The sequence below is a fragment of the Methylocystis rosea genome (genome assembly GCF_003855495.1).
GTDB classification, from domain to species: Bacteria; Pseudomonadota; Alphaproteobacteria; order Rhizobiales; family Beijerinckiaceae; genus Methylocystis; species Methylocystis rosea_A.
Genome location: NZ_CP034087.1, coordinates 57,672 through 115,342 on the forward strand (window position 1 = coordinate 57,672; position 57,671 = coordinate 115,342).

The 57,671-nt window shown below is 61.3% G+C and carries 49 protein-coding genes, 4 pseudogenes and 1 riboswitch (1 of these 54 only partly in view); of the genes and pseudogenes, 31 read left to right on the top strand and 22 right to left on the bottom strand.

What is annotated here, in order from left to right:
* Nucleotides 1-340: 340 nt before the first annotated feature.
* The 6 genes from EHO51_RS18130 to EHO51_RS20605 all read right to left on the bottom strand — a co-directional run bounded on the left by EHO51_RS18130 (nt 341) and on the right by EHO51_RS20605 (nt 4,263).
* A complete protein-coding gene (locus EHO51_RS18130) occupies nt 341-775 on the bottom strand; it encodes a hypothetical protein (RefSeq protein WP_124740272.1) in 435 nt (144 codons plus the stop codon).
* Between the two features lie 565 nt (nt 776-1,340).
* Complete coding sequence (locus tag EHO51_RS18135) at nt 1,341-1,673, bottom strand: cupin domain-containing protein (RefSeq protein WP_124740273.1); 333 nt, start codon at nt 1,671-1,673, stop codon at nt 1,341-1,343.
* A 145-nt stretch (nt 1,674-1,818) separates the two neighbouring features.
* The gene (locus EHO51_RS18140) at nt 1,819-2,076 is read right to left on the bottom strand and encodes a hypothetical protein (protein WP_124740274.1); all 258 of its coding nucleotides are present in this window, start codon (nt 2,074-2,076) and stop codon (nt 1,819-1,821) included.
* 161 nt (nt 2,077-2,237) lie between these two features.
* On the bottom strand, nt 2,238-2,882 hold the full coding sequence (locus tag EHO51_RS18145) for a S24 family peptidase (RefSeq protein ID WP_124740275.1): 645 nt from the start codon (nt 2,880-2,882) through the stop codon (nt 2,238-2,240).
* A gap of 141 nt (nt 2,883-3,023) precedes the next feature.
* On the bottom strand, nt 3,024-3,860 hold the full coding sequence (locus tag EHO51_RS18150; protein ID WP_245435025.1) for a phospholipase D-like domain-containing protein: 837 nt from the start codon (nt 3,858-3,860) through the stop codon (nt 3,024-3,026).
* A gap of 259 nt (nt 3,861-4,119) precedes the next feature.
* Complete coding sequence (locus EHO51_RS20605; protein ID WP_164479469.1) at nt 4,120-4,263, bottom strand: hypothetical protein; 144 nt, start codon at nt 4,261-4,263, stop codon at nt 4,120-4,122.
* 238 nt (nt 4,264-4,501) lie between these two features.
* Here EHO51_RS20605 and EHO51_RS18155 point away from each other — a divergent pair, with 238 nt between their 5' ends.
* Both EHO51_RS18155 and recD2 read left to right on the top strand, forming a co-directional pair.
* On the top strand, nt 4,502-5,086 hold the full coding sequence (locus EHO51_RS18155) for a DUF7713 domain-containing protein (RefSeq protein WP_124740276.1): 585 nt from the start codon (nt 4,502-4,504) through the stop codon (nt 5,084-5,086).
* Between the two features lie 137 nt (nt 5,087-5,223).
* A complete protein-coding gene (gene recD2 / locus EHO51_RS18160) occupies nt 5,224-7,407 on the top strand; it encodes an SF1B family DNA helicase RecD2 (RefSeq protein WP_124740277.1) in 2,184 nt (727 codons plus the stop codon).
* Between the two features lie 44 nt (nt 7,408-7,451).
* Here recD2 and EHO51_RS18165 read toward each other — a convergent pair whose 3' ends face one another.
* Nucleotides 7,452-7,718, bottom strand: coding sequence for a hypothetical protein (locus EHO51_RS18165; protein WP_124740278.1), 267 nt, complete (start codon nt 7,716-7,718; stop codon nt 7,452-7,454).
* A gap of 193 nt (nt 7,719-7,911) precedes the next feature.
* On the opposite strand from EHO51_RS18165, the gene EHO51_RS18170 reads away from it, so the two are divergent.
* The 7 genes and pseudogenes from EHO51_RS18170 to EHO51_RS18205 all read left to right on the top strand — a co-directional run.
* Nucleotides 7,912-8,151, top strand: coding sequence for a hypothetical protein (locus EHO51_RS18170; RefSeq protein ID WP_124740279.1), 240 nt, complete (start codon nt 7,912-7,914; stop codon nt 8,149-8,151).
* A gap of 83 nt (nt 8,152-8,234) precedes the next feature.
* Entirely contained in the window at nt 8,235-10,358 is a 2,124-nt protein-coding gene (locus EHO51_RS18175; RefSeq protein ID WP_124740280.1) for a ParB/RepB/Spo0J family partition protein, read from the top strand.
* A 98-nt stretch (nt 10,359-10,456) separates the two neighbouring features.
* Nucleotides 10,457-11,296, top strand: coding sequence for a DUF7007 domain-containing protein (locus tag EHO51_RS18180; protein WP_124740281.1), 840 nt, complete (start codon nt 10,457-10,459; stop codon nt 11,294-11,296).
* Nucleotides 11,297-11,411: 115 nt separating this feature from the next.
* Nucleotides 11,412-15,875: pseudogene (locus EHO51_RS18185) on the top strand (strawberry notch-like NTP hydrolase domain-containing protein).
* Between the two features lie 12 nt (nt 15,876-15,887).
* On the top strand, nt 15,888-16,922 hold the full coding sequence (locus EHO51_RS18190) for a DUF7146 domain-containing protein (protein WP_245435027.1): 1,035 nt from the start codon (nt 15,888-15,890) through the stop codon (nt 16,920-16,922).
* A 320-nt stretch (nt 16,923-17,242) separates the two neighbouring features.
* On the top strand, nt 17,243-18,193 hold the full coding sequence (locus EHO51_RS18200; protein ID WP_124740283.1) for a DUF2493 domain-containing protein: 951 nt from the start codon (nt 17,243-17,245) through the stop codon (nt 18,191-18,193).
* Between the two features lie 401 nt (nt 18,194-18,594).
* A pseudogene (locus tag EHO51_RS18205) lies at nt 18,595-19,096 on the top strand (plasmid partitioning protein RepA); the annotation flags it as partial.
* A gap of 21 nt (nt 19,097-19,117) precedes the next feature.
* Here EHO51_RS18205 and EHO51_RS18210 read toward each other — a convergent pair.
* A pseudogene (locus tag EHO51_RS18210) lies at nt 19,118-20,740 on the bottom strand (ISL3 family transposase).
* Between the two features lie 430 nt (nt 20,741-21,170).
* Nucleotides 21,171-21,491 carry a hypothetical protein gene (locus EHO51_RS18215; RefSeq protein WP_124740285.1) on the bottom strand — a complete coding sequence of 107 codons (321 nt, stop codon included), beginning with the start codon at nt 21,489-21,491 and terminating at the stop codon, nt 21,171-21,173.
* Between the two features lie 654 nt (nt 21,492-22,145).
* On the opposite strand from EHO51_RS18215, the gene EHO51_RS18220 reads away from it, so the two are divergent.
* From EHO51_RS18220 to EHO51_RS18250, 7 genes are all read left to right on the top strand, one after another.
* Complete coding sequence (locus EHO51_RS18220) at nt 22,146-23,075, top strand: Vgb family protein (protein ID WP_124740286.1); 930 nt, start codon at nt 22,146-22,148, stop codon at nt 23,073-23,075.
* Between the two features lie 63 nt (nt 23,076-23,138).
* Nucleotides 23,139-24,482, top strand: a complete 1,344-nt coding sequence (locus EHO51_RS18225; protein ID WP_124740287.1) for an IS1380 family transposase — start codon at nt 23,139-23,141, stop codon at nt 24,480-24,482.
* A 238-nt stretch (nt 24,483-24,720) separates the two neighbouring features.
* Entirely contained in the window at nt 24,721-25,839 is a 1,119-nt protein-coding gene (locus EHO51_RS18230) for a hypothetical protein (protein ID WP_124740288.1), read from the top strand.
* Nucleotides 25,840-26,079: 240 nt separating this feature from the next.
* Complete coding sequence (groES, locus tag EHO51_RS18235; protein WP_124740289.1) at nt 26,080-26,367, top strand: co-chaperone GroES; 288 nt, start codon at nt 26,080-26,082, stop codon at nt 26,365-26,367.
* Nucleotides 26,368-26,414: 47 nt separating this feature from the next.
* Entirely contained in the window at nt 26,415-28,049 is a 1,635-nt protein-coding gene (groL, locus tag EHO51_RS18240; RefSeq protein WP_124740290.1) for a chaperonin GroEL, read from the top strand.
* Nucleotides 28,050-28,311: 262 nt separating this feature from the next.
* Nucleotides 28,312-28,542 (top strand): WGR domain-containing protein, encoded by a 231-nt coding sequence (locus EHO51_RS18245; protein WP_124740291.1) that lies wholly within the window; start codon nt 28,312-28,314, stop codon nt 28,540-28,542.
* Between the two features lie 264 nt (nt 28,543-28,806).
* Nucleotides 28,807-29,154, top strand: coding sequence for a VOC family protein (locus EHO51_RS18250; protein ID WP_348629952.1), 348 nt, complete (start codon nt 28,807-28,809; stop codon nt 29,152-29,154).
* 316 nt (nt 29,155-29,470) lie between these two features.
* On the opposite strand, the gene EHO51_RS18255 is transcribed toward EHO51_RS18250, so the two are convergent.
* On the bottom strand, nt 29,471-29,662 hold the full coding sequence (locus EHO51_RS18255; RefSeq protein ID WP_124740293.1) for a hypothetical protein: 192 nt from the start codon (nt 29,660-29,662) through the stop codon (nt 29,471-29,473).
* A gap of 378 nt (nt 29,663-30,040) precedes the next feature.
* On the opposite strand from EHO51_RS18255, the gene EHO51_RS18260 reads away from it, so the two are divergent.
* The 4 genes from EHO51_RS18260 (at nt 30,041) to repC (ending at nt 34,240) form a co-directional block, all read left to right on the top strand.
* Complete coding sequence (locus EHO51_RS18260) at nt 30,041-30,220, top strand: hypothetical protein (RefSeq protein WP_124740294.1); 180 nt, start codon at nt 30,041-30,043, stop codon at nt 30,218-30,220.
* A gap of 287 nt (nt 30,221-30,507) precedes the next feature.
* Nucleotides 30,508-31,692, top strand: a complete 1,185-nt coding sequence (gene repA / locus EHO51_RS18265; protein WP_036279687.1) for a plasmid partitioning protein RepA — start codon at nt 30,508-30,510, stop codon at nt 31,690-31,692.
* Between the two features lie 72 nt (nt 31,693-31,764).
* Complete coding sequence (gene repB / locus EHO51_RS18270; protein WP_124740295.1) at nt 31,765-32,757, top strand: plasmid partitioning protein RepB; 993 nt, start codon at nt 31,765-31,767, stop codon at nt 32,755-32,757.
* A gap of 151 nt (nt 32,758-32,908) precedes the next feature.
* Nucleotides 32,909-34,240: a plasmid replication protein RepC gene (gene repC, locus EHO51_RS18275; RefSeq protein WP_124740296.1), complete on the top strand. Its 1,332-nt coding sequence runs from the start codon at nt 32,909-32,911 to the stop codon at nt 34,238-34,240.
* Between the two features lie 40 nt (nt 34,241-34,280).
* Here repC and EHO51_RS18280 read toward each other — a convergent pair whose 3' ends face one another.
* From EHO51_RS18280 to EHO51_RS18290, 3 genes are read right to left on the bottom strand one after another with little or no spacing between them, the layout of a single operon-like run.
* The gene (locus EHO51_RS18280) at nt 34,281-35,192 is read right to left on the bottom strand and encodes a recombinase family protein (protein WP_124740297.1); all 912 of its coding nucleotides are present in this window, start codon (nt 35,190-35,192) and stop codon (nt 34,281-34,283) included.
* 43 nt (nt 35,193-35,235) lie between these two features.
* Nucleotides 35,236-35,502 (bottom strand): toxin-antitoxin system HicB family antitoxin, encoded by a 267-nt coding sequence (locus EHO51_RS18285; protein WP_124740298.1) that lies wholly within the window; start codon nt 35,500-35,502, stop codon nt 35,236-35,238.
* Nucleotides 35,499-35,924 (bottom strand): putative toxin-antitoxin system toxin component, PIN family, encoded by a 426-nt coding sequence (locus EHO51_RS18290; protein WP_124740299.1) that lies wholly within the window; start codon nt 35,922-35,924, stop codon nt 35,499-35,501. Before EHO51_RS18290 ends, EHO51_RS18285 begins: the two co-directional genes overlap by 4 nt.
* A gap of 153 nt (nt 35,925-36,077) precedes the next feature.
* Between EHO51_RS18290 and EHO51_RS18295 the strand changes: the two genes are divergently transcribed.
* Nucleotides 36,078-36,353, top strand: coding sequence for a type II toxin-antitoxin system Phd/YefM family antitoxin (locus EHO51_RS18295; protein WP_124740300.1), 276 nt, complete (start codon nt 36,078-36,080; stop codon nt 36,351-36,353).
* A complete protein-coding gene (locus tag EHO51_RS18300; protein WP_124740301.1) occupies nt 36,350-36,787 on the top strand; it encodes a plasmid maintenance toxin (PemK-like) in 438 nt (145 codons plus the stop codon). Before EHO51_RS18295 ends, EHO51_RS18300 begins: the two co-directional genes overlap by 4 nt.
* Before the next feature lie 62 nt (nt 36,788-36,849).
* Here EHO51_RS18300 and EHO51_RS18305 read toward each other — a convergent pair whose 3' ends face one another.
* Together EHO51_RS18305 and EHO51_RS18310 are read right to left on the bottom strand one after the other, a co-directional pair.
* Nucleotides 36,850-38,457: a DUF2786 domain-containing protein gene (locus EHO51_RS18305; RefSeq protein WP_164479470.1), complete on the bottom strand. Its 1,608-nt coding sequence runs from the start codon at nt 38,455-38,457 to the stop codon at nt 36,850-36,852.
* A gap of 339 nt (nt 38,458-38,796) precedes the next feature.
* Nucleotides 38,797-39,885: a tyrosine-type recombinase/integrase gene (locus EHO51_RS18310; RefSeq protein ID WP_124740303.1), complete on the bottom strand. Its 1,089-nt coding sequence runs from the start codon at nt 39,883-39,885 to the stop codon at nt 38,797-38,799.
* Between the two features lie 416 nt (nt 39,886-40,301).
* Between EHO51_RS18310 and EHO51_RS18315 the strand changes: the two genes are divergently transcribed.
* The 8 genes from EHO51_RS18315 to EHO51_RS18350 all read left to right on the top strand — a co-directional run bounded on the left by EHO51_RS18315 (nt 40,302) and on the right by EHO51_RS18350 (nt 47,310).
* A complete protein-coding gene (locus EHO51_RS18315) occupies nt 40,302-41,918 on the top strand; it encodes a Mu transposase C-terminal domain-containing protein (RefSeq protein ID WP_124740304.1) in 1,617 nt (538 codons plus the stop codon).
* Nucleotides 41,911-42,789 (top strand): TniB family NTP-binding protein, encoded by an 879-nt coding sequence (locus tag EHO51_RS18320; protein WP_124740305.1) that lies wholly within the window; start codon nt 41,911-41,913, stop codon nt 42,787-42,789. Before EHO51_RS18315 ends, EHO51_RS18320 begins: the two co-directional genes overlap by 8 nt.
* Nucleotides 42,786-43,826 (top strand): TniQ family protein, encoded by a 1,041-nt coding sequence (locus EHO51_RS18325; protein WP_164479471.1) that lies wholly within the window; start codon nt 42,786-42,788, stop codon nt 43,824-43,826. Before EHO51_RS18320 ends, EHO51_RS18325 begins: the two co-directional genes overlap by 4 nt.
* 301 nt (nt 43,827-44,127) lie before the next feature.
* Nucleotides 44,128-45,303 (top strand): DUF1403 family protein, encoded by a 1,176-nt coding sequence (locus EHO51_RS18330; RefSeq protein WP_124740307.1) that lies wholly within the window; start codon nt 44,128-44,130, stop codon nt 45,301-45,303.
* Nucleotides 45,303-46,082 carry an SMC-Scp complex subunit ScpB gene (scpB, locus tag EHO51_RS18335; protein WP_124740308.1) on the top strand — a complete coding sequence of 260 codons (780 nt, stop codon included), beginning with the start codon at nt 45,303-45,305 and terminating at the stop codon, nt 46,080-46,082. Before EHO51_RS18330 ends, scpB begins: the two co-directional genes overlap by 1 nt.
* Before the next feature lie 228 nt (nt 46,083-46,310).
* On the top strand, nt 46,311-46,598 hold the full coding sequence (locus EHO51_RS18340) for an invasion associated locus B family protein (RefSeq protein ID WP_245435044.1): 288 nt from the start codon (nt 46,311-46,313) through the stop codon (nt 46,596-46,598).
* A 35-nt stretch (nt 46,599-46,633) separates the two neighbouring features.
* Nucleotides 46,634-47,017, top strand: a complete 384-nt coding sequence (locus tag EHO51_RS18345; protein ID WP_124740310.1) for an IS630 transposase-related protein — start codon at nt 46,634-46,636, stop codon at nt 47,015-47,017.
* Nucleotides 47,014-47,310 (top strand): hypothetical protein, encoded by a 297-nt coding sequence (locus EHO51_RS18350; RefSeq protein WP_124740311.1) that lies wholly within the window; start codon nt 47,014-47,016, stop codon nt 47,308-47,310. Before EHO51_RS18345 ends, EHO51_RS18350 begins: the two co-directional genes overlap by 4 nt.
* On the opposite strand, the gene EHO51_RS18355 is transcribed toward EHO51_RS18350, so the two are convergent.
* From EHO51_RS18355 to EHO51_RS18385, 7 genes are all read right to left on the bottom strand, one after another.
* Nucleotides 47,273-50,248 carry a Tn3 family transposase gene (locus EHO51_RS18355; RefSeq protein WP_124740312.1) on the bottom strand — a complete coding sequence of 992 codons (2,976 nt, stop codon included), beginning with the start codon at nt 50,246-50,248 and terminating at the stop codon, nt 47,273-47,275. The genes EHO51_RS18350 and EHO51_RS18355 overlap by 38 nt on opposite strands.
* 325 nt (nt 50,249-50,573) lie before the next feature.
* Complete coding sequence (eno, locus tag EHO51_RS18360) at nt 50,574-51,866, bottom strand: phosphopyruvate hydratase (protein WP_124740313.1); 1,293 nt, start codon at nt 51,864-51,866, stop codon at nt 50,574-50,576.
* Nucleotides 51,867-52,168: 302 nt separating this feature from the next.
* On the bottom strand, nt 52,169-53,395 hold the full coding sequence (locus EHO51_RS18365) for a cation:proton antiporter (protein WP_124740314.1): 1,227 nt from the start codon (nt 53,393-53,395) through the stop codon (nt 52,169-52,171).
* Nucleotides 53,396-53,539: 144 nt separating this feature from the next.
* The gene (locus tag EHO51_RS18370) at nt 53,540-54,313 is read right to left on the bottom strand and encodes a sulfite exporter TauE/SafE family protein (protein WP_124740315.1); all 774 of its coding nucleotides are present in this window, start codon (nt 54,311-54,313) and stop codon (nt 53,540-53,542) included.
* Nucleotides 54,314-54,320: 7 nt separating this feature from the next.
* Nucleotides 54,321-54,758, bottom strand: a complete 438-nt coding sequence (locus EHO51_RS18375) for an EamA family transporter (protein ID WP_124740316.1) — start codon at nt 54,756-54,758, stop codon at nt 54,321-54,323.
* Nucleotides 54,759-54,813: 55 nt separating this feature from the next.
* Complete coding sequence (locus EHO51_RS18380; RefSeq protein ID WP_124740317.1) at nt 54,814-55,932, bottom strand: bile acid:sodium symporter; 1,119 nt, start codon at nt 55,930-55,932, stop codon at nt 54,814-54,816.
* 65 nt (nt 55,933-55,997) lie between these two features.
* On the bottom strand, nt 55,998-56,411 hold the full coding sequence (locus EHO51_RS18385) for a hypothetical protein (protein ID WP_124740318.1): 414 nt from the start codon (nt 56,409-56,411) through the stop codon (nt 55,998-56,000).
* Between the two features lie 374 nt (nt 56,412-56,785).
* Nucleotides 56,786-56,848, bottom strand: a riboswitch (Fluoride riboswitch).
* 160 nt (nt 56,849-57,008) lie between these two features.
* Here EHO51_RS18385 and EHO51_RS21000 point away from each other — a divergent pair.
* Nucleotides 57,009-57,671 (top strand): annotated as a pseudogene (locus tag EHO51_RS21000) (ISAs1 family transposase); it runs 407 nt beyond the window's last position.

Genomic DNA, 57,671 nt, shown 5'->3' on the forward strand with positions numbered 1-57,671 from the left:
GGAAGGTTCGCTATGGGTCTTGGTTGTGTAAAAACTCAGCGGAGATTGCTTCACTGAAAAAGATCAATGAATTTTCGAGGCATCACACCAATCGGAACGAGGAAAATCGCAAAAGATTCCGCTGAGAGCGGCCATTTTCGACTGAGTTTAAATTGGGCATGTAGTTTTCACGCAGCCAGGGTCATTTTGTCACCTTCATCAGATAACAAAAAACTGCGAAAGCCCCCTTCTCCTCCTCTGCTTGCGCTCTTATCCCCGGCCTCTCCAACTGCGGCGCCCGTTCGACTCCCGCTCGTGTCTGAGAAGCCGCGCAAGGGGCGCTGCCCTTAAGACCACGGCGTTAGCGCGGCGCAACTCGTTTGGCGACAGTTGCGGGTTTGCGCGGCGGCTCGACGCCAAGCAATTCCCACAAGCTGATTTCCAATCGTTCCGCGAGTTCGACGAGCACCAGTAGCGACGGGTTCGATACGCAATCGGTGATGAGATAGAGCTGCGGCAGAGAAACGTTCAGAAACTTTGCGAAGTCTTGTTTCGTCAAACCGCTCTTGCGGAAACGCTGATTCACGACAGCGCCGATCGTCTCGATCATTTTCGGACCGGAGGGGTTCTTACGCTTGCCAACCGGCTTGCCTTCGAGCAACTCGTATAAGGGCACGCGAAGCCTTTTCGAGATTTCCGCCAACATCGTGAGGGACGGATTGCCGAGCCGGCGACGCACATAGCGAAATTGCGACCCTGACATGCCGACGAATTCGGCGAATTCCGGCTTCGACAAGCCGCTTGCCGCTTGTTCCGCAATCAGGCGATTTGAAAGGTTTGCGAGGTGGGGCGATTCAAGCCGATCAGCGATCGTAACGACCATTAGTCGGCGTCGTCGATCTCCCCGGTTCTTAGCCCCCGCTTTACCCGCCTTACGCGACCGCTTTGGCCCGCCGACGATCATTTTGCCCCGGAAATGTCACGACACCGCCCGCGCACTGTCTTAGATTGATGCGCGGCTGCCAAGGCCAATTCGGAAATTGGCGCCAATTTATTAGATTTGCCTTGCTCGCGCCTGGCGTTGCGTCCGAAGCGAGGCCGCTGATTTGGAAGCGCGTTTCTGTCGGCTTGGAACGTGCTACATGGCTTCGCTGTCCGCCAGCAGGCGCGAGACGGCTCTTTTCACCCCTGTTTCTGCGATGCGGAAAAGTCAGAGCGGTGAGCGAGCTTCACGACGGGATGGAAGGCGAGCCCCGCTGACCCCCACAACCGTGCACGGAGGGAAGCCTGGCGTCTACGCCAATGTTGACAAAGTCAGCCTCGGCGATCACCCGTGGCGTTTGGAATTCCCAGGTCGGCTTTTATCGCGGCAGATGCACGGCAAGCCAAACTGTCGGCTGGCCTACGTCCGTCCATTCGACTCGGTGTCGCACATGCGGGGGAATTTCGACGTAGCTGCCGGGGCGAAGGTTTCTTGGCGGGCCCTCGCCTTCGATCCGGAGACCGGCCGACCCCGAAATCAGAAAAACCCACTCTGTCCAATCCTGGTCATACCAAAATCCGGGCGGGCTCGCCTGACCGGTCGAGACGATCCTTTCGATTTTCGCACCCGGCGAGTCGGCAAGTATCGAGATCTCCTCTTCGCTCGAACTCGTCGCCAAGCCCGCAAACAGATCGCCGCTTCGAATCACCATGGGCTCCAACAGTAGGCGAGTTTTTCAAGGCTTGGCAGTCGTTCGACGGCGTGAGGGAATTTTGGCGCGGCCTGACATCGTCAGCTTCGGGACGTTAGCTATTCGCGTGAATGGATCCATGTTTTATCACGCGCCTGCAGGCACATCATTCGGGGATGACGAGCCGCAATCCAGCTTTGCCGTCGGGGGCCTTTTGGACGCTTGCGGCGGCCATGGCGGCCAGGAGCGCGTCGCGAGGCAGCGCAATGGTGCAATAACGAGCTTTGGCTGGATCGGCGGGGTCGGCGGCTGTCACGGTGATTTGCACCGTGATCGCGCTCATCGAAACATCGACGGAGACGGGATCGTCTTGGAAATCGACTCCGTGACGGCGGCCGTTTGCGCCGCGGAGGATCGCGAACATGCCTCATTCTCCGGAGAGGGTCCAGATGATAGCGGAAGCGCGTCCGCCCGACCAGCCGTGGCTGCCCCCTTCTTTTTCAGTTTGTCGTTCCGTGCGCTGAACGCGCCCTGACCCGAGGTTCGTTCGTTTGGGGCGAGTGGTCGGACGAACATGAACGGTTTTCATTGACTCGCCCATAAAATCCTCGCCATCCAGATCACGTCCTCAGCGCGCAGGATTTGATCGCCTCGCCGGCCCGCTCCGAAGGATTCGAGTTCGATGGTGTGCGCCGTTTGCCGATTCAGTCTTTTCACGAGGACTTCGCCCGCCGCCGTTTTGACCGCCACGCGGTCGCTGCGCCGCACCGGAGCCTTCGGCGAGACGAGGAGAGTGTCTCCGTCATGGTAGAACGGCGCCATGGCTTCGCCCGAGACCTCCAACGCATAGGAATGTTCGTCGATATCGGCGAAGAGATCGATCTCGTCCCAGTCCGAGCCTGCTGGAACGCCGGTATCGTCGAAACAATCGCTGCCGCTTGCGCGGGCGAGATCAATCAGCGGAAGCCTACGATGCGCGCCGCTGCCGCTTGGTGCGAGGAGCGCTATGAATTCGTCGAGGCTGGCGCCGGTCGCGTCCAGAACTTTGGCGATGGATTCGGTCGACGGCCAACGCAAATGTCCGTCCGCCGTCCGTCGCTTGGAGCGGTTGAAGGTCGTGGCGTCGAGACCGGCCTTGCGTGAGAGGCCCGATGTGGTGAGGGAGTAACGCTGCGCTAACACTAACGCGTCGAGCGCGGACCAGATTTGAGCGTGAGACAGCGCTGTCATCGGACGGGGCGGATGGCGGCGAAGTGCTCCCGCTTACGGAGGCGATCAAAACCGTGGCGCAAATGGGAACATGATCGACGCGGAGACGTGAGCCAAGCGGCGGGCGAATCAAAGAGAAGCCTCTCAGAGCCTGCCAGAATTCTAGCGCGTTTCCACCTTTCGCCATCCAGCGGCTACGGCTTCTTCTTGCGAACAGAACCAGCGTTCACCTTTCCCTTTGTCCATGCGCGTGCGAGCGTAATCCCGCTCGCCGGGCAGGTGATAGATGCGCTCGCCCTTGCGATTGATGTTGCCTTTGATTCTGCAATTGCCCCCTGCGGGGGCGTTTTGGAGCGCCGGCGGCGCCAAGGCATGGTCTTCTTGCGTGATCGGCCGCGCGGCTGACCAGATTTGCTCGAAGCGGGCCTCAAAGGCGCGCGCCGCCGCCGCTTCGCGGATCACCACGAGATCGTTATCCTGTTGCTTCAGGCCCGAGGCCGTCAGATTGGCCGATCCCGACCGAAGAACGAGGCCATCGATCGAGTAGCTCTTCAGATGCATGTAAGGACCCGGCGCCTTCATGCGCACACTGCCGGCGATTTCGCGCAGGCGCTCGATGGCATGTCGCTGCGTGGGATCGAGGAGTATCCGGACCCTGACGCCGCGCCAGTGCGCGTCGATCAGCGCGTCTATGATAGGCCAGTCAGTGAGCGAGAACGCCGTCAGGTCGATTTTCAAATGCGCCGATTTGATCAGGGCGGCGTCTACGCGTTCGAGATTTTCGCCGGGCGCATAATGCGTCTCGACTGGGTCGGCGTTCGTCGGCGGGATGCGGATAAGCGTCGCGATAGCGACCGCGGCGAGAATCGCTCGAAACCATGCCATCGACCCTTTGTAATTTCGTGCCATCAATATGACCTTTGGCGTTTGATATCGATCAGGCCGCTGAGCGCCGGTCGATTGCGCCGGCGCCGAGGGCGAAATGGCGGCGCTCGTCATGGCCTGTCTTTTCCGCGCACCGCACCGGCAATCTCCTGGCGCGCCATGCCGCAATTCGCGAAATGATGGAGGCGAAGGCCGAGGGTCCATTTTGCTCGGCGCGGCCACGCTCAGCCAGCGATCGACGTCGTGGCGTCCAGGCGCGCGCGCAAGCACCACTGTTCCCACGCAGAAGAACCCACAGGGGCTCTTCCGACAGACAAAAAACCGCTGCCGGTTGCGAGCGGGCGATCCAAAACCAAGAATTCGGTTCGAACGACTACTTCTTGCCCTTGCCCGGGCTCTTCGGCTTGTGCCTGGCCTGCGCCAAATCCGAGGCCGCGAGCTCCTTTTCCTTCTTCGTGGCTTTTGGATCGCGTAGCGTCTTCGCCGCGTCGGACGCGACTTTCTTTCCAGTGGTCATGGCAGTCCTCGGGATTGAGAGAACGCTCGAAGTTAACATGATTCTCTGTGGGCCGGAGCGGCTCGAAGATTGTTCTCCGGCGTCGTCCACATGGATCGAGAGGCGTCGGGGCGGCCGCGGCTTTCCTGCGCGAAACTCGCTCGGCCAGCCTCTCGCGCGAATTGGTTTGCTCGAGCCACCCTTTTAAGATCCGTCTTCGAGAGGGGCTGGAATTATCGGCGGTCGGTGGGGCGAAACCATGCGGAAAATCAAGTGCGAGGGCTGTGGCCGTCGGACGCCGAGCTTCGAGACCGTAAATTACGGCTCGATGGATATGGGATACAAACAGCTCTGCCGCCGCTGTTTCAATACCGAGGCCGCGACAGCCGCTGGTCTCGACGACTTCGAGCATGTCGACTTCGAACCCGTGCGGCTGACCGACGGCGTGGGCAAACCTCACGAATTTCATTTCCGTACTTTTATGTTTGGAGTAGGCGTCGCCTTGGACGCCTTCGAACTTCGCGACGGAAATCCGGCGGGCTATCAGTTCCAGGTTATCGCCGAACCTGAGGAAGACCTGCTCGCATTGCTCGGCCGATTGATCGAAAAGATGCGACGCGCTCTCGCGGTAAAGTACATCGACGACGGCGAGTATGGTTTGCAAATTGCAGAAGCTAAAGTCGTTCGAGGGCTGATCGATTGGGACGCGGCGCAAGACGGACGCGCGCCACTCCTCGTCATCGACGGGCGAGAGGTTTCCTGGGAGGAATTCGGCCGAATGATCGCGGGTTTCGAGGGCTTCCAATTCAAATTGGAAATCCACGACAAGAGCGAGGAAATCTGACCTCCCGCGCGGCTCCCATGGGATCCATCACCGGCAGCCACCAGCCGCTTTCCGGCTGACGCGCCCAATCGGCGCGGCGTCGTAGGCACGGCTTGCTATAATCCGCCCGGGCAAATCCATTGGAGGCAGGGAACGCCTTGCGGGCGGTAGCTGACACGACCACTTCGCGTGAAACGCTCGTCGGCGCCGTCGAACGGGTGACTTTTCACAACGAAGAAAATGGGTTCGCCGTCCTGAAGGTGAAGGTGCGCGGCAAGCGCGACCTCGTCGCTGTCGTCGGACATGCCGCCTCGATATCGGCGGGGGAGTTCATTCACGCCGTCGGCGTCTGGACCACCGACCGCACGCATGGGCTTCAATTCAAGGCCGATCTGCTCAAAACCACCCCGCCCACCACGGCCGAGGGCATCGAGAAATATCTCGGTTCGGGCATGGTTCGCGGCATCGGGCCCAAGCTCGCAAAGAGAATCGTCGACGCGTTCGGACAAGGCACATTCGAAATCATCGAGGCGAGCCCCGAGAAGCTGAGGGATGTGTCGGGGATCGGAGAGTTCCGTGCGGGGAAGATCGCCGCCGGCTGGGCCGAGCAGAAGGCCGTTCGCGACATTATGGTGTTTTTGCATTCCAATGGCGTCGGCACGTCGCGCGCCGTGCGCATCTTCAAAACTTATGGACACGACGCCATTCAGGTGATGACCGAGGACCCTTACCGTCTCGCCCGCGACATCCGAGGCGTCGGCTTTCGCACTGCCGACGCCATGGCCATGAAAATGGGCATGAGCCACGAGGCGCCGCAGCGGATGCGCGCCGGCGTGTCCTTCGCCCTCCAGGAGGCGACAAACGACGGTCATTGCGGACTTCCGGTCGATAACCTCGTCACCCTCGCAACCAAGCTTCTCGACGTCGACAAGGCAATCGTGAGGGCGGCGCTCGATCACGAACTCGCCGGCGCCGAAGTGGTCGGCGACACGATCGGCGCGGAGCCTTGCGTCTTCCTGCGCGGGCTTCACATCGCCGAGCGAGGCGTCGCCGAACAAATTCTGGCGCTGGTCAGGGGAACGCCGCCCTGGCCGTCCATCGACGTGGAGAAGGCTGTTCCCTGGGTCGAGAAGAAAACGGGCAAGACGCTCGCGGCGTCGCAACGCGCCGCGATCGAAACGGTGCTGCGCTCCAAGGCGGCGGTGATCACCGGCGGGCCAGGCGTCGGCAAGACGACGCTGCTCGACGCGATCCTGCGCATTCTCGCCGCCAAGGGAACGAAAATCCTGCTCGCCGCGCCGACCGGACGCGCGGCGAAACGTATGGCCGAACAGACCGGCCTCGAGGCGAAGACCATTCACCGCTTGCTGGAAATCAATCCCAAGACCGGCGGCTTTCGGCGCGGCGTCGAGAACCCTCTCGAATGCGACCTGCTCGTGATCGACGAGACCAGCATGGTCGATATCTCCCTCATGTTCGCGCTCGTCAAAGCGATCCCTATCCGCGCCGCACTCCTCTTGGTCGGCGATGTCGATCAGCTGCCCTCGGTCGGGCCGGGCCAGGCGCTCGACGACGTCATCAATTCCGGCGTGCTGCCGGTCGCGCGGCTGACCGAGGTGTTTCGTCAGGCGGCCGAGAGCCGGATTATTGTCAACGCGCACCGGATCAACCGCGGTGAGATGCCCGAATGGCCCAAGCGCGGCGAGGATTCGGATTTCTGGTTTGTCGATGCGGACGACCCCGAGAAGGGAGTGGCCAAGGTCGTGGAAATCGTGCGCGATCGAATTCCGCGGCGCTTTGGCCTCGACCCGATCCGGGACATTCAGGTGCTTTGCCCCATGCAGCGCGGCGCGCTCGGCGCGCGATCGCTCAACGCCGATTTACAGAAGGCCCTCAATCCCGCGCCGCCGGCGAAGATCGAGAAATTCGGTTCGATCTTCGCCCCCGGCGACAAGATCATGCAGACCGAGAATGATTACGATCGCGACGTCTTCAATGGCGACCTTGGAACCGTGTTGCGCATCGATGAAGTCGAGGGCCTGCTCGTCGCCGGCTTCGATGGCCGCGAGGTCGAATATCCCTTTGGCGAACTTGACGCCTTGGTTCCGGCCTATGCGACGACGATCCACAAGTCGCAGGGCTCGGAATATCCCGCTGTCGTCATCACGCTCGCGACCCAGCATTACGCCATGCTGGCGCGCAATCTCGTTTATACGGCCGTCACGCGCGGCAAACGTCTTGTCGTCATCGTCGGTCAGCGACGAGCGATGGCGATCGCGGTGCGAAGCGGCGGCCGACGCAAGAGGTGGACAAAACTGCGTGAGTGGCTGGCGGCACGTTGAGCTTTTGGCCGGTTGGCCGCTCGATCCGCGAAGCGGCAATTCACTCAATCTCTCGTCGTGTCCTGTCCGACTGCTCGTCCGATCTTCTCGGCTATTCGCCCTCGCACCCGCTGGTAAAACGCCTCGTCATGAGCGGAGTCGATATTCGTTCCCGACCCGATGGCGATACAGAGTTCGCGGACATGCTGATAGGCGCCGTCGCCGTGCGCCCCGATCAGCGCGTCCGCTTCCGCTTCGATAGCGGCGGAAAGCGCCGCGCGGCGACGAAGATGGCGGGAGAGAAAACCGACGAGCATTGGCCGGTGACCCACGCATTCCAATTCCAATGAACCGATACCGGCTCATCGATGCAGTTTTGTCGTCCAGCGGTTTTCGAGCCTAACATGCTTTTTGGGACGGCGTAGCCTTTTTACGCCAGTGTTCAACACTGGTTTCGTGAGCAAAGGGGTTGCCAAAGCAGGGTGCTCGCCGGACGTTGAGCATTAACGTTTCGGGGCTGATTCCATGGACCCGGCCTTCGCATGGTTCGCTGACAACGGCGCTTGGCCGGAACATCCCGGTCCAGGCTCCGCGGTAGTCGAGCAGGCCATTGTCGGACCGGCGCGGCTGCTCAGTCATGTCGAAACCATGCTCGGTCTCGGACGGCCGGCGATCGCCGCGGTCAAACGCATCGTCGTCTATCGTCGCAAGCTCGAAGCGGCGGGAGCGGACAGATTCTGGTCGGACTCTTTCGGGGCGGCCTGAGAGGAAGAGGAAGGTTCGGTTTTCGTTGACGGGAAAAAGGGGGAGAGAGAGGCTTTCACCCGCCCGTCGCGGAGACTGGACATATGTCGAAGATCACGCTGGTGGGAGCGCGGGACATTGCGCTCGACAGGCTGGTGGCGTCGGACGCGAATGTGCGGCGGATCAAGGCGGGGGTGAGCGTCGAGGAGCTGGCGGAGGATATCGCCCGGCGCGGGTTGTTGCAGTCGCTGAGCGTGCGGCCGATCGTTGGCCAAGGCGGCGAGGAGACCGGCAAATTCACGGTGAGCGCAGGCGGCCGCAGACTCGCGGCGCTGAAACTCCTCGTGAAGCAAAAACGGCTTGCCAAGAACGCGCCGGTTCCCTGCATCGTCAAGACGGATGGGATCGAGGAGGAGGACTCGCTCGCCGAAAATACCATGCGTGAGGCCCTGCACCCGCTCGACCAATTCCGGGCGTTCAAGACCTTGCATGACCAAGGCGTGACCATCGACGAGATTGCCGCCCGTTTCTTCGTCGCGCCGCAGGTCGTCCGCCAGCGCCTGAAACTCGCGGCGGCGAGCCAAAAGCTGCTCGATCTCTATGTCGCGGAACAATTGACCCTCGACCAGCTCAGCGCCTTTTGCGTGACGGACGACCACATGCTCCAGCAACAGGTCTGGGAGGCGCTTCAGCGCTCCTACAGCAAGGAACCCTTTATGATTCGGCGGATGCTGACCGAGGGGGCGGTCAAGGCCTCCGACAAGCGCGCGATCTTCGTCGGGATGGAGGCTTACGAGGCGGCGGGTGGGATCGTGCTCCGCGATCTCTTTTCCAGCGACAATGGCGGCTGGCTCCAGGACGTGGCGCTGCTCGATCGCCTGGCCCGCGAAAAACTCAGCGAGGCGGCCGACGCCCTTCGCGCCGAGGGCTGGAAATGGTCGGAATTTTCGATCGATTTTCCCTATGGCCACACCAATGGCCTGCGGCGGCTGCCCGCGAGTAACGCGCTTCTTTCAGACGAGGAACAGGCAAGTTATGAAGCCGCGCTCGCTGAATATAATTCGCTGTCGGAGGGATACGAGGGGGCCGACGATCTTCCCGAGGAGGTCGATCAAAGGCTCGCCGAACTCGAGCAGGTGATCGCGGCCGTCGACGAGCGTCCGGCGATCTATGATCCAGCCGAGATCGCCCGCGCCGGAATTTTCGTCAGCATCGATCATGCCGGCGCATTGAAGGTCGAACGTGGGTTTGTGCGCCCGGAAGACGAGGCGCCCGCCGCTCCCGGCGAGACCGCCGCGGAGGCCAAATCGCCGAATGCGCAATGTGGTTCGCATGCTGGCGTGGGGGTGGAAGCGGTGTCATCGTCCGCGTCTTCGTCTTCGACCCTCGACGACGAGATGGAAACCTCGCCGAAACTCTCCGACCGCTTGCTGAGCGAGCTGACCGCGCATCGCACCTTGGCGCTGCGCGAAGCGTTGGCGAACGATCCCGATGCGGCGTTTCTTGCGGCGGCTCATGCGCTGGCGCTGAACGCCTTTTATGGCGCTGGCGGCTTCGAAACTTGCGTCGAAATCGATGCGAAGAGCGTGCTGCTCGGCTCACACGCGCCCGGCCTCGGCGATACGCCGGCGGCGCGGGCGATCAGTGAAGCGCATGGGCGCTGGCAATTGCGACTGCCGGAGAAATCCCAAGATCTTTGGAGTTGGCTGGTGAAACTGGACGGGGAGAGTCGCGCTTCGCTCTTTGCCCATTGTGTCGGGCTGAGCGTCAATGCGCTGCATCTCGCTCACGACCGGCGGCCGCGCGCTCTCGTCCATGCCGATCTTTTGGCCGAACATCGGACGCTCGACATGACGACCTATTGGAGCCCGACGGTCGAGAGTTATTTCGGCAAGGTCACCAAGGCGCAGATTCTCGCCGCCGTGCGCGAGGCGAAGGGCGAAGCGACCGCGCAGATGATCGACCATCTCAGGAAAACTGACATGGCGGCGGAGGCGGAAAGGCTGCTCCAGGGCGCGGGCTGGCTGCCAGAGATTTTGCGCACAAAAAATCTCGACGCCCCTGCCCTGCTGCAAGACGGCGGCTCGGCGAGCGCGGGTTCGCCAGCAGCGATCGATGACGTCAATCTGCCGGCGTTTCTGGCAGACGTCGAGAACGACGACGGCGCCAACATTCCGATGGGCTCCGAATCCGAAGAGCCCGAGCATTCGGCAATCGCGGCGGAATGATCGCACACGGGCAATGCGGCCACGGCCGCTCGCCTCGTCTACCGTCTCACCAGGAGCCCGGCCTTCGCGCCGGGCTTTTTACATGATGGAGCCCTCTCATGAACTCTGCCGATCAATCTCTTATCTCCTTCCATCGCACGCGCGACGGATTTCTCGCGGCGCGCCTCGGCGAGCGCGCCTTCCTCGCTCTGCCTTCCAAAACCGGCGGCGTCTCTCTCGCCAGTGCGCGTCATATCGACCAGCCGCCCGAGGAATGGCGCCCATCGGATTTCTATATCTTCGGTCGTCTGCTCGAAGACGAAGCCGCCTTTCGTCGACATGTCGAACAACTCGCCGATCACCAGCGCCAATTGCTGAGGCTCGATCGCCGAGAAGTCAGAACACACGCCGTCACCCCATGGGGAACGGCGCAGATGTCTTGGGCGTACGAGGAGGGCGTCGTTTGTCATTCGACGGCCTCGCACGGCGGCTTCCGTCTCGATGAGGAGCGCAACGCCCTCGTTCATCCGGCCTATCGCAACGCCGATGGGTGTTACGAGGAAGACAGTCAGTGGTCGAAAGTCGCGGCGACGTTTCCGCGTCTCTTCACCGACTATGAGCGCAAATGCGCCGATGAAACTTTGCGCGCTGGCGAACCCGAGTCTTACGAGATCGTCAACAATGTGGTCCTTCGTCCTGGGGAATCCCGCACAAAGGACGCGCGCAAATTTCGGCTGGATCACGCGTCCGACTGGATCGTGATCTCCGCCATTACCTCGCGACAACGCCGGGGCTTCGTTGAATGCGTGGCGACCATCGGCGGCGATCGCCGCGGAAGGGAGCGACGCTTTCTCGTGTCCGACGTGGAATATGATCCCGGCCGCCATGGTTTCGTGATTGATCCGGCGCGACACGAAACTTACATCGGGCCGAGCAGCTTCATCGGCCGGGTTGGATAGATTATGGCGTCGGGAATGGGAAGGGAGAGGAAAAGGGCTTTGCCGGGACGGGCGAGCCCGGAAGGTTGAAGAGAGAGATTTCCGGGCCGGTTTCACATGAGCCCGGAGATAGTTGATGAGCCCGATCCATGCCGCCGCCCTTGCTCGATCCGAACAGGCCGAACTTTCCTTTTCCACCGACGACAAGCCTCGCGCCCTGATGATGGCGGCGCAGGCGCTCGTCACCGATCTCGCCAAGGGCCAAGCAATCGACGCCGCGATTTTGCGCGCCGCGATGGAAAGCGCCTTTGGCGCGAGCGATGCGCAAGGCGCTTGGGCGTGGAAGGACGCTTATGAAGCCTGCGAGGCGGCGCAGGTGTTGTTCCTGCGTCGCTATGGCCCCGCGATCATGGCGCGCGCCAACAACGAGCCGTCGCGCGTGCTGGCGATGCTCTCGAAAATCGGCGGTTTGCTGCCGACGCAGACCCGGCGTTCTGAAGAGAGCCAGTCTCTGCAACAATTCTCGACGCCGCTGGAATTCGCCTATGTGGCGAGCCTCGCCGCCGGGATTTTTTCGAACGACGTCGTGCTGGAGCCGTCAAGCGGGACGGGAATGCTGGCGGTCTTCGCCGAGCTCGCGGGAGTGACGCTCGTTCTCAATGAATGGGCCGAGACGCGTGCCGAGATTCTCGGCGCTTTGTTTCCCGCCGCGGCGGTCAGCCGCTTCGACGGCGCGCAGCTTCATGATCGGCTCGACGCCGATCTTCGCCCCACCGTTGTCTTGATGAATCCGCCCTTTTCGTCGTCGCCCCTGATCGAGGGGAGGCACGCGGCGGCGACCTTCGAACATTTGCGCTCGGCTTTGGCGCGGTTGCTGCCAGGTGGCCGTCTCGTCGCCATCACGGGCGAGAGCTTTTCGCCGACCTCGCCGGCCTGGCGCGCCGGCTTCGAGCGCCTGCAACAGAAGGGCCGGCTTATTTTCACCGCGTCGTTATCGCGCGGGTTCTTTGCACGGCACGGCACGAGCGTCGAAAGCCGCCTCACCGTCTTCGACAAGCCGCCTGCCGGAAATTCGAGCGAGTTCCGACAGGGCTTCGGCCCTATCGCCACCCTCGAAGAATTGCTGTCACTCGTTCAGCGCGAGATTCCGCCGCGCATGGCGCTCACCACGGGGGATCGCGCCGGCGACGTTTCCCCTGCCCCGTCGAAACCGGTGGCGTCGAGTGCGTTTCCCCGTTCCTCGCATTTGCGATCGTTCAGCGGTTCGGATCGCGTGTCTTCTCGTTCGTCGAACGTCGCCGGCGTCGGAAGGCCCACGCCCCTCTCGTCGCCGCTCGCCAGCGAGATCGTCGAACTCGCCTATGAGACGAGGGATTGGAAGACGCCGCAAGGCGGGTCACTCAGCGCCGGGCTCTATGAGTCCTACGCCGTGTAATCGATCGTGATCGCTGGCGCCAAGCCGCATCCGACGACGCTGGTGCAGTCCGCCGCCATGGCCTCGGTCGCGCCGCCGAAACCCGGCTATCGTCCTCATCAAACGAAGTCGGTGATCGACTCCGGGCTTCTTTCGGACGCGCAACTGGAGAGCGTCATTTACGCCGGCGAGGCGCATGGCGGACATCTCGCCGGATCGTTTCTCGTGAATGAAAGTTTCGATTGCGTCGACGTCGCGCCCGACGACGCGGAAAAATTCGTTCGTTTTCGCCGCGGCTTTTATCTCGGCGACGGCACCGGCGCCGGCAAGGGACGCCAGGTCGCCGGCGTCCTCCTCGACAATTGGCTGAAAGGACGGCGCAAGGCGCTGTGGATTTCCAAATCCGACAAGCTGGTCGAAGACGCGCAGCGCGACTGGTCGGCGCTGGGCCAGGAAAAACTCCAGATCGTCCCCCTGTCGCGCTTCAAGCAGGGAACGCCGATCCGGCTCCACGAGGGAATTCTGTTCACGACCTATGCGACGCTGCGCTCCGACGAGCGGCAGGGGCGTGACGGAAAGTTGAAAGCCTCGCGTCTCGACCAGATCGTCGAATGGCTCGGCGCGGATTTTGACGGCGTCGTGGTGTTCGACGAAGCGCATGCGCTCGCCAACGCCGTCGGCGGCAAGGGAGAACGCGGCGACCAGGCGGCGTCCCAGCAGGGGAAGGCCGGCCTGCGGCTGCAAAACGCCTTGCCCGATGCGCGCATCCTTTACGTCTCGGCGACAGGCGCCACCACGGTCGCCAATCTCGCCTATGCCGCGCGTCTCGGATTGTGGGGCTCGACTGACATGCCCTTCGCCACCCGCCAGGATTTTGTCGGCGCCATGGAGGCGGGCGGCATCGCGGCGATGGAGGTGCTGGCCCGCGACCTGAAGGCGCTCGGGCTCTATGCGTCCCGCGCTTTGTCCTATGCCGGCGTCGAGGTAGAGATGCTGGAGCATCGGCTCGGGGTTGAACAAATCCGCATCTATGATTCCTACGCCGGCGCCTTCGAGATCATCCACAACAATTTGAACGCGGCATTGGAGGCCGCCAACATCACCGGCGAGGGCGGCAGGGCCTATAATCGCAACGCCAAATCCGCCGCGCGCTCGGCGTTCGAATCCAACAAGCAGCGCTTCTTCAATCACCTCATCACGGCGATGAAGGTCCCGAGCCTGATCGCCTCGATCGAGACGAATTTGGAAAGCGGTCACGCCGCCGTCATCCAAATCGTCTCGACCAGCGAGGCGCTGATGGAGCGCCGCCTTGCGGAAATCCCGACATCCGAATGGGGCGATTTATCGTGCGATTGTTCTCCTCGCGAGTATGTTCTCGACTACCTCGCCCATTCCTTCCCGACGCAGCTTTACGAGGTCTATTCCGACGACAACGGCGATCTGCAATCGCGGCCCGTCGTCGACGACAACGGCCAGCCGGTTCATTCGCGCGAGGCGACGGAGCGGCGCGATCGCCTGATCGAGCATCTCGCGGCGCTGCCCGCCGTGCAGGGCGCGCTCGACCAGATCGTCCAACGTTTTGGCGCCGACATGGTGGCGGAAGTGACCGGCCGCTCGCGGCGCATCGTGCGTAAGACCAATGCCGACGGCTCCGATCGTCTCTGCGTCGAAAATCGTCCCGCCTCCGCCAATATCGGCGAGACGCAAGCCTTCATGGATGACGAGAAGCGCATTCTCGTCTTTTCCGACGCCGGCGGCACCGGGCGCTCCTATCACGCGGACCGGAGCGCGAGGAACCGGCGGCTTCGCGTCCATTATCTGCTGGAGCCGGGGTGGAAGGCGGACAACGCCATTCAGGGGCTCGGGCGCACCAATCGCACCAATCAGGCGCAGCCGCCTTTGTTCCGTCCCGTGGCGACCGACGTGAAGGGCGAGAAGCGTTTCCTATCCACCATCGCCCGGCGGCTCGACACACTCGGCGCCATCACGCGCGGTCAGCGCCAGACCGGCGGGCAAGGGTTGTTCCGGCCCGAAGATAATCTGGAATCGGCCTATGGCCGCATTGCGCTGCGTCAGCTCTACCAGCTGCTCTATTCCGGCAAGGTCGAGGGCTGTTCGCTGACGCGTTTCGTTGAGGCGACGGGTCTCGACCTCACCGACCAGGACGGAACGCTCAAGGAAGAACTCCCGCCGATCACCACATTCCTCAACCGCATCCTGGCTCTGCCGATCGGACTGCAGAACCGGCTGTTCGAGGTTTTCGAAGGGCTGATGGAGGCCTCGATCGAGGGCGCCATTCAGGCCGGCTCGTTCGACATTGGCATCGAAACGGTGACCGCCGAAAGCCTCGTCGTCATCGATCGCCGAACGATCGCTATCCATGAGCGGAGCGGCGCGCAAACCTCGCTGGTCACCATTGCGCGCAAGGACAGAACGCGCGTGACGTCGCTTGAAGTCGCTTTGGAGTTCGCGACGGCGTCCCAAAAATCCCGGTTGATGGTCAACGAGCAATCGGGCCGGGCCGCCGTCAAGCTGCCGGCGTCCGGGTTGATGCAGGATGACGGGACGGTTCAAACGCGGGTGCGGCTGTTGCGGCCGACCCATCGAGAATTGATCGGCGTCGAAGCCTTGGAGCGCTCGCATTGGCGCGAGGCGACGAGCCAGGAGTTCCGGCAAGCATGGGAGGCCGAAGTCGCCGCCCTCCCGGAATTCACCGAGAGCACATTCCATATCGTCACCGGCCTGCTGCTACCCGTCTGGAACCGCCTGCCCGACGAGACCGCGCGCGTCTATCGCCTGCAAACGGACGAAGGGGAGCGGATCATCGGTCGTCTGGCGTCGCCGGCGACGGCCGCCGTTCTCGGCGAGAACCTCGGCGCCGCGACCCCTGCCCTGTCGCCAGACCACGCGATCGCCGCGGTCATGCAGGACGGCGCCAGTCTCATTCTCGCCGATGGGTTGGTTCTGAAGCGCTCGCTCGTGATGAACCGCCAGCGGCTCGAACTGATCGGCTTTTCGGACAGCATGGTGGATCGGCTGAAGGCGCTCGGGCTGTCTTCCGAAATCATCGCTTGGAAGCTGCGGCTGTTCGTGCCGCTCGGCGACAAAGCGGCGGGCGTCATCGCGAAAATCCTCGATCTCTTCCCCCTGCTCCGCGTCGCGCCTGCAACGCGCGCGAACGCTTGAGCGGGGGCGATCATGGAACGTCCCGCCGCGGCGCTGTCGCGCGGTCTCGCCGAACAGGTCGAGGCCGTTTGCAAGCACTACCTTTCGAATGGCTGTCGGTCCGGTAATTACTGGACCGTTGGCGACGTGAACAACCATGCGGGCCGCAGTCTTTATGTGCGGCTCAAAGGCCCGCTCTCCGGCAAGGGCGCGCGCGGCAATTGGGTCGACTCCGCGACCTCCCAATATGGCGATCTGCTCGATCTCATCGCGGCGCGGGAAAATCTTCGGTCGTTTCGAGAAACGCTCAACGAGGCGCGGCGATTCTTGAAACAACCGCGCATCGAGCCGCCAACGCGATCGAATGAACGATTCTCCGATCGCGACACGATCGCTACAGCCCGGAGGATATGGGCGGCGTCACGGCCGATCCAAGGAACGCCGGCCGAAGCCTATCTGCGCGCCCGAAAAATCACCGCTGATCTCGACGTAACGTCGCTGCGCTATCATCCCGCGCTCTTTTACCGCGAGTGCCCGGGCGCTTCCAGTCGCAAGTTGCCGGCGCTCATCGCAGTCGTCACAAATCATCGTGGCGAGATCACTGGCATGCACCGCACCTTTCTCGACCCGACGCGCAACGATAAGGCGTCGGTTCCCACCCCGCGCCGTTCCCTCGGCGCCATTCTTGGCAACGGCGTTCGTTTCGGAATAATCGACGACGTCGTTCTCGTCGGCGAAGGGATCGAGACGGTTCTCTCGCTCAAGAGCGCCCTGCCCTATCTGCCCATCGTCGCCGCGCTTTCCGCTGGCCATCTCGCCGCCTGGGAGTTCCCACCGGGGCTGCGTCGTTTGATCGTTGCTTGCGACAATGATGCAGCCGGATGGAGAGCGGCGCGCCGACTCAGCGAGCGAGCCGAGGTGCTCGGCATCGGGGCGACGACGATCACGTCGCTGCGTTCCGACTTCAACAGCGATCTGCGCGGCATGTCGAGCGAAGGGTTTCAGCGCCGCCTCGCCGCAATGCTCGGGTCCGATCTCCGGACGGGCAACATCGAAAAGAACAAATAGGGTACCATTGCTTCGGCCCGGCCGAGACTGTGGGGCTGGCTTCTCTCTTCTGTCGTCAGCGTCTGCTCTTGGCGAGAGGGCCGCGCGACGGCCTTTGAGAGCAGCGATGTCGCCACAAGCGGCCCGCTTGCCGCAACGCGAGGCGCCGACTTTTTTCCCTGCCCGGCGCGTTTCGCGCCGGGCATTCCTCGCGAGCCAAAAAAGTCGGCGCCTCGCGTCCTGCGCTTCGCTTCGGTCCTTTGGATGCGGCGCGGTCCGCCCGTGGCTTTGGGATCGCTGTCAGGCCGCGATCGGCGCGGCCTCCGCCCAAGAGAAACGCCATGAATGACGAGATCACTTCCCTTCCCTTCGAGTCCGACCTCTCGGATCACGACGCGAGATCATCCTCTTCGCATCTTCTCGACGAACTCGCCCTGCACGGCTATCGCCCCTTCGAGGACGATCCAGATCCGCGTCCCCTGCCCTCTTCCGACGCTGCGGCGCTTGCTCTCGAATCGGTCGTCGAAACCCTGTCGGGCTTGTTGTCCGACACCCGCCTCGAAGCCGATCTTCCCGATCTCCTCTGGTCGATCGTCAATCTCTTTCACCGCAAGGCCGATCGCATCGGCCGCGATCTCGACGACAATGAGGTCGCGCAGCGCCGGACCCAGGCCGAACAGGACGGCTCGGAAATTCGATCGGTCGAACTCGAACGTCTGATCGCGCAAGGGCTCACGTTGGTCGAGCGGCGCAACGCTTTCGAGTTCTTTCGCGATCAGCTATCGGAACTTTATTCGACCGAGACCGGCTCCTCCTGGCGCCCGCGTTCAGGCTCAATGGTCAACCATCGGGCTCTGACCTCGGCGATGATCGACAGCCGCGATTTTCTCAACGCGAAGAAACTCGCCGACACGCAGGTGCTGTTGCCAGCGGGCTCTCGCATCGCATTCGCGGGTGGCCCCGACTGCAACGATCACACCCGCATCTGGGCGACGCTCGACAAGGTTCGAGCCAAGCATCCCGACATGGTTCTGCTCCATGGCGCCGGTCCCAAGGGAGCCGAGCGCATCGCCGCCTGCTGGGCCGACAATCGCAAGGTCGCGCAAGTCGCCTTCAAACCCGATTGGACCCGTCACAAGAACGCCGCTCCTTTCAAGCGCAACGACGTCATGCTCGAGACCCTACCGATCGGCATCATCGTTTTCCCAGGCTCCGGCATCGTCGAGAACCTCGCCGACAAGGCTCGCAAGATGGGAATCCCCGTGTGGCGGTTCGGGAAGGAGGGCGCATGAGCGCCGTCATCTCGGAATTGGGCGCCGTTCGGTTCCGCAGATTGGCTGCACGGTGCCAGATTATCCTTTGCTTGGCGGGAAGCAATTTGGCCTCACCGCCGGCTTGTGCGATTCGCCTTGCTGCGCCTCGATCGAAACTGAACACAGCGCCGCCCGCCGTTCGTCGAATGCGATCATGCCATCGGCAAAGTCGGGCCGCTCGGAAGAGATTACCACCAGATTTCATGCGTCTTGCGAGTACTTTGATCGCCGTCATTGGCGGCCTAAGATGGTTGAAAACGCTTATAAAAAGGTTCTGTCGCAGGGGACGTTGCCCGAAGTCGAAACAGCCTTCGTTAATAGTGCGTTAACCTAAAAACGCTGGACGAAGAAAGAGAATCATGGCCTAACGCTGACTGGCAATGGGCGTCAAAGCGCCCTTAGCCCGTCAGAGAGGACCGACGACGACGACGATCGCTGAACCTTTGCGACACATCCCAAAGAAGGAGGACCCAGCGGAGCGGATTGTGCGGCACGCCGGCGTGCTTTCGAGCCAGATGCAATCCCTACGGGAACGCATGTATCCGCCTCATGCCAAAAAGGGTCTCCGTTACTTCATGACGAACGAGGTCTCGAAGCTTACCTCGATCCCGGAATCCACGCTGAAGGCCATGTCGATCGAAGGTAAGGGCCCGGTCCCGGCGCGTCTTGAGAACAATCATCGAGCCTATACTCTCGCCCAGATCAATGAACTCCGGCGGTTGTTCGCTGATCAGAAGCCATCCGAGGCGTCGCGATTTTTGCCGCGTCGCCGCCCTGGCGAACACCTTCAGATCGTAGCAATCGCGAATTTCAAGGGCGGAAGCGCCAAGACCACCACGAGCCTTCATCTCGCTCACTATCTCGGACTTCATGGTTCTTCCTCACTTCCTGTTGCGGCAGTCACTACGCAGGAAGCAAGCGCGCCCGGAGGAGTTCTGGTCCAGCTCGACCATACATCGTTCGTTTTAGCGCTTTCAAACGATTGATCTGTCCTTCCGTCTGGCCGTTGCTCCAAGGCTCAGTGATCGCATTTCTCACCGCGTCGATGTCTCTTTGCGCCGTGCGCGCGAAACGTTGCATCGCGTACAAGCCTGACTTCTGAGCGTCTTTCAGCCACGAGCCGATTTTACCGACGCTCTTGCTTTTTAGCATGCCCCTAAATCGCATGGCGAGTCGACGCATGGTGGCGAACTCTGGCCAATCCCTTTTCAGCGCATCGACTTTCGCAGCTTGATTGGCGGTCAGCATTCCCCGCGGCTTGATGCACAGCGCCGCAGCCACGATTGGCGATATCGAACGTCCCGTCGCGGGATCGACAGGTCGTGGATTCGGAACAGCCGTCGTGGCCTTCAAATTCACCGTCTTTCTTTTCGGATTGCGCCATTTCGCCAAAAGTCGCTCAGGGTTTGAAAAACTTCCTGTTTAACCGCGCGCTTTGATTTCCTGGAAAAGGCGACGGCCGCGCACGCAACCTTCTGACCAGCGGCGTGATAGATAATCTTCGAAATGTCGCGGCGACGTCGTCTTAGGCGCCGAAGCGCTCCGTTCGGGAAGCGTACTGGCTCGGATCCATTTGGCGATCGTGCGGCGATCGAACCCCGTTTGTCGCACGATCTCACGGACATTTCGGCCCTCCTTCCAAAGCGCGCGAACGTGGTCGAAAACCGCTTGCCTTGAATGTTGGTTCGCGATTCTGGTGAGGCGGCGGTGCTCGGCGCCGCCGTGCTTATCTCTCACGCTGGCGACCTCTTCGCCGTCCGTCGGCAACAAAGGACGCGCGCAAAACCCGGGCGCGCGGCTGAGTTGGACCTGAATGGCCTCGCGCAGATTCTGCACAATGTGGAAACGGTCGGCGATTTGCCGCGCCTGCGGCGCGCCTTGGGCGAACGAACCGCAGCGATCGCGGCTGATGATCTCGACACCAGGATGCTTCTTGAACCAATCTGCTGTCATGCCGGCGGCGCGCTCCGGAAAAAGATCGACCACCTCCCGTTGTTCCAAGTCCACGATGATGGTCCCGTAAGTCGAACCCTTGCGCCATGCCCAATCGTCGACGCCGACGACTCGCGTTTTCCTCTCGGAGCCGCGCGCCTTCACCCGTCGCTTGAGACAGCGCAGGATCGTATCGTCGCTCATCGGCATGCCGATTTGCTTGATTAAACGCTCACCTGGACGCCCGCCCACGCCACGGCCGAAAAGATAAACGACTTCCGTCGCCCGAGCGGTGCGGCGCGCTCGAGGATCCGCGACCTCGGGCGCCTGTGTAGTGAAGGTCTTACGCTTGCAGGCTCCATTTCGACACTGCCAGCGCTGGAGACGGAGCTTCACAGTTGCGGGGGTGCCTTGCGCCGGCAAATCTTGGAGATACCGCTCATGCCAGCCGTGTCGGTGAATCGATCGCTTTCCGCAGTCTGGGCAGGCGCCAGACCCCATGGCCATCGCCGATATCAGCCATTGGCCATCAATCTGTTGCGCGTCTAAAACTCGTACGCCCTCTCCAAGGGACCAAATCGATTTTCTCGGCACGCGGTCAAGCTATGGCCTCGTTCCCAATCGATCAAGGCGCAACAGAAAGTGAGGAAGACCCACAAAAAGTTAGCAGGCCCGTAGCTGCGCCAATATACGGCTGCGATGATTGGCGTCGCCAGGGAGTATGCCGCCGTCAGCCAGACCAGAAAGCCTTCAGGGCTTACCATCGCCGTCCTACCAAGCGCACCGATTTATTCACGTACCCGACTTAAGCTTCTTACAGGCTGCTTTCCACCCTTCCCCGGAGCGCGGGTTTCCGGCCGCAAAGCTCCAGTGATTTTCCGTCGAGGTAATGAGCAGCGATGTCGCCAGAAACGGCTCGCTTCCCGCCGACTTCTTTCGCCTGCCCTACGCTTGCGCCGGGAAAAAGCGGCGGGCTCTGAAATCACCTTGGCGAATGTCGCTTTCGCCCGTGGAACTTAAGTCCCTACGTCTCAGAATTATCAGACGCCGTTGAAGGCCGCTGCTTTACGGCCTTTTGCGCAATCTTCTCGTTCACTTTCTTGAGCTTCTCGGCGGCGCGCGCCTCGGCGACGACAGCGCGATCATAAGCCTTTTTGGCGACAGTGAGCTTCTTTTCGGCCACCTGATGGGCGGCGGTCGCCGTTGCGAGGGGGTTACGGGTCCGCTTCTTTGCCGGCGCTTTGCGCGTGGCTTTTTTAACAGCAGACTTCGCAGTGACTTTCCGAGCGGCTTTCTTCGTGGCGCCTTTGCGCGCGGTCTTCTTCGCAGTCGTTCTTCTTGCCATTGTGCACCCCAGTATTTGCGTGGACGAAATGTTTGCTACAGCATTTTCGCCAAGCAGTCATGTGATTGCTGGCAGAATCCCCCTTGCATTTGGTGCGTTTTCCAGCCGACGCCCGTATCGGCGAGATCGCTGCGAGAGCGCCGACAGCGGCGGCGCCCTATTGGCGGTTGCCGGCCTTTCCTTCCGAGACCCGTCTTCTCGGAATGGCGCTGGGCCAGCGCCGCTCGTTCGTCGAGACTTGCTCTCGTTAGTGTCTGCGCCAAGCAGCGTGCGCATGCCAGAGGGGACCCATCCTTCCCTCGCCGTAAAGCTCAGAGACCGGCGTTTGCATTGCTGATGAGGCCGACGTTGCATTGATTCAGCGCAGCCGTTCGCATTGAGAGCCCAAATTGATACGACCCACGCGAGCGCTAATTGCGGGAGGCAACTGCTCCGGACGCGAACATGCTCTCTCTCCCAAGCTTGGTTTTCGCTGCTAGCGCCTTCGTCGCCCCCTTGGCCGCTTATTCGCCGCCGGGCCTTGCGAGCGTTCCGCCTGTCGAGCTGGCATGCCCGACCTGGGATAGATCGAGTTGCGACGCCGATAGCAGGCCTCGCCTCGTAAGGACCGCGACAAACGCCAAACCAGAGCCTTTAGGTGGCGCAACCGCTGCTATGGCGAGCGACGACGTTCGCGTCGATATTAAGGAATGGCGCACGCCCACGGCTGGCGCGCACCCGCACGATCCGCTTGTGACGAGCGACGGGGCCATCTGGTACACCGGCCAAATGGCCGATCTTCTCGGGCGGCTCGATCCAAAGACCGGGCAGTTCCGGGAATACCGTTTGAAAACGCCCGACTCGGGGCCGCATGGGCTGGTCGCTGACGCGAATGGCGCAATCTGGTTCACAGCAAGCTTCAAGGGGTACATCGGCAAGCTCGACCCCACGACCGGGGACGTTCGCGAATTTAAGCTTCCCGACCCGGCGGCCCGGGATCCTCACACTCCCGTCTTCGACCAGAAGGGGATCCTGTGGTTCACCGTCATCGGCGGGAACATGCTCGGCCGTCTCAATCCTGTGACGGGCGACATCAAACTCATCCCGTCGCCGACAGCCCATTCTCTCCCCTATGGCTTGCTGGTGAACTCCAAAGGGGTTCCCTCCTTCGCCGAGTTCGGCTCAAACAAAATCGCCCGCGTCGATCCGGTGACGTTGAAGATAGAGGAATTCACCCTGCCGAATCTCGACGCGTGCCCGCGGAGGATCGCGGCGGCGAGCGACGACGCCATTTGGTACACGGACTACGCCAGAGGATATCTCGGCCGATTGGACCCGAAGACAGGCGAGGTCTCGGAGTGGCCGTCGCCCGGCGGGCGAGACTCCGGCCCCTACGCCATCGCCGTCGTCGACGACGTCATTTGGTACGTGGAGTCGGCGGCCTCGCCAAATATGCTGACGCGCTTCGATCCTAAAAGCCAGACATTCGAGCGGTGGCCGTTACCCTCGGGCGGGGGCGTGGTCCGCAACATGGCGCCGACGCCTAGCCGCTCTTATTCACGGCGCGTGTGTATTGAGGCTGGCGAGCGTGGCGTAGACCGCTGATAGAGCGTAGGATTCTGGTGTCTAAGCCAACCCTTTGCACACGCCGCGCCAGCCACGCCCGCCATGACAGACGATAATCTCCTGCCGTTCTCGTTTCCAACCGTCGCGCGCAAGAAAGTCACAGCCGATTTCGACGGAGGTCGCCTGACCTCGGACGGCGGCGTCATGTTGCTGTCGATGGCGGAACATCGCCTCGGCGTCGCCGAACGATTGGCGCGCTGCTTTCCCGATCATCGCGATCCCGCGCGGATTACCCACACCCTCGCCGACATGATCCGCGCCCGCATCTTCGCCATTTCGTGCGGCTACGAGGATGCCGACGATCTGGATTTTCTGCGCGCCGATCCAGCCTTCAAGCTCGCTTGCGGGCGGCTGCCCGATACGGGCCGCGATCTTTGTTCGCAACCAACCCTGTCGCGGCTGGAGAATGCGCCTTCGCTGAAGGACGCGATCCGGCTGAGCTATGCGCTCGTCGACCAATGGATGGACTCGTATGAACGCGCGCCCGCGTCCGTCACCCTCGACATCGACGACACTTGCGATGTCGTGCATGGGCATCAGCAGCTCTCGCTGTTCAACGCCCACTACGACGAGCGCTGCTTCTTGCCGATCCATGTCTACGACACCGACAGAAGCCGGCCCGTCGCGGTCGTGCTGCGGCCCGGCAAGACGCCGTCGGGCGTCGAGGTTCGCGCGCTTCTGCGCCGGTTGACGCGGCATATCCGCAAGCGCTGGCCGAAGACGCGCATCCTGTTTCGGGGCGACGGGCATTACGCGCGACCGGAGGCAATGGCGTGGTGCGAGGAACACGGCGTCGGTTACGTCTTCGGCCTTCCCGGCACGAAGCCCTTGTCGAAGAAGGTGGACGAAACGGCGGACGCCGTTCGCACCGAGCGCGCCATCGACGACAAGGATGTGGTGCGCGGTTACGCCGAGACGCGGCACAGGGCCAAATCCTGGGACAGGGAACGGCGCGCCATCGCCCGCATCGAGGCGACGCGGCTCGGCCTCGACATCCGCTTCGTCGTCACCAATCTCGCGGACGGCTCGGCGGAATGGCTTTACGACAGCCTCTATTGCGCGCGCGGTCAGGCCGAGAACCTGATCAAGCTGCACAAATCGCAGCTTGCCTCCGATCGCACATCGTGTCGCTCGCCAATCGCCAATCAGGTGCGCCTCGTCCTGCACACCGGCGCCTATTGGCTGATGCTTACGGTCCGCGACGCCATTCCCACGACGCGCGACCTGGCGAGGGCCGAGTTCGCGACATTGCGCCTGCGCCTGATCAAGATCGCCGCCCGCGTCATCGAGACCGCCAGCCGCGTGCGCCTCGCCTTCGCCGCCGCTTGTCCCGAAGCCGATCTGTTCCGCGGTCTGCCCAACGCGCTCGCGCCGCAGGGGCCGTGAAGGCCGGGGCGTCCGCCGCGTTCATCCGTTCCTTCTCCTCCAGCGCGTTTGCAAAAGTCATGACCTGAACGACGGCGAAAAGGAGCCGAACCATGCTGCACGCCTCGGATCACAGAGCGCCCGAAGCCCGAAAAATCAGAGCCGCGATGAATAAGAGCGGCTAGCGGCGGGCTCGCGCTCGCGTGCAGCGGGGTCAACGCGATTGCGCTCGTTGACATCGCCCGGAGAGCGCAGTGACATGCCAATCACCCTGTCCCAAGGCAGCGAACTGCTGAAGCCGATATATTCCCGACGCGGCTTCCTCCCGGACGCCGATCCCCTCGCTGCGTTCCCTTCGGGCTCGCCCTACGCCGCGCTGGATGAGATCGGGCGCGACCTGCCGAGCCTGCTTTACGACGAAGGCTTTCGGGCGTATGCGCGCGCCCTGCATATTCCGAAGTGGGAAGACCCGATTTCCGCCGAGACGCTGCCGCAGCTTCGTCTCTACTACGTGCGGGTCGGCTTTCTCGCTTCTGCCTATATCAACCAAGTCGGCGAGGAGCCGGCTACGACTCTCCCCCATAACCTTGCCGGACCTCTCGTTGACGTGGCGGGGCTGCTCGGGCGCCCGCCGATCCTGAGCTATGACGGCTATGCGCTGTACAATTGGAAACGCTTCCGCAAGGATGGGCCGATCGCGCTCGGCAACATCGACACCATCCAGAATTTCGTCCACATGTACGACGAGCGCTGGTTCATCCTCGTGCATGTCGAAATCGAGGCGATAGCAGCCGAGATCCTCAGTGCGATCGCCACGATCAAGCGGCGGCTGGCGGGTAACCCGGAAGCGGATCTCAGCGCCGAACTGTGGCGCATTGCAAACGCCGTCAATCGACAGGTCGATGTGCTTAAGCGCATTCCCGAGCACATGGACGCCACGCTGTACTACAGGACCTTCCGGCCTTACATCCGCTTCTTCGAAAACGTGACCTATGAGGGCGTCGACCGCGCCCCCATGCAGTTTCGCGGCGAGACGGGGGCGCAAAGCAGCATCATGCCGACGCTGATCGCCTTCATGAAGATTCCCCACCGCCGCACCGCGCTCACCGATCACCTCGACGATATGCGGAACTACATGCCAACCGAGCATCGGGCGCTGATCGAGGAGGTCGCAGCCATGCTTGACTTTCGGTATGCGACCGTCAAGGAGCCGTACAACGCCATCCTGGACGCGATGGCGGCCTTTCGCCGTGTCCATTACCGCTGGGCCGAAGAATACATCAGTCGCTGGACTGACGATCCGCGAGGAACCGGCGGCACCCCCTATACGGAATGGCTGCAACAGATGCTGGTCGAAACCGAGGCCCACCGCCTTTGAGTTGCAAAGGTAGGGAGACGAAATTCGCGGCGCGCCAGCCACGGAGGCTTGACGTGCCAAGACAAGGGCCGAGGACAAATCCGGCAGCGGGTCTGTCTACAAGCTTAGTGGCCGAGCCTTGAAAAAGCGCAGAGTGTTCATACCTTCGAACCGATTAGCGCTCTAGACCGGCGAGTGCTAATGGGCGGCTACTCGTAACCGTGCCGTGCGATTGCACGCATAGAAAAGAAAGACTTTACAATGGCGTTTCGTCCCCTGCACGACCGGATTGTGGTCAAGCGTCTCGAAGGCGAGGAGAAGACCAAGGGCGGCATCATCATCCCCGACACCGCCAAGGAAAAGCCCCAGGAGGGCAAGGTCGTATCGGTCGGCCCCGGCGCCCGCGACGAGAGCGGCAAGCTTGTTCCGCTCGACGTGAAGGCTGGCGATCGTGTGCTCTTCGGCAAATGGTCCGGCACCGAGGTCAAGATCGACGGCGACGACCTGCTGATCATGAAGGAAAGCGACGTCATGGGCGTCGTCGCCTAAACGCGCGGTCCGCTTTAGACGCTTTCTTATCCATTCCAGGAGTTCACATGGCTGCCAAAGACGTCCGTTTCTCCACCGACGCCCGCGATCGTATTTTGCGTGGCGTCGAAATCCTCAACAACGCCGTCAAAGTCACGCTCGGCCCCAAGGGCCGCAATGTGGTGATCGAAAAATCATACGGCGCGCCGCGCATCACCAAGGACGGCGTCACCGTCGCCAAGGAGATCGAGCTCTCAGACAAGTTCGAAAATCTCGGCGCTCAACTTGTGCGCGAAGTTGCCTCCAAGCAGCACGACGCAGCCGGCGACGGCACGACCACCGCGACCGTAATTGCGGCGGCAATCGCCCGCGAAGGCGCCAAGGCTGTCGCCGCTGGCCTCAATCCGATGGATTTGAAACGCGGCGTCGACCTCGCCGTCGAGGCTATCGTCGCAGATCTCGCGAAGAACTCGCGGAAGGTCACTTCCAACGACGAAATCGCCCAGGTCGGCACCATCTCGGCGAACGGCGACCGCTTCATCGGCGAGGAGATCGCCAAGGCGATGCAGAAGGTCGGAAATGAGGGCGTCATCACGGTCGAGGAGGCCAAGAGCCTCGAGACCGAGACCGACATCGTCGAGGGCATGCAGTTCGATCGCGGCTATCTGTCGCCCTACTTCATCACCAACGCCGAGAAGATGATCGCCGAACTCGACGAAGCCTACATTTTCATCCACGAGAAGAAGCTGTCGACGCTGCAGCCGCTGCTGCCGATCCTCGAAGCGGTCGTCCAGACCGGCAAGCCGCTCCTCATCGTCGCCGAGGACATCGAGGGCGAGGCGCTCGCCACGCTCGTCGTCAACAAGCTGCGCGGCGGTCTGAAGATCGCGGCCGTCAAGGCGCCGGGCTTCGGCGATCGCCGCAAGGCCATGCTCGAAGACATCGCCATCCTCACCAGCGGTCAGATGATCGCCGAGGATCTCGGCATCAAGCTCGAGAACGTGACGCTTCCCATGCTCGGCCGCGCCAAGCGCGTGCGCATCGAGAAGGAGAACACCACGATCATCGACGGCGCCGGCGACAAGAAGGACATCGAGGCCCGCATCTCCCAGATCAAGGGCCAGATCGAGGAGACGACCTCCGACTACGACCGTGAGAAGCTCCAGGAGCGCCTCGCCAAGCTCGCGGGCGGCGTCGCGGTGATCCGCGTCGGCGGCGCGACGGAAGTCGAAGTCAAGGAGAAGAAGGACCGCGTCGACGACGCCCTCAACGCCACCCGCGCGGCGGTTGAAGAAGGCGTGTCTCCCGGCGGCGGCGTCGCCCTGCTGCGCTCCATCGCCGTGCTCGACAGCGTCAAGACGGCCAACTCCGACCAGAAGACCGGCGTCGAGATCGTCCGCAAAGCGATCCAGGCTCCGGCCCGCCAGATCGTCGACAACGCCGGCGGCGACGGCGCGGTCGTGGTCGGCAAGCTGCTTGAATCCAAGGATTACTCATTTGGGTATGACGCTCAAACCGGCGAGTTCGGCGACCTCGTGAAACTCGGCATCATCGACCCGACCAAGGTCGTGCGCACCGCCCTTCAGGATGCGGCTTCAATTGCGGGTCTGATCGTCACAACCGAGGCGACAATCACAGAGCATCCCAAGAAGGAAACCGCGCCGGCCATGCCCGGCGGTGGCATGGGAGGGATGGATTTTTAAGGTTCGCGATACCAGAGGCCTTGGGGTTACTCAGGGCCTTTTATCGAGGATACGCCCGGCCGGCTAGCGGTTGGCGGCTGGGGCGCGCCCCGATGGCGGGGCGTAGCGCCAAAAGCGAGTATCGAGCGAAAACTCCCCTCCCCGCGTCTCGGCGGTCAGCGCACAAAAGCGAGCAGATAGCCGGCGGCGCCCTTGATCTCCGCGCCTCGCCCCATCATCCGGCTTGACCGGCTCCGCGCCATGACTGGAGACTCGCTCTCACATGGACGCCATCCTTCTGCATCGCATAGACGCAGCTAAGAACATGCGCCGTTTCTATCGCCTTGACGTAGCGCCCGACTTATTCGGGCGTTGGTGTCTTGCCGTCGAATGGGGGCGGATCAGCCGCAGCGGACGTCTGCGCCTGACGGCCTATGAGAGCGCGGCCGAAGCTCGGGAGGCTCTTGCGCGGCAGCGGCGCGTCAAGGAGCAACGCGGCTATGTCGCCATATGACAAAGCCTTCATCGACCCAACTCCGAGACATGGCCACAGCTCTTGGTTTCGAACTTTAGCTGTACCGATGGTTTTGTCTTTTGAATATTTACCCTGCTAAAGCCAACCCGCTCAAATGCCGCCAACTGGGCGGCGCGTCGATGCCCGCGCCTCTCGCTCCCAGCCGAATGCAAGCCAACCGCCGAAAGGGTTCAGTTATCGGATAGTATGGCGCTGCCCGAGGGTCGTTAAATGATCGGGTTTGTCCTTGTCGGAACAAATGACTTGGATCGCGCGGCGCTGTTTTACGATGAAATTTGCAGCGCCCTCGGAGCCAAGCGCCTCTACTCGATGACGAATGGGTGCACAGGCGTGATGTATGGAACCGGCGACGGGCCGATGCTCGGCGTTGTTCTGCCGTTTAATGGTGAGCCCGCTCGGCCAGGCAATGGCGTTATGGTCGCGCTTCCCACAGCTTCGATAGAGGAAGTTGAGAGGGTTCACGCGCTTGCAATTTCTCTTGGCGGGTTAGATGAGGGCGCGCCCGGCCCACGAGGCGACGGAACGGCATATTGCGCCTACTTCCGCGATCCTGACGGCAATAAAATTTGCGTCTTTTGCTCGCTGACATAACAATGCAAGTCTGATCGTAACGCCTTGTGCGCCCGTCAGCTGTTGGCGCACACGGTGCCGAGAAAACCGGCTGTCTGAGTTGGCTCGCGCAAAGTGGCCCACCGATTAAGTAATCGGCTTTACGCCTCCATGACATTCAGATGATTCTGAACCTATCTCTTGAGCGTATTGCAGCCATACGGATTTGACGGCCAAAGGCGGACGCATTTGAAGTTTTCACCGGAAAGGAAAGTAGCGTCCCAGCGAGCTTTGGGTTGCAGGGCGCGTAGCGCCCTGCCCTTCACGGCCAAGGCGATCGACGCGGACACCGCCGGCTTCAGATCAGCTCTTTTCCTGAAAGCCTTTCGAGCTCAAGCATTGTGATTTCTGCGCCGTCCCGAGTGAAGACCTTGATGTTCGGCTCATGCTCAGCCTGTAAAGCCTTGGCCCGTTCGAGGCACGCCGTGGCTGTTTCTAGGCGCTCTGTTTTCTCATTGGGGTCTGTCCCATGCTTTATTGCATACGCCATTTCGTCCTCCTTGCGCCAAGCGATAAGGGAGGAAGTTGCGCTTTGGCCTAGCGAGGCAAGCGTTCGAGCTGGCGATTAGCACGTTAATCGCAAAAGAAGATCTGGCGATCGCGATCGACACTCGGGGGCTGGATCGTCCACGCCATGTTTGGAGAGCTAGCCAAATTCCTCCAAAGCTTGAGGAAGAATCCGCCGATCCCGCGGGGGCGCGAAGGGGGCCGCCCACGCGATGAACTTGAACGCAAGAGCAGGCATGGCTGTTACCGAGATCGACGCGAGTTCCGAGAAGCGGGCTCTGCCAGTTACTGTGGTGACCGGCATTCTTGGATCGCGAAAAACGACGCTGCTAAACCGCATCTTGCATGAGATGGGTTGCGCGTGGCCGTGCTGGTGCGCGACTTTGGTCCGATCAATGTCTACGCCGAATCGATCTTCAGCCTCGATGGCGACGTCATCAGCCTCATCACCAAGTTCCGGCTCAACGAACAATTCCATCGCGATCGCCTCGTCGAGGCACGTTTTGGTGATGCGCCGCTTAAAATCTTGGGGCCTACGTAAAGGAGCGGCGGCGACGAAAAGACCACCATGTCGCTGCCGTGGCACGGCAATGCATCATTCCGCTTGGCCGATAGAATGTTGACGGCCGTCAAAGCGGCTGAAACGCGATTTGAACCAATGAAATAACGGTACGCGTCCGTTTTCGTAACCTTCCAAGCGACGCGTCTCTTCCCGTTAATCTTTTGTTAACTCTATAATTCTTGCCAGCACAAACGAATCGGACATAATGGCGCTAAATCCGCCGTCAGAGAGATCTTGGCGCTATTTTCTAATCGGGCAAAAAGCACATGTTGCTTCCGGCATTCGAATTCGATGACAAGATACTCGCTCAAGGCGCGGAGATATCCAGGAAGCTCGATCAGCTTCGCCTGGAAAAGTTTCCTCCAAATGCGAAGAAGACTCTTCGGTATTTTTCGATGGCCGAGGTCGCACATTATCTCGGCGTAAGCCCCAACAATCTAAAACGGCTTCACCTCGAAAAAAAAGGCCCGGAGCCCAGGATTGCTGCTGGCGGTCGCCGGATCTATTCAGCTGAGCAGATGATCGAGCTACGGCAATATCTGGACAAGAATGGTCGATCGGACGCCAAGAAATATGTCCCGCATCGGAAATCCGGCGAGAAGCTGCAGGTTATTGCGATCGTGAATTTCAAAGGTGGGTCCGGCAAAACAACGACCGCCGCACACCTTGCCCAACACCTCGCATTGACGGGGCACCGGACCCTTGCCATCGACCTCGATCCGCAAGCGTCTCTTTCCGCTCTGCACGGGTTCCAGCCAGAAATAGACCGCAACCCTTCACTGTTCGACGCCATTCGTTACGACGACGAAAGGAAGCCAATACGGGAGGTCATTGCGGCCACCAATTTTCCGTATCTGGACATCATCCCCGCTAACCTCGAGCTGCAGGAATACGAATACGCCACGCCGCTTGCGATGCAAGGTTCAGCAGAGGGGAAGAGGTTCTTCGCCCGGCTTGGTAACGTGCTCGCCGATGTCGACGAACTCTACGACGTCGTTATCGTAGATTGCCCACCGCAACTCGGATACCTGACCCTGACAGCGCTCGCGGCAGCTACCTCAGTGCTGATCACCGTCCATCCGCAAATGCTGGACCTGATGTCGATGAGCCAGTTCCTGCTTATGCTCGGCAACATCACGAAGACTATTAAGCAAGTGGGTGCCCATGTCCAAATGGACTGGCTTCGGTATTTGATCACGCGCTACGAGCCAACGGATATTCCGCAGGCCCAGATGCTTGGATTCATGCAGTCTATGTTGGCGGAGGAAATTTTGAAAAGTCCGATGCTTAAGTCAACTGCAATATCCGACGCTGGCCTCACAAAGCAGACATTGTATGAGGTCGAAAGGGCAAACTTTAATCGCGATACCTATGACCGCGCGATCGAGTGCATGGACGCCGTTAATTTCGAAATTCAGGGCCTCATCCATCAAGCATGGGGCCGGCTATGATGTTGACGGCCGTAAAAACTGCAAAAACACATCTTCTTTTCAGACAATTAGATCAAATGAGGAGGATGAACGGTGGCTCGTAAAAACCCATTCGCCAGCCTCATGGCACACGACAGCCCCGAGGAGAAGTCCCCGGCGCTCGATTACACGTTGAAAGGCGCGTCACGTTCGATACTGAGCTCGATTGATGAACTGGCCGCCAGAGCGGACAAACTCATGGAAGGAGAGACGATCGTCGAACTCGATCCAGAGTTCGTCGAAGTTTCCTTCGTAAAAGATCGGCTTGACGGTGACGATCAGGAATTCATGGAACTAGTGGAGGCGATCCGCGATCGGGGACAGGATTCTCCAATCTTAGTGCGTCCGCACCCCGCCAAGACGGGGCGCTACATGATCGTGTTCGGCCACAGACGCGCGCGTGTGGCGAAGCTCCTCGGTCGGAAAGTGCGCGCGGTCGTCAAAGAACTGAAGGATCGCGAACACGTTGTTGCGCAGGGCCAAGAAAACTCCGCGAGAGCAAATCTCTCTTTCATCGAAAAGGCCCTATTTGCGTCAAAACTTTCCCGGCTTCGCTACGACGACGATAACTCGACAGTCCTCGCGGCTCTCTCGATTGACCGGGCGACACTTTCCAAGATGCTTTCCGTGGCGAGTTTGCCAGAGGAAATTCTCGGAGCGATCGGTCCCGCAAAAGGGGTGGGCCGCGATCGATGGTATGAGCTCAAACTTTTACTCGAAAAGCCAGGCAACCATGATGTTGCGCGGAAGGCGATCGAGGAAGGCGGGATATCGGACCTCTCCAGCGACGAGAGGTTCAACGCAATCATGACGTGTCTCAAAAGTGCGAAGCCGACGAGCCGTCCCCGTACGAGTCAAAAGCAGAACTGGGCGTCGGAAGATGGAGCGCTGTCTGCTGAAATGTTAGCCGAAGGCAAGCGCTACACCGTATCGCTTAAGGCAAGAAATTCTGACGCAAGAGCGTTTGGAGAATACCTGTCTGAACATTTGGCCGATCTGTACCGAGCGTTCAAACAGGGGAAATCTGTTACCGAGCGTGGAGATTGAACCGCAAAAGAAAAAGGCCCCCGAAACGTCACCGCCCCGGAAGCCCTTCTCGTATCTAAGCAATCCGAGATTCTCACTTCCGCGAATCGCTGTCAAGAGTCGGCGCCGTTTCGGCGAGCAGATTTCTTTTGCCTGAACGAGGCAATGGATCATGCGCACACATCCAACGACGCCCTTCGGGCGGCGATCGCTGTCGCTCGCCATGGTGGCGAGTCAGGCGGCGACAAAGGAATTCGCGTCGCGCCCGGACGCGCCAGAGACAGTCGTCCATAAATGGCGGCTGTTTCGGGCGCTGACAGAGGCAAAAGCTCCGCTTGGCGTCACCGACCGCGCGCTGTCGGTGTTGCACGCGTTGTTGAGCTTCCATCAAGAGACGGCGCTGACGCTGCCTGAAAAGGACGTCAAGGCCCCCGAAAACGATGCGACCGACGGGATCATCGTCTTTCCGTCGAACAAGGAGCTGTCGATCCGCGCCCACGGCATGGCGCCGGCGACGTTACGCCGGCATATCGCCATGCTGATCGACGCCGGGCTGATCATTCGACGGGACTCACCCAACGGAAAACGCTTCGCGCGAAGAGGGCGGGGGGGCGAGGTCGAAGACGCCTTCGGCTTCGACCTGACGCCGCTCATCGCGCGCGCCAGCGAGATCGAAAACCTCGCCGAAGAGGTCAGGGCCGAGAATCGCGCGATGGCGCTGCTCCGCGAGAAAGTCACGCTGACGCGGCGCGACATTGTGAAGATGATCGCGACTGGAATGGAGGAGGGCGTTTCGGGCGACTGGGAAGGCTTTCACCTGCATTATGCGACGCTATCCAGCCGCTATGCGCGCAATATTTTGCGCGCCGATCTGGAGGCCTTGGCGGACGAACTTGCCGCGCTCGCCGCGGAAATCCGTAAGCTGCTCGAAACTCACGTGAAAGCCCATAATAAGAGCGCCAATGAGTCCCAAAGTGAGCGCCACATACAGAATCAAAAAACAAATATTTCTGATCTTGAACCTAGCCTTCGAAAAGGCAGGGCCGAACCGTCCGGGCTCCACGACCAAGGGGCAGGGGCTCCATCAGCGCCCCTGCCCGAAGTTTTAGGGGGGGCGACGCCAGAACGAAATCCAAAAGTCGCGCCGCCGCGGACCTATCCGCTCGGCATGGTGCTGGAGGCCTGTCCCGATATCCTCGATTTCGCCAGTGATGGGATTTCCTCTTGGCGCGATCTCGCGGCGACCGCCGCGTTGGTTCGACCGGCGCTTGGCGTCTCGCCCGACGCCTGGGCGCAGGCTTTGCAAGTCCTAGGCGAGCACGACGCCTCGATTGTGATCGCCGCGATCCTGCAGCGCGGCGATCAGATCAAATGCGCGGGCGGCTATTTGCGTGTTTTGACCGCAAAAGCCGGGGCAGGGGAGTTCTCGCTCGGTCCCGTGCTGATGGCGCTTTTGCGCGGAAAGGCGGCAAAGGCCGCGCGCGAGCGCAAGAGGGCGGGATGATGTCGCGTGGAATTTCAGCGGCCCTCGGCGAGCCTTCGGTTCAATGCGTTTCGGCGCCGAGCAATCCAAGTTTCTCCGCGCGGTCGAGCAGGCTTTTGACCGAGGAAGGGGCCCAGTGGGTTCCGCCGCGCGGCGTGCGCTCGTACATCGCCTCGAGCTGTGCGCCGATTTGCGCCAGCGTGAGCTCCGGATTGGCGCGTTTGACGCCGGCGACCAGCGTTGTGAGCCGTTCGCTGCTGACCTTGCGACCGGCGGGTTGGAGGACGGTTGGATCGACCAGGCCCTCGGTGACGAAGCGTTTGACGGCGCGCTTCAAGCGCTCGACGCCCCAGTGGGGCAGGGGAGCGTCATTGAAGCGATCACGCTTGGCGTTGAGAACGCGCACGACGTCCTGCCAGCGATGATCGGGGCGCATTTGCTTGACGATCGGCAACCAGTGTTCGGCGGTTCGGTTGACGCGCTCGAAATAGCTCGCAGCTTTCGTGTCGACGATGCGTTGGATGGCTTCGCGGTCACCGGCGCGCAGTTTGGGATTGCCGCCGACCCGGCCGCATTTCTTGGCGGCGCGCAAGCCATCCTTAGTGCGTTCTTGGATCAGTGCTCGCTCCAACTCCGCCACGGCGCCGAGCACCTGCAGAGCGAAACGCCCTTGCGGAGTCGTCGTGTCGATCGGATCGGCGAGCGATTTGAAATGCGCCCCCTTGGCGTCGAGCTCGGCGATCACCGAAAGGAGATGCGACAAGGAGCGCGCCAACCGGTCGAGTCTCGCCACCACCAGCACGTCGCCGCGGCGCACCCGAGCCAAGGCCTTGGCCAGCTCCGGCCTCGTCGCCTTGGCGCCCGACATATGCTCGCGAAAAATCTCGCCGCAGCCGGCGGCCTTCAGCACATCGACCTGGGCGTCAGTCGCCTGGTCATCGGTTGAAACGCGCGCGTAGCCGATCAGAGGCATGGGTCAGCAGATCGCCTTCCGGAAGACCGACAGGGAACTTTCTTCACCGCGCAACCCAGCTGGGAGGCAGTTCATCGCCGGGATCTGGCTCGCGATCTGGAACATGCCGCAGGATCTCCGACAGACCGGAGCCGGTCGCATTGCCCGCACGGCGCTTGAGGAACTCGGCCGTCGTCTCGACGACGCCGATTTTTTGGGCCACGGCTGTCGCAATCCACTGGTTCAGTGACACGCCGTCCTGCTTGGCCAGCCTGGCTGCTTCCTTCTTGAGGGAAGCCGGCAATTTTAGGGGATACGTCGCCTTGCTCATTTTCTGATCCTTTCCAGCGACGCGCGGGGCGTCAGTACTGGAATCCCGAATTTCGGGATGGCTTGTTGGAAATCACGCACGTTGTGAGTCACGATGCAGTCGGCCCTCCCATTCAACGCGACCTCCAACACCATTTCGTCGCCTGGGTCCGAAAGTTGCGGTCGCCACCTGAAATGTGGTTCGACTGCCTCGCAGAGCGCCGCCAGCTCTTTCAGGGCCCTCGCGACCGCATTCACGTCGAGTCCGTGAACCTCTCGCTGTTGCGGCCTCTGGAGAACGTCCTCGTATTCGAGAAACAAGGCCGTCGAGACGAGGGGAACGAGACGTCGCTCGGCGACAAGCCCCAAAATTACGAAACTCGCGCCGCGCGAGCTGCGAAACGCCGAGGCGATGACGGAGGTGTCGAGAACAACCCGTTTCATGGCCTGATATAATACATCCTATGGGATGTGTCATCCGCCAAAATTCCAGAATCGTATGTCATCACAAAACGGTCGTTTTATAGCGCACCATACTGACTGCTTGCGGGATTTACGGGTCTTCCGTAATATAGTGCGAGGTAAAGGAGTTTTGCCATGGCCTCCACCGTGACCGCAGCCGAGGTTTCTAAAAATTTTGGCGCCTATCAGGACGCTGCCGTGCGCGATCCCGTGATCATCACCAAGAACGGCCGTCCGCGCACCGTGCTGATGGCCTATGAAGATTACGTCCGCCTGTCGAAGCGCGATCGCCGGGTCGAACGCACTGTAGAGCTAAGCGAAGCCGACATTCAGGCCGTCGAGCAGACGCGCATGGCGCCGGGGTTTGAAGCTCTGAACGTAGAGCTCGATCCGCCGTTGTCTGGAAGATGATCCCGACGGAAATCAAAATCGGTCATGTGTTCCGTTACGCCTACCTCTGGGATCGGCAGAGCCGAGAAGGAAGAGAAGAAGGCGACAAAGACCGGCCTTGCTTGGTGTTGGCGATTGTCGCGATCGAAGAAGATGGCGCTCGAGTGGTTCGCGTTCTTCCGATTACCCACGCGCCGCCCGCGGATCCGACTCAGGCGATCGAGATACCACCGAGAGTCAAGCAAAGGCTGGGGCTTGATGACGAACGGTCGTGGATCGTGCTGAGCGAGAGCAATCGCTTCACCTGGCCCGGCCCCGATCTACGGCCGCCGCCGCTTGAAACCGCCGATGGATATTATGGTCCGTTGCCGCCGGCTCTGTTTGACGCCGTGAGGCGCGGCTTCGTGGCTTTAGCTCGAAGCGGAGGTCACACCAGTGTGCCACGTAGCGCGTGAGGAGGGGCGGGCACCGCATTCGTCCCCGCTCGGGTGAGATCGCCGTCTCGCACGGTCGCGGATCAAGCCGCCTCGACGCCCCGTCGCGGCTCGAATTTCCGGCCGGCGGCACGGCCTGCGTGGTAGGCGTCCGGCGCCACGCTGCGCTTGCGGTTTTGCGACTTGGCATGGAAGGACAGCCCAAGTTTTTCCAGTTCGTCCTCGATAACGGAGGCTTTCATGGGCACGAGATCGCGGCCCGTCGAAAGCCTGTTGGCGGCGTCGCGCTCGACTTTTAGGCTCTTCAGCTTGTCGCCGATTCCATGCGCGAGCCCGATTTGGAAGGAACGCGTCGATACACGCCGCGCGCTGGAAGCAATAGTCATATCCTCGTTCTTGAAGCGCGCCGTTTCGGTCGCGAAGGTCACGACGATCAAGTCGTAAAGGTAATGCGCCGCCTCGACATCCGCCGGCAGGCCGAAAAAAACGTAACGAATTGCGCCGCTCGCTCCCGTCTCCATCCACATTTTACAATCGCAGAACAGGGCGATCGTCGGTATGCATTCGTCGATTGGCGCCCGCCGCTGTCGGCCGGTGTCGACGCCAACGCCCTCGCAGGCCTGATCGCGCATTTCGACTTCGCCGAGCGACAACCCGTAGCGATCGAGCAGTTCCGCGACTTTCTTGGCGGAGGCCAGCGCCTCCTGTTCGGTGCAGCCCTGCTCGACGGTTTTGGCGCGCAGCGCCTGGATGCGTTGTAGAACCCGCGCGAGCTCCGCGTCGCCGGGGCCCTTGTCGGCGGCCACGCGCCGCGACGCCATCACGCGGCGGCGTAACTCGTCGAACACCGCGCGTGCTTCTCTTGGCAGGCGATTTTCCGCGATGGCGCGATCAATTTCCGCGGCCATCGATTCAAACGATCGATCCTCGTCGCCTGAGCCTGCCGCGGCGCGGCGATCCAGAGTCTCCATCATGATGAATCCGATGCGCGAAAAAGCCTCGGCGAGGTCGCCGCGGCCGTGCTGGCGTGAGATGGCGTTCCGCGTCAACGCCTGAAACAAATGCCGCGCGGCGGCCAGTTTGCGCGCCTCGCGGATCAATGCGGCCTCGGGCTCATCGCCTTTCTTCGTAGCCGCGAATGCGAAGGCAAGGCGATCGAGATCATCGTATTCGTCTTCCTCGGCGACCTCCGCGAGCTCTTCGAGCAGATCCTCGGGGAAAAGATTCAGGCCTTCGATCCGCAAGCCGTCATGGCGCATGACATGCCGATAGACGGCGGCGGCGCAACGACGCGGATTGGACATTCCCGCGCCCGGCCGCACGAAGGTGAGGCCTTCGGCGAGCGCGCCAGCATCGAGCGGCGTCAACGGTCCGAGCGCGACGAACCCGCCGTCAGGCAGCGGCGCGAGCCAAGTCGCGACATAGGCGCCCAGGGCGGCGTCGGGAATGTCCTCGTCGAATAGGGACAGGTTTTTCCCACTGGCCATATCCTTCACGCTGAGCATTTGCGGTGTGACGCGGGATTTCAACTGAATGAGATAAAAGCTCGCCCGGCCCAGGGCATCCAGGGCCGCGCGTCCCCCCTGATCGGCGTCCGCGCGTCGCTGGCGGATAAAGCGTTCGATCGGCGCGGCGCCGAGCAGCGCAGGCGTGAATAGCGCCAGATAGCCCGCGAGCGCAAAAGCCTCCATGAGAAGTATGACGCTGGAGGGAGCGTTGGGATCGAGGTTCTTTTTGGAAAGCCAGTGCCGCGCGGTTTCCTCTACTTTTGCTGGGGAAACGTTCGCGACGGCGTCAAGGCAAAATTCATCGATTCGCTGCGCGAGAAGCGCATTTTCGCTTTCCGGGGCGCAACCGCCTCTATGAGATGCAGGTCGTCTCGCTTCTCGCCGGCGCGCCATTTCGTATCTCTCCCGCTTCGAATCGCCTTGAACAGACTATCAGCGCGGCGCGGTTCGAAGACGCCCAGGCCGCGTCTTCCACTGGGATTTTGCGCCGGAATCCCCGAACCAACAGCGCGTGATTTCGCGTTACAGCCCCGCCGCCTTGGTGAGATTGACTTTGAAGCGGTCGCGTTTCCTCTGGTATCGACGCGTCATCTCGGCGCTGGCGTGGCCGAGATGCTTTTGCACATGCGCTTCCTCGATTTGCGCCGAGGAGGCGAGGCCGGCGCGCAAGCTGTGGCCAGAGAAGGCGAGGCGCCGCTCGCCCTCGCTCAGATCGCCGCGAATCCCGGCGGCGAGCGCGGTCCTTTGGACGAGGCGAGCGACGTGTTTGTCGGTCAAGCGATCGGCGGACACGCCGCCGTTCTTGTGGGCGATCGGTCGAAATAACGGCCCATGATTGATGCGCCCGAGCCGCATCCAGGTTTCGAGCAGCGCGACGGGGCAGGTTTCGGGACGGGAGCCGCGGCCGATTTCGACCTCGCGCCAGCCGGTTTTGCCGGAAATCTGCAGCACCGCGCCGCCGTCGTTGTTGCTGGCGCTGGATATATCCGCGCCAGGAGGAAAAATTTCGACCCAGCCGGTTCCGTCCTCGCTCTGATCGGGCCCGCAATCGAGGCCGACGATTTCCGACCGGCGCAGACCGCCGGCGAAGCCCAGCGCGAGAATCGCGCGGTCGCGGATCCCACGCAGATCCATCTCGAGCGTCGCCAGCATCGCCAGCAGCTCGTCGGCGAAGATCGCCTCCTTCTGGACCGGCGGGCGGCCATGGGCGCGGCGGATGCCGGCGAGCACGGTGGAAATGTGCCGATCTGACGCATCGAGTGGCGCGCCGAGCTGGCGGTAGCGCCAGCAGATGCCCGAGAGCCGTCGCTCGAGCGACGATACGCTCAAAGGATCACGCCCGCTGGAACCCTCCATGCAGGCGGCGAGATAGAGCCCGACGGTTTGCGGGTCCGGGGGCAGGGGGTCAAAACCCTGGCGGCGCAGCCAGGCGGCAAACTGCCGCCAGTCGGCCTCGTAGGCGCGCCTTGTGTTTTCGGAGCGGGCGTTACGGGCGTAATCGCGCGCCTTTTCGGAGAGCGCGGCGAGATGGGGAGCCGCCGGTCGCTCGATGAGCCGCGCGTCGGTTTGGACGTCTTCGTCGGGCGGTGAAGTGGCGGTTTCTTCCGACATGTGCCCTCGGCAGTTTTCGACATTTTCCAACGGCGGCTCGGGAATCCCGATTCGACCGGTCTCATAAGTCCTGCGCCAAATTTCGGCGGCCGAAAAAAAGGGCTACATCGGCCGGGCTTTCCCACGGGTGAGAGTCCGATTGTCGGACCGCCGCCCCCCGATTGCCGGCGCAGTTCCATAAATTATGCTCGAATTCCCGAAATATTCGGGCGGTTTCGTCCCATAAATTGTGAATCGGCTTCCGGCAGCATTGAGCCTCGGTGTCGGATTGTCGCAATTTCTGGGACTCCGGGGCATTGGAATCTTTGGACTTCGCTGTTGCATAATTTTGGGATCGATTCAGAATTTCAGGGACCGGCGTCGAGTTTGATTCGTAATTTGTGGAACCAGATTGCTGCGAGACGGCAAGGCTGTCCATGGATATTGGCGACATCGACCCGCAAGAATGGGCGGCGGCGCAACGGCGCGCGGAGGTTCTCTCCAAGCTGCCCGAGCGGCCTTCGGGCGAGCAAATCCGCGACGCCATGGCGGCGCTCGGGGTCGGCCGGACGACGCTGTTTCGCTGGTTGAAGCGGTTTCGAGAGAGCGCCCGGACCAGCGCGCTGGCGCCGCGTCGTCGCGGCCCCCAATCCGGGATGCGTCCGCTGACGCCTGATGTTCTCGCCGTTGTCGAGAAACACTTCCGGGAGTTCTACGCGACGCGGCGGCGTCCTACGTTGACGCGGTTCTGGGCCGAGGTCGCCGCCGATTGTCGGCGCCAGGGATTCCCCGTTCCGTCCATTCGCCGTCTGCGTCGCTGGCTCGATCGCCAGGACGAGGCCGAACTGCTCCGACGGCGGGAAGGCAAGGGCAAGTCGGAGCCGATTTTTCTGGCGACGCCGGGATCGTTGGAGGCGAGTGCGCCGCTGGCGATCGTGCAGATGGACCACACCAAGGTTGATGTGACCGTCGTGGATCCCATCACCCGGCTTCCCATTGGCCGGCCGACGCTGACGCTGGCGATCGACGTCGCCACACGGATGGCGATGGGCTTCCATCTGTCGCTCGATCCGCCCTCGCTGACGGCGGTCGCGCTGTGTCTGACCCATGCGGTGATGGACAAGACGCGTTGGCTGGCGGCGCGCGGGATCGCGGCGGAATGGCCGGCGCGGGGAATACCCCGCGTCATCCATGTCGACAATGGCGCCGAATTCCATGCGCTGGCTTTTGAGCGCGCCTGCGCCGAACACGGCGTGGATCTCGTTTATCGGCCGCCGGGAACGCCTCGTTTCGGCGGCCACATCGAGCGGCTGATCGGGACGATGATGGGGGCGGTCCATCTCATTCCGGGGTCGCATTTTTCCAACATCCGCGCGCGCGGCGATCTCGATCCGGAGCGGCAGGCGGTGATGACCTTGCGCGAGCTCGAGACCTATTTCGCCCTGGAAATCGTCGGGGCCTATCACGCGCGGATCCATAAGGCGCTCGGGGCGCCGCCGGCGGCGGTCTGGCGGGCGCGCATCGACGAGGTCGCTGTGCGCATGCCCTGCGACGTCAGGCGGTTCCTGATCGATTTCCTTCCCGCCGAGCGGCGCGTTTTGCAACGTGACGGCCTGCATCTCCATCACATCCGCTACTGGTCTGACGAGCTGCGCTGGCTCATGGGGCGGGGCGCGGAAAAGCTCACGGTGAAATACGATCCGCGCGACCTCTCGGTGGTCTTCGTGCGGGTGGGGGAGGGGTATCTCGAAGCGCGCCCGGCCGATCGAACGCGCCCTTCCATCGCGCTGTGGGAGCAGCGGGCGGCGTTGCGGGCCTTGCGCGCGGCGGGCCGCCGGGCGGTCGACGAGGAACAGATCTTTTCGACGATCCTTGCTCAGCGCGCTTTGGTGGACGAGGCGGTGCGCGCCACCAAGGCAATGCGGCGCGACGCGGCGCGGCGTCCCAGATCGCCGCCGCCGAAGACGATTGAGGTCCCGCAGGCCGCCGCGCCGCGCGCGGCGGACCCGCCGCTGGTGCTGCCCTATTTCGAGGTGGAGGAATGGGATGACTGAGGATTTTGAGCATTTGTTCGCCACGATCCGTCCAATCGCCGCGCTGAGCTCGGAAGAGCGGTTGCGGCGGATTCGCGCCGACCGCTGGATCAATTACCCGCGGGCGCAGCAGGCGCTGGCGATGCTCGAGGAGCTGATCTCGTTTCCCCGACGCGCCCGCATGCCCAATCTGCTGATCGTCGGCGAGTCCGGCATGGGCAAGACGATGATCGTCGAAAAGTTCGCGCGCGATCACCCCGCCTATTTCGACGCCGTCAATGGGCTCAAGCGCATGCCGGTCGTGCTCGTCCAGATGGTCTCGGGGCCGGATGAAGCGCGGTTTTACAAGCGGCTGCTCGCGGCGATCGGCGCGCCGGAGCCGACCCGGCCGACGCTCGGCGCTTTGGAGAATGTGGCGTTGCGTGTGCTGGAGCAGGCGCAGCCGGGCATGCTGGTCATCGACGAGGTGCACAGCCTCCACGCGGGCACGGTGCGCGAGCAGGCGCGGTTCCTCAACATGCTGCGGTTTTTGGGCAACGAGCTGCGCATCCCGCTCGTTTGCGTCGGCACCCAGCAGGCCCGCAATGCGCTCAAGACCGACGAGCAACTCGTGCGCCGCTTCGAGGCCATCGCGCTCCCGCCCTGGCGGAACGACCAGGATTTCGCGGCGTTGATCGGAAGTTTGCAGCGCACGCTGCCGTTGCGCCGGCAAAGCGAGATCGGCGAGCGGGCGCTCAAAAGCATCCTTGAGACGACGGGCGGCGTCACCGCTGCGATCTTCTCCTTGATGACGCGGCTTGCCGTCGCCGCCATCGTCAGCGGCGAGGAGCGGATCATGGGATCGGATTTCGAGGTCGCCAGGACGACCTCGTTGCTCGGGGAGGCGGTGTGAACGCGGCGGCGCTCGCCTCGCTCTTGCCTGTCGCGCCGCGACCGGCGGCGGAAGAGCGCCTGTCGTCGTGGCTGTCGCGGGTCGCCGGGATATACGGCTTATCGGCGAGCGCGCTGCTCGACCATTTCGGGCTCGCGGGAGTTTCGCCGCTGACGCTGGAACAGGACCTGTCGGCGGGGCAGGGGGCCTTGATCGCGGCGCGCGCCGGGCTGAGCGCGTCCACGATCGACGCGATGACATTCGCGACCCTGGCGCCGCACGCCCGTGTCATGATCGCGCCGAGCGCCAGATATTTTTGCCCGCTTTGCGCTCAAACTCCCGCGATCGGCCGCAAGGATGCGGCGCTGCCCTGGACCTTTTGGTGTTCCGTGCACGGCGTTCGGCTGCGGGGGCGCGACAAGCGGCCGATGCAGAGCTTTCTGCCCGAAAGCGTTCTCGAACGCCTCGATCCGCTGGCGCGCCGCGGCGTCGCCCGCTTGGCGGCCTGGGCCGAGGAGCGCGACGCCGTGGGCGAGATCGACCCGCCGGTTCCGGAGCTGCTGCGGTTCCTGACCACACCCTACCGTCGCCCGTCGCCGCCATCCCTGGCGGAGCAGCCGCGACTCTCACTGGAGGCGCGCCGCGCCAACCACGCGTTTCTGACCCGGCCGATCGTCCGCCAGGCCCTGCTTGTCGCCGCGCCGGAATATGATCGCTTCGCGCCCGTGCTCGCCAAGCCAGTTCGCCCGGGGCTCGCCGCGCTCGCGTGCGGCTCGCTCTTACAGAACTACGCTTTGGCCGTCGGCGTGGCGCGCCTGACCGAAAATCCCGTCGAACACGCGGCGGCGGCGCTGGCGGCGGCCGACGCCGAGGGGGAGACGAACCTGCGTCGTATTTTGAGGACCTGGCCGTCTGCGACGCGCCGTCGCATCGGCGTCGAGTTACGACGCCTGACCGACGCGCAGCCGGCTGGAAAGGCTCCGCGACGGCGTCGATTGCAGCGCAGTTCCATAAATTATGCGCGAGTCCCACAAATTTCGGCGCGGCTTGTCCCATGAATTGTGAATCGGCATTGCGAAATTATGCGCGGTCCCGCCGCGCCGAGCGCCCAATCCCACAAATTATGGCTGTCCGACACCGCGCCGTTCGAGCGGAAAAAATCCGACGCCTCGGCAGGCTTGCCGGGTCGATTTCAAGGCTGGATCGCCCGGAACTATGGGGCAATCGAATCATGTCCGATAAGCCCACATTATCGGACACGCGGGCGAGACGACAAGCCCGGCGGATGCGTCGCGAGTTTTAAGCATAAAGCGCCGCGGCGACTTGCCCGCGCACGCGTTCGCGGCTTACGATTCCGCCATGCTGCAGAGCGATTCGTCTGCCTGTTTGGAGATCGACACGACGTCAGGCGCGGCCCCGCAACGTCGCGCCAGGCGCCGCCGCGATGCGGCCCCGAACCCGCCAAAACCCTTAGAAATTCGGCCTTTTCCGCAGTGGGCGAAGGTCGGCGGCGTTCAACACGACGCGGCCAGCGCGCACTTCTTCGCCGGCGTCGCGCTGGCGCGGCTCGACCAGGTTTTGCGTTCCGGCGCCGATGTTTCGCGCGCCGGAATCGACTCCGCCGATGTTTCGAGCGCCGGCGGAAAAGCCGCCGATGGTTCGAGCGCCGGCAAAAACTTCGGCGAAGCGGGCGCGGAACCCGTCTTCGTCGGCGCATTGCGCCAGCGCCTCGCCTTGCGCGCCGCCGCCACCTGCGCCGCAATGGCGCGCCTACGCGAAGATGAAGTGGCGCTGCGCGACGCCGAGCATCTCGCCGGCTTTGACGCCGCGCCGACGCCGGGCGGACGCCTGCATCGCCTGTGGCGTCTCTTCGCAACGTGTCCGCGGCGGCCTGACGCACAATATTTTCGCGTCGCCGCCGATTGTCTCGACCTGCCGCACGACATCGATTGCGCCGCGCTCATGTACGAGAATTTGACGTGTGCAAATCCGCTTACCGCGGCGGCGCGTGTGAGCGCTGAGGCGGCGCAAATCTTGGTCGACGCGCCGCAAATCGACGCGGAAATTTTCCCCCTATGGCTCGCCGACGTAACGCTGGCGCGCCGCCTCGGTTGGGAAGCGCCAATCCCTCTTTTGGCGACGACGATTTTGCATCCCTCTTTCCGGGCCACATCGTCTGAGGGCGCAGGAAACATTGTCGCAACGCGGGGTCGTCGACCGCGGCCGAGCGATCCCGATTGGCCTTTGAGCGTCGCGCGCGCCACGGCACACGCTGCGCAGGACGCTTATGCGCTTGCCGGCGAGCTGTCGCGGCGTACTGACACGCTGCTGAACGTCGCAGCGAAATTGCGCGCCAAAGGAGCAGGGCGCGTCATTGCGTTGTTGCTTGCCGACGACTGCGTTTCAGCGCCGCGTGCGGCGAAGGCGGCGGGTCTTTCCGACCGCGCGTCGCGCCGCCTCTTCGACCGACTCGTTGCGCTTGGCGCCGTGCGCGAACTCTCTGGGCGCGCAAATTTTCGACTCTACGGACTGTGATGAGAGAGATCACCGAACTGCGATCCATGAAGACGCGCCGCACTGACGCCACATCGGCGCAAGAAACGCGCGCGCCAACGAAAGGTCGTACGGCGCGGCGCGATCAGGAGTTGCTGTTCGACGCCGATCTCGTCGATCTGCCGCAAGCCATGCGCTGGCGAGAATGGATGGGGCGCGTTGAGGCGGCGATCTTTGCGTCACCCGCACCGGTGACGCGTGAGGCGCTGGCCAAACTGGTTGGGCGCGCCTGCAATTTTGATGATTTGATTTGCGATATTCGCGACGAATTGCGCGCGCGGCCGTATGAACTGGTTCATGTCGCCGGCGGCTACCAACTGCGCACCAAGGCGCGCTACGCCGACGCCATTCGCGCGCTCAACAACGGCGCCCGCGCCGGCGGTCCGCCGCAATTGACGCCGACCGAACTCCTCACCGTAACGGCGATCGCTTATCTGCAACCGGCGACGCGCGCCGAGCTCTCGCGTCTCGCCGGTCGAGAAATCAGCCGTGACGTCATCGGTAGCTTGAAAAGCCTCGACCTCATTGCCGCTGGACCGCGCGCGCCGCAACCGGGCGCGCCTTACGCCTATGTCACGACGAAGAAATTTCTAGAAGTTTTTGGACTCGCAAGTTTGCGTGACTTGCCCGACATCGAAAAGCTCGAAGATGCCGGACTACTGCAGTGCTCCGCCAATGAAATTAAGCTGGATGGCATGTTGGACCCTAGAGATAAGGACGCGATTGAACTCGTGGAGGACATCGACGAAGAGTCGGATTAATTCCGAAGTCGCACGAACGCGGCAACGCAGCACTGCGTTTCTCGTAAGAAGGCGCGTCGACCGGGAGGCTTGCGGTGAAATTATTCGCCCTCAATCCAAACAGCTTTTTGCGGCTCACTCGAAGTTTCCGCCCGGGGACAGGAGGCCGGTAAAACAAAATTTGGCGCCTGGGAGCTTCACTGCGAGACGCCCGCTGGCGAGCGCTCAGAGCAATGCGTTTTGACTCAGATGGTCAGGGCCGAGGACGCGGCCAACGTCAATCTGCGCGTGATGATCCTGAAGCCTAGGGAATTAAAAGGCGGGGTCCTTCGGATTGTTGCGCCGATGAACGTGTTCTTGCCCAATGGCGTTAGCCTCAAGATCGATCAAACGGACATCGGCCGCGTGGGCTTTGTTCGATGCGCGCCATCAGGCTGCATCGCTGACGCGCCGATTGAAGACAAGCTTCTCGATCAGCTAGAGCAGGCTCCGAACGATGTGAATCGATTTGGGATTCCCGAATCGGCTAACATCTGATTCATCATTTCCGCCGCGGAAGGGAGGCGGCGGGCATGGCGCTTTCCAACGATCTTCGCAAACGAGTGGTGGAAGCGGTCGTCTCTGGAGGGTTGTCGCGCAATGCGGCGGCGCAGCGTTTCGAAGTCGGCATCGCCAGCGCCGTGCGCTGGGTCAAGCAATTCGAGACGACGGGAGCAATGTCGCCGAAGGCTACTGGAGGCGATCGTCGCTCCGGCCGTATCGAAGCCCATCACGACTACCTCATGGGACTGATCCGGCGCACGCCGGACATTACGCTGCTCGAGATCCAGGAGCGCCTGATCAAGAACTGCGGTGAGCATTTTTCGAGCTCGGTGCTGTGGCGCTTTTTTGACCGTCACGGCGTCACGTTCAAAAAAAGACCGCGCACGCCACGGAGCAGCGGCGCCCGGACGTGATGAAGCGCCGCATCGAATGGTTCGATGAACAGCCAGATCTCGATCCCGACAATCTCATCTTCATCGACGAAACGGGCGCCTCGACCAATTTGGCGCGCAAAGGCGGGCGTTGCCGGCGCGGACAACGGCTACGCGTCGGCGTGCCGCACGGCCATTACAAGACGGTCACGCTGGTCGCCGGCATCCGCCGTGACGGGCTCGTCGCAGCGAAGGCCTATGATCGGGGTCAGCGCAGAATCTTCCCAAAATTGTACTCTAAGCCGCATCGAGTAGCTCAGAGCGGGGGTTTCTGAGGGGCCGGAAAGCATTTTGGAGCGGCTCGGTCGGCCAAACATAGTCCCCGTTGAAGGTGATGTGCTCCCAGCCGAGCGGCGCGATATGGGCGAGCAAATCGTCACGGACGCGTTCTCCGCTGGAGCGAAGCTCGGCAACGGCGTGGCTGAGATAGACCGTATTCCAAAGGACGACGGCCGAGACGACGAGATTGAGGCCAGAGGCCCGGTAGCGCTGATTTTCGAAGGTCCGGTCGCGGATCTCGCCAAGACGATGAAAGAACACCGCCCTGGCGAGCGCGTTGCGGGCCTCACCCTTGTTGAGCCCGGCGTTTGTTCGCCGCCTCAGAGCCGGGTCGCTGATCCAGTCGAGGGTGAAGAGGGTGCGTTCGAGCCGCCCGATCTCCCGAAGCGTCTTCGCCAGCGCATTCTGTTTGGGGTAAGCGGCGAGCCGACGCATCAGGATCGACGGCGCAACCGTTCCAGCTTTGATTGACGCCGCGAGGCGCAACGTCTCATCCCAATTTTCGCCGATGATGCGGAAGTCGATAGCGCCGCCGATCATCGGGTCGAGTGATTTATATGTGGCGCGAGCATCAGCGACATAGAGCCGGCGATCGGCAAGATCGCGAATGCGCGGCGCAAATCGAAATCCCGTGAGATGGCAGAGACCGAACACGTGATCGACGGCGCCCGCCGTGTCCGTATAATGCTCGCGGATGTCCAGCGAGCATTCGTGGTGAAGCAACCCGTCCAGAATATGCGCGGCCTCGCTGGCGTTGGCGGCGATGACCTTGGTGTGAAACGGCGCATAGCGATCGGAGACATGCGTATAAAACTTGACGCCCGGCTCCGAGCCATATTTGGCGTTGTAGTCGGCGCGCGCCTCTCCATGGCCGCCTGCCTTGAAAAATTGTCCATCCGACGATGACGTGCCGCCGTCGCCCCAGACCCTTGTGAACGGCTGCGCGTGGATCGCTTCGATCAGACACGCGAGCGCCGCCTGATAGGTTTCATCGCGAACATGCCATTCGGCGATCCAGAGCAATTTGGAATGGCTAAATATTTTGGAGCTGCGCGCCATTCGGGCGAGGCCGAGATTGGTGGCGTCCGCGAGTAATGCGGTCATCAGCCCGACGCTCTCCTCGGGCGGCGCGCCGGTTCGCAGATGACCGAAGCGCTCGGCAAATCCTGTCCAACCATTGACCTCGGCGAGAACCTCGGTGATGCGCAGGCGCGGCAACATGCCGTAGAGCCGCCGCGCGACATCGTCTAGTTCATCGTTCTCGTCTTTGCGAATGGGACTGATCGATAATCCTTCTGCGGTTATGGCCGCTTCGACAAGTTTGCCTGCCGACGCGAGCGCATCAATTTCACTGAGCCGCGATTCAAGCAAGGCCGTTCGCTCAGTGCGCCAATCCTCGAAGCGATCCGGGACGGCAAGCCCCAATTCGCCTTCTTGTCGTCGTGTGACAAAAGCCTCTGGCGGCAGAAGAAAATCGCCGAAGGCGCGGAACGCGCGGCTGCCCTCGACCCAGATATCCCCGGACCGCAAACTGTCGCGTAACGTCATCATGACTGCGACCTCATAGGCCCGACGATCAAACGCAGATCCTCGTCCAACGAGCTTGCGCCACGTCGCTTTCAGAAACGCTGTGGGCGGGCGCTGCGGGAGTTGTCTCGGCCGCGCCGCATAAAGTCCGCGCAACAGATCGAGCGCGTCGAGCAATGAGTCGTTTGGCTTCCATGAGTGGAACACAAATGCGTTGAGCAGGACCGGTATCATTCGGCGCACCGTCGGATATCTTTCGACGATTTCGGTCAGATTATCTTCGCGCGTGTTGGTGACGACAATTTCTGTTCCCGCGACGAGCGCTTTCAAGCGTTCCCAGCCGAGCGAGCGTTCGACAGCCGCGTCTTGGTCCTCTCCCGATTCCTTCGCGGCCAACATGGCTTTCGCCATATGAAGAAGCGCTCGCGCCGAAGCATCGAGCGCTTTCGCTCGATGGACAACATTTTCTCTGTAGGCGCGTTCGGCGCGACGGTAGACACCGCCAAGCATCTTGTCGAACATGACCAGCGCCGCGTCCGTGAGGATCGCTTCCATCTCGCGGGCGAACACGACCAGAGTCGCCGTTCGGCGCGGCGTGTCGAACCGCGAAAGATGCTGAGCGCTGAGAATGGCCGTTTCCTTGGCGATCGCCCTGTAACGCGCGCGATGAATCCGTTGCTCGCGATCTGGACCGACGCCCAAGTTGCGGATGAATTGCAAGCGCTCGACGACGCCAACCAGGTTCTTCTGCGTCGGCGCCTCTGGCCAGTCACACAACCAGGCAAGCTGCGTGCGGTCTCTATCGTTTCTGACTGCTATCAACGCCTGCAGTGCGGCGATCGTTTGTTGTTCCAATCCCTCTATAAGATTCGTGTGAGCCTGCTTTCGGGCGCGAGCGCGTGCCGCCAAGCCGATGCGCTCCAAAATTGTCGGCACAGGCAACAAAATGCCACGGGATCTCAAAGCCTCGATCATGGCTGCAACGATCGCATGGCCACGATCCGTGCCTATCGCTTCGGTCGTCGCAATCTTTGCGACATAGCGATAATCATCGCGGCTGAAAGGACGAACGCAAAGATATGACTGTATGTCGCCCAGATGCTCGCGACGGGTTTCGTCACGGTGCGCGTATTCGCTATAAACGTCCGATCCCACTCCGAGCTGTTGTGCCAAAAAAACGACCATGTCGGAGGCGGGAGCCTCCTCACTACCGAGAACTCTGCCGGGAAATTTCAAATAGGCAAGATGCACGGCAAATCCCAATCGATTGGCATCACGACGTCGTTGGCGGATCAATGTCAAATCATCGAGCGAGAACGTGTACTGCCGAACGATAGCTGCCGGATCTGTCGGCGGGTCGAACAACTCAGCCCGGGATTGTGGGGAAAGAATTTCGTGTTTTTTCATTGCTGGCCTCCTGCTGCGCACCCACAAATGGTGGCGCTGCAGTTTGGCCGGGAATTCAAAAATCAGCATTCTTGCAAGAAATCAGAGGTCCAAATCGGGGAGGAGCTGCTTATTTCTAACCGTCCAACCGCCCTTAACGTACGATTTTGGGAAGATTCTGCGCTGACCCCTCCTGTGGATTTTGAGCTCCATCCTATGCGCGATTTTAATAAGATCTCGGGCGGTGTCGGTTTTCTTGCGAGGCAAGAGCGAGTGTCGCAGTCTCTAGGTACGCGAATGCGGCGAACGAGTCTGGCTTCGGATGCGCAGGTTTGAGAGCGCGGGTTCAGTCAACGGAGCTGCTATTTGATGCGAACGGCGACTTGAACACAGCAGCTTTCCCGAGTTCCGACTCGATTTCCAAAAGGCGATTGTATTTGGCTACGCGTTCGCTACGGCAGGCAGAGCCAGTCTTGATCTGGCCGCCGCCCATCGCCACGGCAAAATCAGCAAGAAATGTGTCCTCCGTTTCGCCGGAGCGATGCGAAATGACATAGTTCCATCCGGCCTCGCGGCATAGCGCAATTGCTTGCATCGTCTCGCTGAGAGTTCCGATTTGATTCAGTTTGATCAACACGGCGTTGGCTGTTTTCTCTGCGATGCCGCGGCGAATGAAAGCGGGATTGGTCACGAAAATGTCGTCGCCGACGACTTGGATTCGATGACCTTGCGCCGCGGTCTGGCGCGCAAAGCCGGACCAGTCGTTTTCATCCAATCCGTCTTCGATTGAAGCAATGGGGAAAGCCTCGACCCAGCCCTGATAAAGCGCGATCATTTCGTCGCTGGTTTTGCGTCCCTGGCCAGACTTTGCGAGGTCGTACCCATTGCTCGTCCAGAATGAACTTGCAGCGGGATCGAGTGCGAGGGCAATGTCGCGTCCCGGCTCGTAGCCTGCTGCGCAAATTGCTTCGACAATTATCTCGCACGCCTGTTCGTTGCTTTCGAGGTTTGGGGCAAATCCGCCTTCATCGCCAACCGAGGTTGCGTAGCCCTTTTTTTTCAGAATCCTCGCCAATGCGTGAAAGGTTTCAGTTCCGTAGCGCAGCGCCTCCGCAAAGGTTGGGGCCCCGACCGGCATCACCATGAACTCCTGAAAATCTACCGAATTGTCGGCGTGCTTGCCGCCATTAATGATGTTCATCATGGGAACCGGCAGGCGCGTTGCTCCCGGGCCGCCTAGATAAGCATAAAGCGGCAGCCGGGAGGCGAGAGCTGCAGCCCTGGCGACGGCCATCGAAACGCCGAGTATCGCGTTTGCTCCGAGTTTGGCCTTGTTCGGAGTTCCATCGAGCGCCAGCAACAAGGCGTCAATTTCAGCTTGGCGGGTGGGATCTTGACCATTGAGCGCCGGAGCGATCACCTCATGCACGTTCTCAATGGCTTTGTGAACGCCCTTACCGCCGAAACGAGATTCCCCGTCTCGTAGCTCCACCGCTTCATGCTCGCCCGTGGACGCGCCTGAAGGCACGGAGGCGGTCGCGACTACCCCGTCATCGAGGGATAATTGCACCCGGATCGTAGGATTACCTCGGGAGTCGAGGATTTCGAGCGCGCGAACCGATTCGATTCTAGACATGATTCCTTCCCTCTCAACGTCAGCTTATTTCGCGACTTTTGCTACGCGCGGATCGCGCGTCGCGATTATCTGCAGGAAACCCGCCAAGCATCAACGCCACGTTTCAGCTGGTAACTGAGGCGATTAAACTGGTGGGACAGGGCTTAGCTCCTCATTTGCCCGCGCGCTTGGATAGCGCGTGGTCGACCATTCCAGAACTGGAAGGGCCAGCTTTCGCGTCACAGATTGAGGTCATCACGCTCGAAACATAGGTCGACGAGCGCAAGCCGCAATTAGGATCGCCGCTGATCACTTCTCGGCAGTTGCTAAGAACGGACTTCGGAGTCATCCAACGCTTCCTCGACCTCGGCTTCGTGTGCTGGTGTGTGCAATTCGGCCTCGTCTTTTGGCAACAAATGACGCGGCAGGAAGAATCTGTTGGCTATCAAGGTCGGAATGATAGCCGTGCCGATGATGGCTGCGACAAGCGTCGAATATTGTCCGTCGTCGATGATCTTGTTGGAGAGCCCAAAGAGCGCCGAAATCGTGCCAAAGGTCAGACCGGACGCCATCAGGAGAGTTGTATACATCGCGTCCTTATGCGGCGCCTTAAAGGCTTTGGCGACCGGATAGACACTGACGATCTTGGTCGCGATCTCAACGGCGATGAGAGCGATCACTCCGAACGGCGCCATCAGGACGGCAGGAATCGACACGAAATAGCCTGCGCGGATGAAATAGAATGGCGTCAACAGACCGATCGTAATTGTGCGGAGACGCTTGATGAGCGCAGCGTCGCGACCGACGCTTCCCGCCAGCGCCATGCCGACGAGATAGGCCGGCAGCACGGCCTCACTCCCCGCCCAAACCGCAAGAGCGCCAAGCGCCATCAAGCAGAAAAGCAGGAACTTCGCTTCGAACTCCGACGGCTTGCCGCCAAAGAGCGCGTAAGCGCGTGGCGTGATTTTCGGCAGGCCGATGAATGCCGCGGCGAGTACGGCCACGAACAGCAGCGTCTTCCAGGTGAAGGGCGCAAAGACGAGCCCAAGAGTCACCACAGTGCCGAGATCGGTGATGAAGCAGGCGGCGAGAATCGTCTTTCCATACTCAACGCGATTGAAGCCATATTCCATCATCACTGTGTAGACGACGGCGACCGACGTGGCCGCAAGCGCGATGCCGGCGAGAATGGCGGGGGAGCTTTCCCAGCCGAGCAGGTAATGCGCGGCCGCCCAGCACCCGATTGCAGGCAGGAGGAAGCTCGCCACGCCGATGGCGGCGGCCTCTTTCCACTTCATCCGGAAAACGTCTGGATCAAGTTCAGCGCCAGCAAGGAAGGTGAGGAATATGGCCCCAATGCCGGCGAAGGCTTTCACCCACGGCTCCTGAACGGAGAAAGCGGCATAGCCGCCAATTGCGGCCAGGATGGAGCCCGCGACCATGCCAACGATAATTTCCACCAGTGCCGTTGAAAAACGATAGCGATGCGCGATCAGACTGGCGACCAGCGCCAGACCAAACACCATCGCGACTTGCGCCCAAACTGCCGCCATGTTCCGTCCTCCCTATGTTATTCAACCAAGAATGTGAGCCAGAGCCCGGTCGATGGCGGACATCCTTCGGACTATGAAGCGGAGCTTGCGAGCAAGCCCTGCGATATTCGAACGAAACCCACGCGCCTATGGAAAGACGCAGGATCAATATCCCAACAGCATCAAGCTCCCCGCCACCGCGAGCATCAGCTCGAGCAAGTTCCGAAAGCGAGTGGCATCGATGCGATTGACGATCTGCTTGCCGAGGTAGGAACCGCCGATCAGCGCCATCCCGATCGTCAATCCATTCGCAAGAGAAACAGGGTCAATAGCGGCAAATCGGCCATACACGAGTGATTTGGTTAAGTGGACCGCGGCGGCGCCCAACGCCTCTGTGGCGAGATAAGCGCCCTTAACGAGGCCATAGCCAAGGAAAAACGGCGCATTGATTGGCCCCACTGTGCCAACGACGCCCGACAGCAATCCCATCGCGACGCCAATTGGGAATAGCTGCCAAAGCATTACTTTCATGGCGAATCTCGCCATCAGACGCGACGCAGGGATCATCAATAGAATGAACAAGCCCAAGAGCCGGTGAATGAGCGCTGCGTCGATTTCAATGAATATCAGCGCGCCAAGGATGGCCGAAGGGAGGGCACCCGCCACGTAGACGCCGCACGCCAGCCAATCCGTCTCACGCCAGGAAAAGGCCGCGCGGGAGAGATTACCAAGGAGCGCCGCGACTGTGAGGATTGGGACTGTGGGAGATGCCCCGAAATAATAAACGCAAATGGGGATAAGAATGACGGCGCTGCCAAATCCGACCGTGCCGCCAACCGTGCCTGCCACCAACGCGATTGGGATCAGGACCAACCATGTCAGAAGGCTTTCCCTGAATACGATGCTTTGTCCGTGGTCGATGAGCCAATCGAAGTACATGGCCGATTCAGGCTTTATAGGCCACGAGCATCGCGCCGATCCCGATGAGGCCGACGCCGAGCCAGTTTCGGAAGGCTAGTCGCTCTCCCAGCAGCAGCGCCCCAAATATCGCGACCAGCACTACGCTCAACTTATCGATCGGCGCAACTTGGGATGCATTTCCGAATTTCAGTGCGCGAAAATAGCAAACCCAAGAAGCGCCAGTCGCAAGGCCGGATAGAACCAAGAACAAATAACTGCGGCCGGAAATTGAATCGAAGCGTTGCCACTGGCTTGTCGCGGCTAAAAAAGCGGCGAGCGCGCCAAGGATGACGACTGTGCGGATAAATGTGGCGAAGTCAGAATTGACGTTTTCAATTCCAATCTTCGCGAAGATCGCCGTGAGCGCGGCGAAGGCCGCCGATAAACACGCCCAGAGCTGCCAAGAACCCAGGAACTGGTTCATGCCCCAACCTCCCATTCGGCAGCTCTCGAGGCTGCGCCGACGCGCGTTGTCTTGCTCAAGATCCAGGAATCCTCAATCGCGACTGCGCTTGCTCGTCGCCGCCACCCCCGACGAGTAATCGAAAGCCAACGCGCTGCAGCCAAAAATCGACGAGCGACGCAAAAAGGTGCTGGACCAAATTGTAAAAAATGATCGGGAGCATGACTTGCGGATGATCCACCAACGCCAACGAGGCGAGAACAAGTCCAGCGCCATTATTGTTCATGCCGAGGGCGAACATGAGCGACGCCGTTTCCGACCGGTTAGCCCGAACCGCGCGCGAAAGCAGGAAGCCGCACCCGAACCCTGCTACGCAAAGCACGCTGACGATGACAATGACGGCGAACAGGAAATCGGGATCTGGCAGTGAGACCACTTTCGGCAAAACGAGCGTGGCATTTGAATAGTTTAGAAGGACCAGGATGAGGAAATTCGACAGCTTCACATAAGGCGTCACCTGGACGAATAACCGCTCGTTCATCAGTTGACGCGACACAATTCCCAGTAGCGACGGGAGTATTACCCATGCTCCGAGAAACGTCGCCGCCTCTCCCGACGCCAGCTCGTGCAGATCCTCGGAATAGTCCCCGCTGGTCAAGAAGCCCACGGCGTGAAGAATGAGAGGCGTGGTCAACGGACTCAGCAGGGTGGTGAGCAACACCAGTCCCAGGCTCAGAACGAGACTGCCGCTCGCATTCTGCGCCCATGCCGTCGACGCTCCGGCAATCGGCATCGCAGCGACGAGAGCCAAGCCGACGAGTAGTTGCTGTACCTCGTCCTGGTTGTGCCAGAGCCTCATTGTCAGGCTGACCATGACAATCATGGTCAAAGGCGCGGCGAGGTTGCCGAACAGGCCGGCAATCATCATGAATGCTTTGCGAGGGGCGCTGCGAAGCTCATTGAGGGAGACACCCAGACCGGCATTGAATACGAGCATCGCCAACATCAGCGGCGGCAGACTGATACTAATTTTACCTGGCGGCGCTATTAGAAGCGCGACATCAACCTCACGTATCCAAAGCCCGAACGCCGGCAGAAACGCTGCCGCTATATAAGAAGCGACGATCGCCCAAATGAAATATTTGTGGATGACATGGACCAAATGAATGACCACGATGCTCCCCTGCACTTTCATTTGGCGATCTCTCATAGAAGCCGCTGGCGGAATCAATATCCTCGGGCTTGCGATCGCCCTTTCGTTCATCCCGCCGATTTCCGAGTTCGATTACTTGGCTGGAACTCTCGCTGAGGTGCTTCGAGCGTTCGATGCGACTTGCTCAACCCTGTCTCTCTGTTATTCGCGATCCATCTCTTGACATCGGACGTATTGCCATTCGTGAGTTTGAACCAGTTGCCCACGTGCATGCGCCCTCCGCCTGCGTTGCGCCAATGCTCGGTAACGATAAGGAGCTCCCACTTCCTTCGCGCGTCGCCAAGCGAGCACACCCGCATGACCTCCACGTCAAAGCTGTAGAACTCGCCACGATAGCCGTAACGCTCCGCCGTGCATTCCGCACCGTTCTTCTCCCAGCGAAGCGGACCAATGCCGGCAATCGGGCGATCGACAATAAACTCGATTTCGCTGATAACCTTTGATCGAGAGAGCCGCAGCATAGCCGTGCCTCGCTTTCAGCGCGAGTTTCGCCCGAGAACAGGTCGCAACGATCGGTTCTGCACTGCATGCGAAAGAAAAGATGGCATCAATGATCGAGACGACTAGATGCGCTAGTCGCCAAGGCGACCAGAAAACCAAAGCGCGACAAGGTCGACGATCGTAATGCTTCTTAACTCTTTCTCGGACACCTTTGGAAAGGTAAAAAACGTTGCTCGCTACAACAGCCAAAGAGGGAGACCGAAAGCGCCAGCCAGTAACGCGGTCGATTACGAGCGCCGTCGTGCGCGGATATTTTCGAAGGCGCGCTTTGCAGCAGATTCGAGTTGGTAAACTGAGAAATAATGGCTGGTTCAACGCAGACTCCTAACGTGCAAGCGCAGTAGGAGTCATCAGCCCCGAGGGCGGTTATAAGGCGAACTCCATCGCCCAAAAGTATTATTCAAATCCAGACAGGTCTTGTCAACTGACGGTACCCCCAGGTGTCGACACTGACGGTACCCCCAGGGCAGAGTCCTACATCGTTAAGGATTGGTTAAACATAAAGGATTGGAAGGGCGCTGGAGGATCGCGCCATGACGAAGGGTTTTTTGGATCACATGCGGGTTGTTCCGGATCATCGCGTTCCCGGCTTGGCGACCTATCCTTTGGACGAGATTTTGCTGCCGACGCTGGTCGGGGTTGTTTGCGGCGCGGACGACTTCGAGGGCTTCGGGGAAGTTGCGACGGGCGCCTTGGACTGGCTGCGGGGGTTTTTGCCGTTTACGGACGGCGTCGCGACGGCGCAGACCTTGCGCAAGGTGTTTCGTCTGCTTGATCCGCAAGCGCTGGAGCGGGGGTTTTCGGCCTGGGCGGCGTCGATCCGCCCCGCCGCCCGCGAGGTCGTGGCCGTGGACGGCAATACGTTGCGCGGCTCGCGGCAGTCCGACGGAACGGGCACGCTGTATCTCGTATCGGCCACGCCACGACGGCCGAGCTGGTGCTGGCGCAACGCGCCGTCGACGGCAAATCCAACGAGATCACGGCGATCCCGGAACTCCTCGACATGCTCGCGCTCGAAGGAGCGATCGTTTCCATCGACGCGATGGGGACGCAAAAGGCGATCGTGGCGCGCATCGTCGACAGCCGGGCGGACTATGTGCTCGCCCTCAAGGGCCATCAGACGAGCCTTCACGACGACGCCGAGCTTTTTTTTGCCGATTCCGCATGCGCCGCGACCTGCCAGAGCGAAACTGAGACCGACACGGACCATGGCCGGATCG

Coding starts and splice junctions, on each gene's coding strand:
- EHO51_RS18285 (WP_124740298.1), bottom strand. CDS start 35,502: ATGAGCAAGGCGACGTATCCCCTAAAATTGCCGGCTTCCCTCAAGAAG.
- EHO51_RS18190 (WP_245435027.1), top strand. CDS start 15,888: ATGGAACGTCCCGCCGCGGCGCTGTCGCGCGGTCTCGCCGAACAGGTC.
- EHO51_RS18155 (WP_124740276.1), top strand. CDS start 4,502: ATGCGGAAAATCAAGTGCGAGGGCTGTGGCCGTCGGACGCCGAGCTTC.
- EHO51_RS18225 (WP_124740287.1), top strand. CDS start 23,139: ATGACAGACGATAATCTCCTGCCGTTCTCGTTTCCAACCGTCGCGCGC.
- EHO51_RS18355 (WP_124740312.1), bottom strand. CDS start 50,248: ATGAAAAAACACGAAATTCTTTCCCCACAATCCCGGGCTGAGTTGTTC.
- EHO51_RS18365 (WP_124740314.1), bottom strand. CDS start 53,395: ATGGCGGCAGTTTGGGCGCAAGTCGCGATGGTGTTTGGTCTGGCGCTG.
- EHO51_RS18290 (WP_124740299.1), bottom strand. CDS start 35,924: ATGAAACGGGTTGTTCTCGACACCTCCGTCATCGCCTCGGCGTTTCGC.
- EHO51_RS18170 (WP_124740279.1), top strand. CDS start 7,912: ATGGACCCGGCCTTCGCATGGTTCGCTGACAACGGCGCTTGGCCGGAA.
- EHO51_RS18200 (WP_124740283.1), top strand. CDS start 17,243: ATGAATGACGAGATCACTTCCCTTCCCTTCGAGTCCGACCTCTCGGAT.
- EHO51_RS18345 (WP_124740310.1), top strand. CDS start 46,634: ATGGCGCTTTCCAACGATCTTCGCAAACGAGTGGTGGAAGCGGTCGTC.
- EHO51_RS18175 (WP_124740280.1), top strand. CDS start 8,235: ATGTCGAAGATCACGCTGGTGGGAGCGCGGGACATTGCGCTCGACAGG.
- EHO51_RS18145 (WP_124740275.1), bottom strand. CDS start 2,882: ATGACAGCGCTGTCTCACGCTCAAATCTGGTCCGCGCTCGACGCGTTA.
- repC (WP_124740296.1), top strand. CDS start 32,909: ATGCGCACACATCCAACGACGCCCTTCGGGCGGCGATCGCTGTCGCTC.
- EHO51_RS18315 (WP_124740304.1), top strand. CDS start 40,302: ATGGATATTGGCGACATCGACCCGCAAGAATGGGCGGCGGCGCAACGG.
- EHO51_RS18380 (WP_124740317.1), bottom strand. CDS start 55,932: ATGAAAGTGCAGGGGAGCATCGTGGTCATTCATTTGGTCCATGTCATC.
- EHO51_RS18215 (WP_124740285.1), bottom strand. CDS start 21,491: ATGGCAAGAAGAACGACTGCGAAGAAGACCGCGCGCAAAGGCGCCACG.
- EHO51_RS18280 (WP_124740297.1), bottom strand. CDS start 35,192: ATGCCTCTGATCGGCTACGCGCGCGTTTCAACCGATGACCAGGCGACT.
- EHO51_RS20605 (WP_164479469.1), bottom strand. CDS start 4,263: ATGACCACTGGAAAGAAAGTCGCGTCCGACGCGGCGAAGACGCTACGC.
- EHO51_RS18385 (WP_124740318.1), bottom strand. CDS start 56,411: ATGCTGCGGCTCTCTCGATCAAAGGTTATCAGCGAAATCGAGTTTATT.
- EHO51_RS18370 (WP_124740315.1), bottom strand. CDS start 54,313: ATGTACTTCGATTGGCTCATCGACCACGGACAAAGCATCGTATTCAGG.
- scpB (WP_124740308.1), top strand. CDS start 45,303: ATGAGAGAGATCACCGAACTGCGATCCATGAAGACGCGCCGCACTGAC.
- EHO51_RS18310 (WP_124740303.1), bottom strand. CDS start 39,885: ATGTCGGAAGAAACCGCCACTTCACCGCCCGACGAAGACGTCCAAACC.
- EHO51_RS18245 (WP_124740291.1), top strand. CDS start 28,312: ATGGACGCCATCCTTCTGCATCGCATAGACGCAGCTAAGAACATGCGC.
- EHO51_RS18305 (WP_164479470.1), bottom strand. CDS start 38,457: ATGGAGGCTTTTGCGCTCGCGGGCTATCTGGCGCTATTCACGCCTGCG.
- EHO51_RS18295 (WP_124740300.1), top strand. CDS start 36,078: ATGGCCTCCACCGTGACCGCAGCCGAGGTTTCTAAAAATTTTGGCGCC.
- EHO51_RS18140 (WP_124740274.1), bottom strand. CDS start 2,076: ATGTTCGCGATCCTCCGCGGCGCAAACGGCCGCCGTCACGGAGTCGAT.
- EHO51_RS18150 (WP_245435025.1), bottom strand. CDS start 3,860: ATGACGAGCGCCGCCATTTCGCCCTCGGCGCCGGCGCAATCGACCGGC.
- EHO51_RS18375 (WP_124740316.1), bottom strand. CDS start 54,758: ATGAACCAGTTCCTGGGTTCTTGGCAGCTCTGGGCGTGTTTATCGGCG.
- groES (WP_124740289.1), top strand. CDS start 26,080: ATGGCGTTTCGTCCCCTGCACGACCGGATTGTGGTCAAGCGTCTCGAA.
- EHO51_RS18180 (WP_124740281.1), top strand. CDS start 10,457: ATGAACTCTGCCGATCAATCTCTTATCTCCTTCCATCGCACGCGCGAC.
- EHO51_RS18340 (WP_245435044.1), top strand. CDS start 46,311: ATGGTCAGGGCCGAGGACGCGGCCAACGTCAATCTGCGCGTGATGATC.
- EHO51_RS18300 (WP_124740301.1), top strand. CDS start 36,350: ATGATCCCGACGGAAATCAAAATCGGTCATGTGTTCCGTTACGCCTAC.
- EHO51_RS18220 (WP_124740286.1), top strand. CDS start 22,146: ATGGCGAGCGACGACGTTCGCGTCGATATTAAGGAATGGCGCACGCCC.
- EHO51_RS18255 (WP_124740293.1), bottom strand. CDS start 29,662: ATGGCGTATGCAATAAAGCATGGGACAGACCCCAATGAGAAAACAGAG.
- EHO51_RS18330 (WP_124740307.1), top strand. CDS start 44,128: ATGCTGCAGAGCGATTCGTCTGCCTGTTTGGAGATCGACACGACGTCA.
- EHO51_RS18135 (WP_124740273.1), bottom strand. CDS start 1,673: ATGGTGATTCGAAGCGGCGATCTGTTTGCGGGCTTGGCGACGAGTTCG.
- EHO51_RS18230 (WP_124740288.1), top strand. CDS start 24,721: ATGCCAATCACCCTGTCCCAAGGCAGCGAACTGCTGAAGCCGATATAT.
- EHO51_RS18320 (WP_124740305.1), top strand. CDS start 41,911: ATGACTGAGGATTTTGAGCATTTGTTCGCCACGATCCGTCCAATCGCC.
- repA (WP_036279687.1), top strand. CDS start 30,508: ATGTTGCTTCCGGCATTCGAATTCGATGACAAGATACTCGCTCAAGGC.
- groL (WP_124740290.1), top strand. CDS start 26,415: ATGGCTGCCAAAGACGTCCGTTTCTCCACCGACGCCCGCGATCGTATT.